Annotated in this window: 51 protein-coding genes, 1 tRNA gene and 1 pseudogene (2 of these 53 cut by a window edge); 22 read left to right on the plus strand and 31 right to left on the minus strand. The window is 61.9% G+C overall.

The annotated features are described in order from the left end of the window. From RP6297_RS07990 to RP6297_RS08010, 5 genes are all read left to right on the plus strand, one after another. Positions 1–2328 carry the 3' portion of a glycosyltransferase family 4 protein gene (locus RP6297_RS07990; protein ID WP_009240823.1) on the plus strand. Its footprint begins 705 nt before the window's first position, so only the last 2328 of its 3033 coding nucleotides appear in the window; the start codon falls outside the window, past its left edge; its stop codon occupies positions 2326–2328. Between the two features lie 76 nt (positions 2329–2404). Beyond that, on the plus strand, positions 2405–3439 hold the full coding sequence (gene gmd, locus RP6297_RS07995; protein ID WP_009240824.1) for a GDP-mannose 4,6-dehydratase: 1035 nt from the start codon (positions 2405–2407) through the stop codon (positions 3437–3439). A 3-nt stretch (positions 3440–3442) separates the two neighbouring features. After that, on the plus strand, positions 3443–4336 hold the full coding sequence (locus RP6297_RS08000) for an NAD-dependent epimerase/dehydratase family protein (protein WP_009240825.1): 894 nt from the start codon (positions 3443–3445) through the stop codon (positions 4334–4336). Continuing rightward, positions 4333–5448: a glycosyltransferase family 4 protein gene (locus RP6297_RS08005; protein ID WP_009240826.1), complete on the plus strand. Its 1116-nt coding sequence runs from the start codon at positions 4333–4335 to the stop codon at positions 5446–5448. The genes RP6297_RS08000 and RP6297_RS08005 overlap by 4 nt, the downstream gene beginning before the upstream one ends. Before the next feature lie 137 nt (positions 5449–5585). Then, positions 5586–6188, plus strand: a complete 603-nt coding sequence (locus RP6297_RS08010; protein WP_223293276.1) for a CatB-related O-acetyltransferase — start codon at positions 5586–5588, stop codon at positions 6186–6188. A 130-nt stretch (positions 6189–6318) separates the two neighbouring features. Here RP6297_RS08010 and RP6297_RS08015 read toward each other — a convergent pair whose 3' ends face one another. From RP6297_RS08015 to RP6297_RS08030, 4 genes are all read right to left on the minus strand, one after another. Next, on the minus strand, positions 6319–7614 hold the full coding sequence (locus RP6297_RS08015) for a glycosyltransferase family 4 protein (RefSeq protein ID WP_009240828.1): 1296 nt from the start codon (positions 7612–7614) through the stop codon (positions 6319–6321). An 82-nt stretch (positions 7615–7696) separates the two neighbouring features. Beyond that, positions 7697–8350 (minus strand): ABC transporter ATP-binding protein, encoded by a 654-nt coding sequence (locus RP6297_RS08020; RefSeq protein WP_009240829.1) that lies wholly within the window; start codon positions 8348–8350, stop codon positions 7697–7699. After that, positions 8347–9138, minus strand: coding sequence for an ABC transporter permease (locus RP6297_RS08025; RefSeq protein ID WP_009240830.1), 792 nt, complete (start codon positions 9136–9138; stop codon positions 8347–8349). Before RP6297_RS08025 ends, RP6297_RS08020 begins: the two co-directional genes overlap by 4 nt. Before the next feature lie 18 nt (positions 9139–9156). Beyond that, positions 9157–10311 (minus strand): hypothetical protein, encoded by a 1155-nt coding sequence (locus RP6297_RS08030; RefSeq protein WP_370452696.1) that lies wholly within the window; start codon positions 10309–10311, stop codon positions 9157–9159. Between the two features lie 385 nt (positions 10312–10696). Here RP6297_RS08030 and RP6297_RS08035 point away from each other — a divergent pair, with 385 nt between their 5' ends. The 7 genes from RP6297_RS08035 to RP6297_RS08065 all read left to right on the plus strand — a co-directional run bounded on the left by RP6297_RS08035 (position 10697) and on the right by RP6297_RS08065 (position 24525). Next, complete coding sequence (locus RP6297_RS08035; protein ID WP_009240832.1) at positions 10697–11905, plus strand: capsule biosynthesis protein; 1209 nt, start codon at positions 10697–10699, stop codon at positions 11903–11905. After that, positions 11898–12683 (plus strand): SDR family NAD(P)-dependent oxidoreductase, encoded by a 786-nt coding sequence (locus RP6297_RS08040; RefSeq protein ID WP_009240833.1) that lies wholly within the window; start codon positions 11898–11900, stop codon positions 12681–12683. Before RP6297_RS08035 ends, RP6297_RS08040 begins: the two co-directional genes overlap by 8 nt. Positions 12684–12689: 6 nt before the next feature. Then, positions 12690–14264 (plus strand): LTA synthase family protein, encoded by a 1575-nt coding sequence (locus RP6297_RS08045; protein WP_009240834.1) that lies wholly within the window; start codon positions 12690–12692, stop codon positions 14262–14264. A 75-nt stretch (positions 14265–14339) separates the two neighbouring features. Further along, the gene (locus RP6297_RS08050; RefSeq protein ID WP_009240835.1) at positions 14340–22010 is read left to right on the plus strand and encodes a type I polyketide synthase; all 7671 of its coding nucleotides are present in this window, start codon (positions 14340–14342) and stop codon (positions 22008–22010) included. Then, on the plus strand, positions 22010–22903 hold the full coding sequence (locus RP6297_RS08055; protein WP_009240836.1) for a UDP-3-O-acyl N-acetylglycosamine deacetylase: 894 nt from the start codon (positions 22010–22012) through the stop codon (positions 22901–22903). The genes RP6297_RS08050 and RP6297_RS08055 overlap by 1 nt, the downstream gene beginning before the upstream one ends. A 16-nt stretch (positions 22904–22919) precedes the next feature. Beyond that, on the plus strand, positions 22920–24281 hold the full coding sequence (locus RP6297_RS08060) for an aminotransferase class I/II-fold pyridoxal phosphate-dependent enzyme (protein ID WP_009240837.1): 1362 nt from the start codon (positions 22920–22922) through the stop codon (positions 24279–24281). Between the two features lie 4 nt (positions 24282–24285). Then, positions 24286–24525, plus strand: coding sequence for a hypothetical protein (locus RP6297_RS08065; protein WP_037028557.1), 240 nt, complete (start codon positions 24286–24288; stop codon positions 24523–24525). On the opposite strand, the gene tnpC is transcribed toward RP6297_RS08065, so the two are convergent. The 3 genes from tnpC to tnpA are packed head-to-tail and all read right to left on the minus strand — an operon-like array spanning position 24522 to position 26957. Further along, positions 24522–26111 (minus strand): IS66 family transposase, encoded by a 1590-nt coding sequence (gene tnpC, locus RP6297_RS08070; RefSeq protein WP_008652249.1) that lies wholly within the window; start codon positions 26109–26111, stop codon positions 24522–24524. The genes RP6297_RS08065 and tnpC overlap by 4 nt on opposite strands. A 31-nt stretch (positions 26112–26142) precedes the next feature. Continuing rightward, complete coding sequence (tnpB, locus tag RP6297_RS08075; RefSeq protein WP_008652247.1) at positions 26143–26493, minus strand: IS66 family insertion sequence element accessory protein TnpB; 351 nt, start codon at positions 26491–26493, stop codon at positions 26143–26145. Next, entirely contained in the window at positions 26493–26957 is a 465-nt protein-coding gene (tnpA, locus tag RP6297_RS08080; protein WP_008652244.1) for an IS66-like element accessory protein TnpA, read from the minus strand. The genes tnpB and tnpA overlap by 1 nt, the downstream gene beginning before the upstream one ends. A gap of 114 nt (positions 26958–27071) precedes the next feature. Here tnpA and RP6297_RS08085 point away from each other — a divergent pair, with 114 nt between their 5' ends. Continuing rightward, complete coding sequence (locus RP6297_RS08085; protein WP_223293221.1) at positions 27072–27518, plus strand: GNAT family N-acetyltransferase; 447 nt, start codon at positions 27072–27074, stop codon at positions 27516–27518. Positions 27519–27646: 128 nt separating this feature from the next. On the opposite strand, the gene RP6297_RS08090 is transcribed toward RP6297_RS08085, so the two are convergent. From RP6297_RS08090 to RP6297_RS08170, 17 genes and pseudogenes are all read right to left on the minus strand, one after another. Next, entirely contained in the window at positions 27647–27934 is a 288-nt protein-coding gene (locus tag RP6297_RS08090; RefSeq protein WP_009277588.1) for an H-NS family nucleoid-associated regulatory protein, read from the minus strand. A 73-nt stretch (positions 27935–28007) separates the two neighbouring features. After that, positions 28008–28351: pseudogene (locus RP6297_RS08095) on the minus strand (PHA-granule associated protein 4). Between the two features lie 52 nt (positions 28352–28403). Then, the gene (locus tag RP6297_RS08100; RefSeq protein ID WP_009240839.1) at positions 28404–28835 is read right to left on the minus strand and encodes a MerR family transcriptional regulator; all 432 of its coding nucleotides are present in this window, start codon (positions 28833–28835) and stop codon (positions 28404–28406) included. A gap of 71 nt (positions 28836–28906) precedes the next feature. After that, positions 28907–29323, minus strand: coding sequence for an integration host factor subunit alpha (locus tag RP6297_RS08105; protein ID WP_009277587.1), 417 nt, complete (start codon positions 29321–29323; stop codon positions 28907–28909). A gap of 78 nt (positions 29324–29401) precedes the next feature. Then, positions 29402–31831 carry a phenylalanine--tRNA ligase subunit beta gene (pheT, locus tag RP6297_RS08110; RefSeq protein ID WP_009240841.1) on the minus strand — a complete coding sequence of 810 codons (2430 nt, stop codon included), beginning with the start codon at positions 31829–31831 and terminating at the stop codon, positions 29402–29404. 63 nt (positions 31832–31894) lie between these two features. Continuing rightward, complete coding sequence (gene pheS, locus RP6297_RS08115; protein WP_024541701.1) at positions 31895–32923, minus strand: phenylalanine--tRNA ligase subunit alpha; 1029 nt, start codon at positions 32921–32923, stop codon at positions 31895–31897. A gap of 147 nt (positions 32924–33070) precedes the next feature. After that, positions 33071–33427 carry a 50S ribosomal protein L20 gene (gene rplT, locus RP6297_RS08120; protein WP_004636001.1) on the minus strand — a complete coding sequence of 119 codons (357 nt, stop codon included), beginning with the start codon at positions 33425–33427 and terminating at the stop codon, positions 33071–33073. A 28-nt stretch (positions 33428–33455) separates the two neighbouring features. Further along, positions 33456–33653, minus strand: a complete 198-nt coding sequence (gene rpmI / locus RP6297_RS08125) for a 50S ribosomal protein L35 (RefSeq protein WP_004636003.1) — start codon at positions 33651–33653, stop codon at positions 33456–33458. 167 nt (positions 33654–33820) lie between these two features. Next, positions 33821–34342, minus strand: coding sequence for a translation initiation factor IF-3 (gene infC, locus RP6297_RS08130; protein ID WP_012435921.1), 522 nt, complete (start codon positions 34340–34342; stop codon positions 33821–33823). A gap of 42 nt (positions 34343–34384) precedes the next feature. Further along, positions 34385–36292 (minus strand): threonine--tRNA ligase, encoded by a 1908-nt coding sequence (gene thrS / locus RP6297_RS08135; RefSeq protein ID WP_009240842.1) that lies wholly within the window; start codon positions 36290–36292, stop codon positions 34385–34387. A gap of 373 nt (positions 36293–36665) precedes the next feature. Beyond that, positions 36666–36742, minus strand: a tRNA-Val gene (locus RP6297_RS08140). 22 nt (positions 36743–36764) lie between these two features. Then, complete coding sequence (locus RP6297_RS08145) at positions 36765–38990, minus strand: RelA/SpoT family protein (RefSeq protein ID WP_009240843.1); 2226 nt, start codon at positions 38988–38990, stop codon at positions 36765–36767. A gap of 39 nt (positions 38991–39029) precedes the next feature. Further along, positions 39030–39398 (minus strand): RidA family protein, encoded by a 369-nt coding sequence (locus RP6297_RS08150; protein ID WP_009240844.1) that lies wholly within the window; start codon positions 39396–39398, stop codon positions 39030–39032. Positions 39399–39428: 30 nt separating this feature from the next. After that, positions 39429–40298 (minus strand): alpha/beta fold hydrolase, encoded by an 870-nt coding sequence (locus RP6297_RS08155; protein ID WP_009240845.1) that lies wholly within the window; start codon positions 40296–40298, stop codon positions 39429–39431. Between the two features lie 144 nt (positions 40299–40442). Next, the gene (locus RP6297_RS08160; protein WP_004636015.1) at positions 40443–41222 is read right to left on the minus strand and encodes a 3-hydroxybutyrate dehydrogenase; all 780 of its coding nucleotides are present in this window, start codon (positions 41220–41222) and stop codon (positions 40443–40445) included. A gap of 22 nt (positions 41223–41244) precedes the next feature. After that, a complete protein-coding gene (locus RP6297_RS08165; protein ID WP_009240846.1) occupies positions 41245–41880 on the minus strand; it encodes a CoA transferase subunit B in 636 nt (211 codons plus the stop codon). Between the two features lie 10 nt (positions 41881–41890). Beyond that, a complete protein-coding gene (locus RP6297_RS08170) occupies positions 41891–42592 on the minus strand; it encodes a CoA transferase subunit A (protein WP_009240847.1) in 702 nt (233 codons plus the stop codon). Positions 42593–42744: 152 nt separating this feature from the next. On the opposite strand from RP6297_RS08170, the gene RP6297_RS08175 reads away from it, so the two are divergent. After that, the gene (locus RP6297_RS08175; protein ID WP_009240848.1) at positions 42745–43290 is read left to right on the plus strand and encodes a LuxR C-terminal-related transcriptional regulator; all 546 of its coding nucleotides are present in this window, start codon (positions 42745–42747) and stop codon (positions 43288–43290) included. Positions 43291–43301: 11 nt separating this feature from the next. Here the strand turns inward: RP6297_RS08175 and RP6297_RS08180 are convergent, their stop codons facing one another. After that, a complete protein-coding gene (locus tag RP6297_RS08180; protein WP_004636023.1) occupies positions 43302–44087 on the minus strand; it encodes an SDR family oxidoreductase in 786 nt (261 codons plus the stop codon). 223 nt (positions 44088–44310) lie between these two features. Here RP6297_RS08180 and RP6297_RS08185 point away from each other — a divergent pair, with 223 nt between their 5' ends. Continuing rightward, on the plus strand, positions 44311–45996 hold the full coding sequence (locus RP6297_RS08185) for an electron transfer flavoprotein-ubiquinone oxidoreductase (protein ID WP_009240849.1): 1686 nt from the start codon (positions 44311–44313) through the stop codon (positions 45994–45996). A 68-nt stretch (positions 45997–46064) separates the two neighbouring features. Here RP6297_RS08185 and aroC read toward each other — a convergent pair whose 3' ends face one another. The 4 genes from aroC to RP6297_RS08205 form a co-directional block, all read right to left on the minus strand. After that, positions 46065–47165, minus strand: coding sequence for a chorismate synthase (gene aroC, locus RP6297_RS08190; protein ID WP_009240850.1), 1101 nt, complete (start codon positions 47163–47165; stop codon positions 46065–46067). 85 nt (positions 47166–47250) lie between these two features. Further along, a complete protein-coding gene (locus tag RP6297_RS08195; RefSeq protein WP_009240851.1) occupies positions 47251–47664 on the minus strand; it encodes an FKBP-type peptidyl-prolyl cis-trans isomerase in 414 nt (137 codons plus the stop codon). Between the two features lie 95 nt (positions 47665–47759). Continuing rightward, on the minus strand, positions 47760–49667 hold the full coding sequence (locus RP6297_RS08200) for an MFS transporter (RefSeq protein WP_009240852.1): 1908 nt from the start codon (positions 49665–49667) through the stop codon (positions 47760–47762). A gap of 82 nt (positions 49668–49749) precedes the next feature. Then, positions 49750–50205 carry a CBS domain-containing protein gene (locus RP6297_RS08205; RefSeq protein WP_009240853.1) on the minus strand — a complete coding sequence of 152 codons (456 nt, stop codon included), beginning with the start codon at positions 50203–50205 and terminating at the stop codon, positions 49750–49752. Between the two features lie 239 nt (positions 50206–50444). Here RP6297_RS08205 and RP6297_RS08210 point away from each other — a divergent pair, with 239 nt between their 5' ends. Genes RP6297_RS08210 through RP6297_RS08220 form a run of 3 tightly spaced genes read left to right on the plus strand, consistent with a single transcriptional unit; the run spans position 50445 to position 52942 of the window. Further along, positions 50445–51779, plus strand: a complete 1335-nt coding sequence (locus RP6297_RS08210; RefSeq protein WP_009277585.1) for an O-acetylhomoserine aminocarboxypropyltransferase — start codon at positions 50445–50447, stop codon at positions 51777–51779. Continuing rightward, complete coding sequence (locus RP6297_RS08215) at positions 51779–52603, plus strand: alpha/beta fold hydrolase (protein WP_009240855.1); 825 nt, start codon at positions 51779–51781, stop codon at positions 52601–52603. Before RP6297_RS08210 ends, RP6297_RS08215 begins: the two co-directional genes overlap by 1 nt. Before the next feature lie 21 nt (positions 52604–52624). Next, positions 52625–52942, plus strand: a complete 318-nt coding sequence (locus tag RP6297_RS08220) for an Mpo1-like protein (RefSeq protein ID WP_009240856.1) — start codon at positions 52625–52627, stop codon at positions 52940–52942. 4 nt (positions 52943–52946) lie between these two features. On the opposite strand, the gene RP6297_RS08225 is transcribed toward RP6297_RS08220, so the two are convergent. After that, positions 52947–54278 (minus strand): YihY family inner membrane protein, encoded by a 1332-nt coding sequence (locus RP6297_RS08225; RefSeq protein ID WP_009240857.1) that lies wholly within the window; start codon positions 54276–54278, stop codon positions 52947–52949. Positions 54279–54346: 68 nt separating this feature from the next. Between RP6297_RS08225 and wrbA the strand changes: the two genes are divergently transcribed. From wrbA to RP6297_RS08240, 3 genes are read left to right on the plus strand one after another with little or no spacing between them, the layout of a single operon-like run. Continuing rightward, positions 54347–54940 carry an NAD(P)H:quinone oxidoreductase gene (wrbA, locus tag RP6297_RS08230; protein ID WP_009240858.1) on the plus strand — a complete coding sequence of 198 codons (594 nt, stop codon included), beginning with the start codon at positions 54347–54349 and terminating at the stop codon, positions 54938–54940. Continuing rightward, on the plus strand, positions 54937–55329 hold the full coding sequence (locus tag RP6297_RS08235; RefSeq protein ID WP_009240859.1) for a DUF2069 domain-containing protein: 393 nt from the start codon (positions 54937–54939) through the stop codon (positions 55327–55329). Before wrbA ends, RP6297_RS08235 begins: the two co-directional genes overlap by 4 nt. 6 nt (positions 55330–55335) lie before the next feature. Continuing rightward, positions 55336–56748, plus strand: coding sequence for an FAD-binding oxidoreductase (locus RP6297_RS08240; RefSeq protein ID WP_009240860.1), 1413 nt, complete (start codon positions 55336–55338; stop codon positions 56746–56748). Positions 56749–56765: 17 nt separating this feature from the next. Here the strand turns inward: RP6297_RS08240 and RP6297_RS08245 are convergent, their stop codons facing one another. After that, positions 56766–56969: a hypothetical protein gene (locus tag RP6297_RS08245; protein WP_009240861.1), complete on the minus strand. Its 204-nt coding sequence runs from the start codon at positions 56967–56969 to the stop codon at positions 56766–56768. A gap of 369 nt (positions 56970–57338) precedes the next feature. Between RP6297_RS08245 and RP6297_RS08250 the strand changes: the two genes are divergently transcribed. Then, positions 57339–57417: the start of a hypothetical protein gene (locus tag RP6297_RS08250; protein WP_009240862.1), read on the plus strand. Its footprint extends 119 nt past the window's final position; 79 of the gene's 198 nt are visible here — the first part of the coding sequence; it begins with the start codon at positions 57339–57341; its stop codon lies beyond the right edge, outside the window.

Genomic DNA, 57417 nt, shown 5'->3' on the forward strand with positions numbered 1-57417 from the left:
CGCAAGAATCATTTGCGCCTCATCAAAGCATTTTCACTTCTGCCAAAGACGCTAAGGGAAAACTGCCAACTTGCCATAGTCGGCCGCCTCCCGAATGATCACCGAGAGAAATTTGAGAAGTATGCAGAGCTATGTGGCCTAGGATCGGATGATGTTGTGATTACAGGAAGCGTCAGTGATAAAGAACTTGTGCAACTCTACAACCTGTGTGATCTATTTGTTTTTCCTTCATTGCACGAGGGCTTTGGTCTGCCCGCACTAGAGGCAATGTCATGCGGCGCTCCCGTTATTGGCGCAAACACTTCTAGCTTACCGGAAGTCATCGGACGCCGGGATGCTTTATTTGATCCGTTCGATGAGAAAGCGATCAGCCGTAAAATGGCCGAGGTATTGACCAACACTCGCCTACGCGATGAGCTGGCAGAACACGGCTTGAAGCAGGCAAGAAATTTCTCTTGGGATGAGAGCGCAAAAAGGGCAATTTCAGCCTTTGAACGTTGGCACGCTAAACAAGGGAAAACGGCTAGCCGAAATAACGAAGCATTTGATAACGATTCCGCGATAGCCTCGCTCGTTGAAAAAATTGCGAGACTCAACAATCCGTCGACTAATGATGACGACTGGCTCAAGACGGCACAAGCCATCACGCTCAACCACTGTCGAACCGCCAAAAGGCAGTTGTTGATTGACATCTCTGAATTAGCCCATCGTGATTCTAAGACTGGCATTCAGCGGGTAGTTCGTAGCGTTCTGGCGGAGTTACTTATTAATCCGCCACCAGATTTCAGTGTCGAGCCGGTTTATGCCACTCAGCATGAACCCGGCTATCGCTACGCAAGGCAATTTTTGGCGCAGTTCCTGAGCAAACCAAGCCCAGAGCTGGCAGATGACCCTATAGAAGTGTCCAGCGGAGACATATTTCTTGGCCTCGATTTGCAACATCACGTCGTCTTACAACAGGCGCCGTTTTATGCCCATTTGAAGCGCGCTGGCGTACAGGTGCACTTTGTCATTTATGACCTGCTGCCCGTATTGATGCCTCATGTGTTCCCGGAAGGTACGTCTGATATTCACGACAGATGGCTACGTGTGCTCGCCCAAGGCGATGGCGTGCAGTGCATCTCGCGTGCAGTTGCAGACGAGATGGCCGAATGGCTCAGTGTAAACGGTCCAGAGCGCTTACGCCCCTTCAAGCTTGGCTGGTTCCATTTGGGAGCGGATGTAGCGCGGTCTGTTCCCACCAAAGGTCTACCGGCTACCGCTGACGATGTGTTAGACACCCTTGCACACCGCCCCGCTTTCTTGATGGTGGGAACTATCGAGCCGCGCAAGGGGCAATTGCAAACACTGGCTGCATTTGAGCGCCTTTGGAGCGAGGGCGTGGATGTCAACCTGGTGATGGTTGGAAAGCACGGCTGGAATGTCGACTTACTGGTTGAAATGCTCCATAACCATGCCGAGCGCAATCGACGCTTGTTCTGGTTGGACGGCGTCAGTGACGAATACCTCGAAAAAATCTACGCGGCTTCCGACTGCTTGATCGCCGCCTCGGAAGGCGAAGGTTTTGGCCTGCCACTTATCGAGGCTGCCCAACATAAATTGCCGATAATAGCTCGTGATATACCGGTCTTCCGAGAGGTGGCTGGGAATCATGCTTTGTACTTTTCGGGCGCAACGCCGGATACCCTAGCCAATGCCGTGAAAGAGTGGCTCACGCTGGACAAGGCCGGTGCAGCTCCCCAGTCGAATGCCATGCCTTGGCTGACCTGGAAACAAAGCACACAGAACCTGCTGGATATCATTCTTCGTGGGCACTGGTATCGACAGTGGCTGCCCGACGGTGTGCACCGCTTCGCAGGCAGCGACAGCCGACTGGGTACGCAGGTAGGTAAGCGTGCCGGGCGTGAAATGGTGAGCACGCGTAAAGCAGGGTACCTGATCTTTGGACCGTATCTTTCTCTAGCCAGCGGTCACTATCGGGTGGTGATTCGCGGGGAACTTGGAGGCACCGCCGAGGCCCGCATGGATGTCGCAGTTGATCAAGGCCAACGCATCCTTGCCGAGTCTGCACTGCGTGAGCCCGACGCAGGCGGCCATTTGCTTGTGCTACCGATAGAGCTAGATGCACCCTGCACAGATCTCGAGGTCCGGGTATGGGTCAACAGTCGCACTGACTTGAGTATTTCCGTGATTGAGGTTGCCCCTCGGTTGGATAATCAAGAAGAAGATGACGCACACTCGGCAAATGAAAGCGATTCATTAACGAGCGAGCCACTTGCAGCGACCACCGCGCAACAGTTGCGGCACTCCTCCGTGACGGCAGCTTGACAAGAAGGCGGACACAAAGGAAAGCGTTGATTTATCTCAATCTAATTGGTTGCACTTTAAAATCAGGAAAATAAGAATGACTACCGCTATCATCACCGGCATCACTGGCCAAGACGGCGCCTACCTAGCTCAACTGCTCTTGGAAAAAGGTTACACCGTCTACGGCACGTACCGCCGCACCAGTTCCGTCAATTTCTGGCGAGTCGAGGAACTGGGCGTAGATAAGCACCCGAACCTACATCTGGTCGAGTACGACCTGACCGATCTGAGCGCCAGCATCCGCCTGCTACAGACGACCAAGGCCACCGAAGTCTATAACCTCGCCGCGCAAAGTTTCGTCGGCGTATCGTTCGACCAGCCCGCCACCACGGCCGAGATCACCGGCATCGGCCCGCTCAACCTGCTCGAAGCAATCCGCATCGTCAACCCGGAGATCCGCTTCTACCAAGCCAGCACCTCCGAGATGTTCGGCAAGGTCCAAGCCATTCCCCAGATCGAGAGCACGCCGTTCTATCCGCGCAGCCCGTATGGCGTGGCCAAGCTGTACGCGCACTGGATTACCGTGAACTACCGCGAGAGCTACAACATCTTCGGCAGCAGCGGCATTCTGTTCAATCACGAGTCGCCGCTGCGTGGCCGTGAGTTCGTGACCCGCAAGATTACCGACAGCCTAGCCAAGATCCATCTGGGCAAGCTGGACGTGCTGGAACTGGGCAACCTCGACGCTAAGCGCGACTGGGGTTTTGCCAAGGAGTACGTTGAGGGTATGTGGCGCATGCTGCAGGCTGACAAGCCAGATACCTACGTGCTGGCCACCAACCGTACAGAAACGGTCCGGGACTTTGTCACGATGGCAGCCAAGGCGGTCGGTACCGAGATCATGTGGGAAGGCCATGCCGAGAACGAAGTCGGCTACGATCGCAAAACAAACAAAGCCATCGTCAAGATCAATCCCAAGTTCTACCGCCCGGCTGAAGTCGAGCTGCTGATCGGCAATCCCGCCAAGGCCCGCGAAGAACTGGGCTGGGAGCCCAAGACGACGCTTGAGCAACTGTGCCAGATGATGGTCGAGGCAGACGTCCGGCGCAATCAGGTAGGCTTCTCGTTCTAAGACATGGCAAAGGTCCTGATTACCGGCGTTCGCGGCTTCACCGGGCAGCACTTGCTCAAGGAGTTGCTGAATGCCGGTCACGAAGTCTGCGGCCTAGCACACACACCGGCGCCCGAGGCGTCGGTGCGTGTGCATGTGTGCGACCTGCTTGACCGCACGGCACTGACGGAGGTGCTCGCCCGAGAGCAGCCCGAGGCGGTGGTGCACCTCGCCGCCATTGCGTTTGTTGCCCATGGCGACGCCCGGGCAATCTACGAGACCAATGTGGTGGGCACCCGCAATCTGCTGGATGCCATCCATACGTCGGGCTGTCGGCCAAAATCCGTACTGCTGGCCAGCAGCGCCAACATCTACGGCAATGCAGACCGCGAGGTGATTGACGAGTCCACTCCCGCTGCGCCTGCCAATGACTACGCGGTCAGCAAGCTGGCCATGGAGTACATGGCCAGGCTGTGGGAAGACAAGCTGCCAATCACCATCGTGAGGCCGTTCAACTACACAGGTGTCGGACAGTCGCCCAACTTCCTGCTGCCGAAGATCGTCTCCCACTTCCGCGAGCGCAAGCCTGTCCTAGAACTGGGGAATCTGCACGTCGTCCGCGATTTCTCCGATGTGCGCAGCGTTGTGGCCGCCTATGGGCGCTTGCTCGACGAGCGATTCGCGGGCCAGACCTTCAATGTCTGTTCGGGTACTGGCTATGCGTTGAAGGATGTGCTGGCCATGATGAGCGATCTCGCCGGATACCAGCCGGAGATCAAGGTGAACATGGCCTTTGTACGCGCCAACGAAGTGCACACGCTGATCGGTAGCAACGCCAAGTTGCGTGAGGCCATTGGCGCGCAGCCCACCATTGCGTTGCGCGACACACTGCAGTGGATGCTGGAAGCCGAAGAATGAAGCTGATCCTTGCGGTGGATGCGATCGTGCCACCATTGACGGGCATCGGTCGCTACACGTGGGAACTGGCCAGGCACTACACCCTGCCGCAAATCGGACTGGACCAGGCGCGCTTCTTCTTTGCCGGCCGCTGGGTGAAGGATCCTGCCTCGCTGCTACAGCCTGCCACAGCGCAGCCGCGTCGGCGCAAAGGCTTGCTGCCCCGCATGCCTGCCAGTTGGCGCCGCTGGAACATGCGGCGCCAAATGCGAAGCCATGTATTTCATTCGCCAAACTATTTCCTTCCCGATGCGGTGGATGGCGGCATCGTCACGGTGCACGACCTGTCCGTATTCAAGTACCCCGAGACCCATCCGGCGGAGCGCTTGCGGCATTTCGAGCAAGGCTTTGCTTCCACACTGAAGCGGGCTGCACATCTGATCACCGATTCCGAGGCGGTTCGTGCAGAGGTGGTGGAATACTTTGGCTGGCCGCGTGACAAGGTCACCGCAATCAGGCTTGGGGTGCCGACCGAATTCGGGCCGCGTCCGCACGCAGAACTGCGTGCGGCGCTAGAGCAGTATGGCTTGGCGCCGGGAGCCTATGCGCTTTGCGTCTCAACACTTGAGCCGCGCAAGCGCGTCGACCGCCTGCTCACTGCCTACGGCACCCTGCCCTCGGCATTGCGCGAGAGCTGTCCGCTTGTGCTGGCAGGCAGCAAGGGCTGGCTGAGCGACGGTTTGCAGGAGCAGATTGTGCGCGGCCAGAGCGAGGGATGGCTGCACTACCTGGGCTTCGTGCCCGAGCCCGTCCTTCCCTTACTGTACGCTGGTGCGCGGGCCTTCCTGTACCCTTCGGTGTATGAAGGCTTCGGCCTTCCCGTATTGGAAGCCCTTGCCAGTGGCGTACCGACGCTGACGTCCGATTGCTCGTCGCTGCCGGAGGTCGCCGACGGCGCCGCTTGGTTGGTGCAGCCGGATGATCACGCCGCGCTGTATGAAGGGATCGCCAAGGTCTTGTCCGACGAAGCATGGCGCGCGCAGGCAGTGGAACGCGGACTGCAAGTGGCCCAGCAGCACAGTTGGGCCCGCTGTGCGGCGGGTACGCTGGAGGTGTGCCGGCAGTTCGCGTGATGGGTGGCGCGATGATGTACCGTGCGGGCGAGGTGTTATCGAACCGCCAGTGAAGTCCGTCTTATCTCATGCTCTTCGCCGAGCTCCTGCGTTTGCAGGGTCACACTGAGCCACTCAGCGAACGGAGCCGACTTTATATGATCAGTGATTTAGTTTCAGAAGATATCAGGGTTTCGATAGGTAAAGGCACCTATGCGTCCTCTCCGCCAATTATCCGCCCACATCATGCGAATAATCGAATAGTCATTGGCAACTATTGCTGCCTCGCGCACGACGTGACTATTTTTGCCGGCGGCAACCATCCCATGGGCTATCTGACAATGCATCCTCTGAAGCTCTATTTGGGTAAGGGATCATTTGAGGACTGGTCCGCCGATTGTGGCGATGACGCTGAAACAACGACAATTGGGAACGATGTATGGATCGGTCATGGTGCAACAATTTTGTCCGGAGTTAAGATCGGAGATGGCGCAGTCATTGGGGCCCATACTGTTGTCGCGAGTGATGTGCCGCCTTACGCCATTGTTGCAGGCAACCCGGCAAAATTAATCAGAAAGCGCTTTAGCGAGCCGCAGATTGAACAACTATTGAAACTCGGTTGGTGGAATTGGCCACGAGAACACATTGAAGAAGCTGCAGAATATCTGTGTTCTGGCGATCTTGATGCACTCTTGGCCTTTGCAGGGGAAAAGCGAGGAGTATCAAGTCCTTGTTCATCCATACACCAGTCTGCAACCTGACATTCATGTGCACGTTGGCGGCGCAAACCTGACCAACGACGGCGAGCTTGTGCAGTGATGCAATGCATGTCGCTGCAGCCGAGAGAGATACCGCTTTGGCCAAAACCAAGACCATGCGAGCTCAACTCGCTTAGCAGGGCAAGGTGGCCAGCAATTTTTTGAGCTGCATGGCACTTTCGGACCACGTGAGCCACGGCATGGACCGGCTATCGGGTGCACTACCCGCCTGTAGCTGATCGAGCCAGCGCGCGAGCACAGGAGCAAGTTCAGCACCTGTGCCGGCGGCAAAATAGCTGGCATGGGCGCCAGCTATTTCCCGAAATACTTCAATATCGCGCACAAGTAGCGGTATGCCATGTTGTGCAGCTTCCACCAGAGGCAGCCCAAAGCCCTCGGCCTCGGACGCCATCACCAGACCATTTGAACGGCAATAGAGGTGGCTCAACTCAGCATCGCCTGCCCGCTCTAGCCAAATCAGGCGTTTACCGGCCTCGGGGTGCTGCCGCAAGCGGGCAGCCATCGCCTCCATATGCCAGCCCGGCTTGCCAACAATGACCAGCTTCACATTCCCACCCTGCTCCCACAGGATGTCCAGCGCGTCCAGCACTTGCGCATGGCCTTTGCGCGGTTCGATCGTCCCCACCATCAAGATGACGGGGCCCGAGCCCTCTTCAAACTGGGCGTACCTGGGGCTTTCTCCCTGGTTGGACGGCAACTGGCTGGCGACCAAATCGGCCCCTAGGTGAAACCACCGCGTTGGCAAAGTGGCCGGCTGCATGCTGTATTGCCGGCGCAGCCAATCATCAGCCTGCTTTGCCACTGATGCCGAGATGCAAAACAATGCATCAGCATGCACAGCCAGCGTCGCCAGCCAGCGCGGGAAGGCCTTGCGTGCAATCGGCGTAAACCAGTCAGGATGCAGTACCGGCAACAGGTCATACACCACGACGGCCAGCTTGACGCCCTGCTGGCGCCAGCGCAGCAGTTCACTCTGCCGCCGGGGCAAAATGCGACTGGTCAGATCCAACCCAAGGAACACGTCGCCTGCAGCGACCTGAACCACCTCACTATCTGAAGAGTCGGAGCGTGGTTGTCCGCTCAGCTTGACAAGATAGTTGTCGGCATAACGATAGCCCTGCTTGCGGGTAGCCTGCACCGGGCGCACGACAAACCCATCGGGAGGCGATTGGAGTACGCACAGCAGCAGTGCCCGCACTACACGCTGTATGCCACTGCCTGCGTCATTGCGGGCGATAATGGATACATCCACCAGCAGTTGCCGTGGTCTACCGTCCGATCCTGGCGCTGCCTTGCTGGCGGTGCGAGACTGGACGGCAACCCGGGCGGCGTTCACCCACCGATGTGGCGACCATTGAGCCAATCGCAGCAACAGGTAGATTTCAAGAAGGCTGCGACGGCGAATCATGAAGTCCTGTCTTGCTGGGCAGGAAAAGAAAAAAACCAACTTAGCCGCAACGCCATCCCCTTAAGCGCAGGGCACGACCAAGTTAGCCAACGCTTTCCTGGTAGAAGGCATATGCGTCGTCGACTTGTTCGAAGGTATGCAGCTTGCCCTGCACCAGGACGGCCGCGCTGTCGCAGTGTTCGCGAATATAGCCGGCGTCATGGCTGACGATGATCAGCGAACGGTCGCGGCGCTTTTCGAATAGTTCGCGGTGGCATTTGCTATGGAACCGGCTATCGCCCACCGCGATGATTTCATCAATCAAAAAGCAGTCGAACTCAATGGCCATGGAAATGGCGAACGCCAGCCTGGCTCGCATGCCTGCCGAATAGGTTTTTACCGGCTCACGCAGGTAGTACCCCAATTCGGAGAACTCTTGCACGAACGGTTCTGCCGCTTTGGCATCGCTGCCGTACACCCGGCAGATGAAGCGCAGATTGTCCATGCCGGTCAGACTACCTTGGAATGCGCCACCAAATGCCAGGGGCCAGGACACACTCATGCCGCGGCGAATCTTACCTGCAGAGGGAAGTTCCGCACCGCTGATCATGCGAATCATCGTGGATTTCCCGGCGCCATTGCGGCCGAGAACACCAATCTTTTCTCCCTTGGCGACGCGCAGGTTGATCCCGTCCAGAACAGTGCGCCGACCCTGACGGGTATGGTAGATCTTGGAGAGATTCGCCAATTCGATCATTCCGGCTCCACTCGCTTGCTGGCGTCCATCACGAAAAACAGACCGACTAACAGCATCACCAGATCGGCAACGACCATGTAACCGATGTCGTAATGGGGCTTGACTAGCGCACCGAAATAGCCCCCGCGTACCATCTCGACGCCATGAACCATCGGAAGCAGCAAAATGTACTTTTGGACGGCCCTTGGCATCCAGTCGACCATGAACAGCGCCCCCGAAAGCGGAAATAGCAGATAGGCGACGGTATGCCAGATCCGTTCAGCAGCTTCACTCCGCTCGCTTAGCGCACCGACGATAAAACCCAGCCCAATGCCAAAGACGGACAGATAGATCCAGCCGCCAATGATCTGCGTGATATCAGCCGGCGGCTCCATCATGCCCAAGGTAACAAACAGCGTTGTCAAAAACAAAAAGGAAATGGTCGCCCCGGCAATCTCCAGAATGACGCGCGACAAAAACAGATCGATCACCCGGACATTACGGTGATACAGCAAGCTCTGATTGGGCTCAATCGCCAACGCGCAACGGCTTGCGCTGTTTCGCCAGACCAGTACCGAGGAATATCCAGTTACGGCAAACGCGGTGATAGGCAAGCTGGAACCATGGGTGGCTTTGCTCAACGTCCACAGCGCTGTCACCCCCAAGGTGAACATCATCGGCTCGAAAAACACCCACAGGAAGCCGATGTTGTGCCGCCCGTAGCGGGTAAGGATTTCGCGCATCAGCAAAGCCCCCACCACGCGCAACTGGATCTGGAATGATCTCAGCAATGGCGTGTCATGTCGCATGCAGGTCTCTTCTCTACCTTAATCGTGGTGCTCGCGAACGCCGGCAAGCACTAAGCTGAGAACCCCCCACACCAGCATGCCCAGGGCGAAAATTTCGAAAATCCGCTTCAACCGCTTCGGTTCGACCGCCACATCCGGCTGATTCGGCTGCACCAGACGTTCCAGGTACAGTTGCTTGCGCTGCGCTTCAGCGCGGGCATTCTCCAGCGCCGCCATCGCCGATGCCAACTGTTTGTCGGCAAACTGCGAGTCGAGTTGAAGGCGGGTGTAGTTGGCGGCCTTATCCGACAGCGAACCCTTGCCCCCCGTTACACCGCCCGTTGCTTCCTGGATTTGTTTTTCCACTGCGGCAATATTGGTTTTCAGCACCGGAATCTGCGGATTCTGTGGCGCAATGGCTTGTAGCTGGGACAGCTGCGTCTGCGTACTGAACAGTTGCGCCTGCAGCGTAGTTACCTGCTGCAATTGCAAGGCCGACTGCCTGTCGGGGTCGAACACGGTGTTCGATTTACGATAGGTCGCCAGCGCTGCCGCCGCATCCTTGGCTTTGGCCGCAGCCGCGTCGACCTCGCCGCGCGCGAACTGCACCATGTCTTTCGCCGCGCGCTCGTTCATGCGGTTGATCAAGTGCTCACTCAGTTCCAGCAGAGACTCATTGATCTTGATCGCATCCTGCGAGGTGAACGAGCGCACCTGCAGCGTGGTGATCGCGGAGGTGGAGTCGAACTCCACCGTGACCACGCGCTTGTTGTAGTACTTCCAGAGCGCTTCAAAACTATCGTCGAACTGCCGCAGGAACCGGCTCAGGATGTCGCCGTGGTTGCCGTAGGCGTCGAGGATATAGTTGTTTCGGTTCAGCTCGCCCAGGGCATCGCGCGATTCGATGTAATCGATCACCGGATAGGTGTCATCCTGCGCCCGCGAGAAGCCGGTGCCCTGCAAGAGCGCACTCAGGCTGCCGCTCTGGCTCTGCCGCTGCGGGCTGCGCACCACAAAGCGCGACTCAGAAACGTAGATATCGGACGCAACAACGCCAAAGTAGAGCGTCGCGAGCGCGGTTGGCACAACAACAGTGCCGAGAAAGAGCCGGTTAACGCGTTTCAAACGCTGCCAAAGCCCACTTCTGCTTCTGGTCGCCTCAGCGGCCGTGTCTTCTCTCAGTACCGTATCCAACGTATTTTCCAATGCAGTGCATCCCGACGCAGTGCGCCAGGCCGGTACCCTGAAGCTGAGCACGCGCTCAACGCCGGGCGATCCATCAATAAACGCAGACTTATCTGCGCGTTACCACCCCAATATGACGGCCGCATGACGCGTTCGCAATTCCTCAATTGAGGGGAGTTGATTATAGCCAGGGCCTCATGACGGCGCTATTGCGCGCCGCAGCCAAACGCATCAGATTAACAACGCCTCCAGGGCATCCCCTTACGAGACATTGCCGCCTAGGGTATCCTCGTGCCCTGCTCGGACTGTCACCGAAGCGAGCTTTGCCTCGCCCTGCAGATCTGACTGCCTCACCCCTCTTCCCTGATACTTAGGCTGCTGCACGCCCCAACAGATGCGCCGATCGTTTCTCGCCCTGCAAGGCACGGCATCGCCTTTCTTCCGCCAACTGCTGTCCGCTCTGAGCGCACGCGGACACCATGTGCAGCGGGTGAACTTCTGCGGGGGCGATCTCGCCTATACCGGCATCGAGAGAGGGTGCAATTACACGGGTGAACTAAATGCCCTTTCTGGCTGGTATTCCGACCTACTCAAATCAGGTAGCTTTACCGACCTCCTACTCTTTGGGGATTGCAGGAAAATCCACCAGCCTGTATATCCGAGTGCCGAGCGAAATAATATTCGCGTGAACGTATTCGAAGAAGGTTATGTCCGGCCTCATTGGCTTACCATGGAAGTGCACGGCGTGAATGGCCGCTCGCGGTTGCCGCGCGACCCGGCGTGGTATCGCGAGCACCGCGCAGTGACGCCGCCCCACGCTCCTGGCCAAAACACCGGCTACAACCTCTACGAACGCGCTTACCACGACATCCGCTACCGCATGGCAAATGCCTTGTACGCCAGCCGTTTTCCGCACTACCAAAGCCATCGCCCCCATAACGGCTACCGCGAATACGCGGGGCTGGCCAAGCGCCTGCTTCAGGAGCGCCAGTATCGGGTTGAAGCGGAACGGCTGACGGAGCGCCTGCTCGCAAAGAAGCTGCCCTACTACTTGTTTCCGCTGCAACTGAATTCGGACTCCCAGATCCAGACCCACTCGCCGTTCGATGGCATCCGGCAGGCGATTGACCATGTGCTTGCCTCGTTCGCCGCGCATGCGCCTGCTGATGCGCTTCTGGTCATTAAGAATCATCCGCTTGACACAGGGCTGATCGAGTATCGCCACTACGCCAATAAAGCCGCAAAGTCGCTCGGCATGGCAGACCGCCTTGAGTTCATCGATGCCGGCCACCTGCCGACCTTGCTCGATCACGCGCGTGGCGTGGTGGTGGTCAACAGCACGGTCGGGCTGTCTGCCCTGCACCACCGCCGGCCGCTGAAGGCATTGGGAACGGCCATCTACGACATGGAAGGCATGACCTGGCAGGGCACCCTGGATACGTTCTGGCGAGAAGCGGAAGAACCGGACATGGCCTTGTACCAGGTGTTCCTTGACTACCTAGTGCACCACACGCAAATCAACGGCGACTTTTACACACGCACCGGCATCGCCATGGCCACGGCCGGCGCGGTGAAGCGGTTGGAGGCTGTGGCCCATGACTGACCGCCGCCCCCATTGCATTGTCATCACCGGAGCCAGCGCAGGCATTGGCCAGGCGCTGGCTCGCGCATACGCGGCACCCGGCGTCACGCTCGGACTGGTTGCGCGCGATGCAGTGCGGTTGGAAGCCTGCGCCGAGCAGTGCCGGCAGGCCGGCGCCACCGTAATCACTGCGCAATTGGACGTCCGTGACGCTGGGGCAGTGGCCGCATGGCTGACGGCATTCGACGATGCGCACCCGCTCGACCTGCTGATCGCAAACGCTGGCGTAGCAAATACATTGTCTTCAGCTAGCGACTGGGAAGACCTTGCGCGCACACGCGAGGTCTTCGACACCAACTTCTATGGGGCGTTTCATACGCTGTTGCCTGTGCTGGCACGCCTGCGTGCACGCAAGCGTGGCCATGTGGCGGTGATCAGCTCGCTGGCGGCCATTCGCGGCATGGCCATCTCGCCGGCTTATTGCGCGAGCAAGTCGGCAATCAAGGCTTATGGAGAATCGGTGCGACCGTTGCTGGCGGCAGACGGGGTGCTCCTGTCATTGGTCTTTCCCGGCTTCGTCAAGACGGCGATGAGCGACGTCTTCCCCGGCGATAAGCCTTTCCTGTGGTCAGCTGACAAGGCGGCTCGCCACATCCGCGCCAAGCTGGATGCGGGGCGAGCGGAGATTGCATTTCCGGCGCTGCTGGCGCTGGGTATGCGCCTGCTGCCACTGCTGCCTCCACGGCTGGGGGACCGCATCCTGGACCGGCTGTCCTACCTGCCCCGGGCAGAGCGGTAACGCAGCATGCCAGGCGCAGCCATTTTCCTGCTTGCCCTGGCGATGTCGTTCCTGCCGGACGCCATCGCCTTGCCGCGTTCCGCGCCGCCGTGGCGGCGCAACGCTGCGGCGCTTGCCACGCATGGCTTTTCGGTGGCGACGGTGTTCCTGCTGACGCTGGCGGTATCGGTACGCCCGGTGTTCGCGGGGTTCGTGGCCGTGTCGTTGACGGGATTGCTGGCCGTGGTCAGCAATGCCAAGTATGCGTCGCTGCGCGAACCACTGGTGTTCTCGGACTTAAGCCTGTTCAGCCAGTTGTTCCGGCATCCGCGCATGTACCTGCCGTTCCTCAGCTTTGCCAACGTGCTGGCGCTTGGCTTTGGTGTGGCGGTCTTCGTAGGGATGATGGTGCTGAGCATGCCGCTGCAGGGCGCCTCGCGGGGGCTGCTGCTGGCCGGCGCGGCGGCTAGCTTCCTTTTGCACGCATGGGCTGTGCGAACGCTTCGGCTGACAATGCAGCCCGATGCCGACCAGCGCCAGCATGGCTTCTACGCGGTGTTCGTGGCCTACTTGCTGAACGGCCTGCGCCCCACCACTGCGGCAGCGCTGCGCACAGCGATGAGCCATGGGCCGTTCTCGCGCACGGCGGAACCAACGGTACGGCCGGACGTCATCGTCATCCAGAGCGAATCGTTTTTCGACGCGCGCCGGCTCGGTCTCGCCGTGCGCGCCGATCTGCTGCCGAACTTTGACGCAGCCTGCGCCGAAGCGGTGCAGTGCGGCCAACTGGAAGTACCGGCCTGGGGCGCCAACACGATGCGCACGGAATTTGCCGTGCTCTCGGGGTTGGATTCTGGCGCGCAAGGCTACGCCAGGTTCTACCCATATGCTTATATACGCCAGCCGTGTACTTCGTTGGCGGGGTGGTTCCGGCGCGCGGACTACCGTACGTTGGCTATGCATCCGTACCACGGAGACTTCTTCGGCCGGCACCGCGTTCTGCCGCTAATGCATTTCGATCGCTTTCTCGATATCCGCCATTTCAACAAGGCGCAGCGCGCGGGTCCCTACGTGGCCGACCTTGCGGTGGCCGATGCCATTCAGGTCGAACTTGAGGCCGCCGGCGATTCGCCGGCGTTCGTCTTCGCGATGACCATCGAGAACCATGGGCCGCTGCACCTGGAACACGTGGCGCCCGGGGAGGCCGCTTCCTATCATGCGTTTGGCGAAGGCAAGCCTTGGAACGACCTGACCGCCTACCTCCGCCACCTCGCAAATGCGGACGCCATGATCGGGCAGTTGACGCGCTATCTGGCTACCCGCAAGCGTCCCGCGATCCTCTGCTTCTATGGCGACCACGTGCCGGCACTCCCGGCGGTTTATCGGCAGACCGACCATCTACCCATCCATAGCGACTATCTGTTGTGGCGCAGTGATGCCGCCTCGGCGCCACCAAGCCAGCAGAAGCGCATGCGGGTACATGCCGAATCGTTGGGCAAACTGCTGATCGATTGCATCAGCGCCCCGCTACCGGCATCGCAGGATGCCGGGGCATCAAGAACAAACGCGGCGAGCACTGAAAGCCAACAGCAGCAACAGTAGTCTCTGCCACCTTGGTGTGCCCAGAGGTAGCAACGTGAAGCCGCAAGCAGCGCAGAAATCGAGCAGGTTAAGAAGATGAAAGATGCAATAGCTATTGTCGGAATGTCGTGTCGGTTTCCGGGCGGTGTTCACAGCCCGGAGGATTATTGGAAGCTCCTGGTTGCTGAAACCGACGCCGTGACCGAAGTGCCGGCGGACCGCTTCAGTACCGAGTTTTATCAACACCCCTCAAAGCGTGAGCCCGGCAAGAGCTATACTTTTGCGGCCGGCGTCATCGACAACGTCGCGGGCTTTGATGCCGATTTCTTTGGCATCTCGCCGCGCGAAGCGCAGCAGATGGATCCTCAGCAGCGCCTGCTCCTCGAACTGGCCTGGGAAGCCTTCGAACATGCAGGGCACCACCCCCAACAGATGGCCGGCCAGGACTGCGCAGTATTCGTCGGGGTGGCGGCGCAGGACTATGGCGACCGGGGCGTCGACGACCTCAGCGTGGTGGACGCCTACTCCGCCACCGGCAATACGCTGAGCATCGCCTCCAACCGCATCTCGTATCTGTTCGACCTGCGCGGGCCGAGCATGTCGATCGACACCGCATGCTCGTCGTCGCTGGTGGCACTGCACCAGGCATGCAACGCGATCCGAGCCGGAGAGGTGGAAACGGCGTTGGCAGGCGGCGTCAATCTTCTGCTGCACCCGTTCCCCTTTGTCAGCTTCGCCAAAGCCTCGATGCTGTCGCCCACCGGCCGCTGCCGCGCTTTCGATGCTTCTGGCGATGGTTATGTGCGTGCCGAAGGCGGCGCGCTGGTGCTGCTCAAGTCGCTGTCCAAGGCGCTGGCCGACGGTGACACCATCCATGCCGTGATCGCGTCGTCGGGGGTCAACTCCGATGGCCACTCGCAAGGCGGCATCAATGTGCCGGCGTCGGCCACGCAAGCGGCGCTGCTGGAAAACGTGTACGCCCGCGCCGGGGTCGATCCGCGCGAAGTGGACTATCTGGAGGCGCACGGCACCGGCACCGCAGTCGGAGACCCAATCGAGACGCGCGCGCTGATCGACGTGATTGGCAAGCTGCGCAGCCCCGATGCGCCGTTGCTGATCGGCTCGGCCAAGACCAATGTCGGGCATCTGGAAACGGCGTCCGGCATGGCTGGCCTCATCAAGGCAATTCTGTGCCTGAAACATCGCGCGGTGCCAGCGTCGATCCACTTCCGCACGCCGAACCCCAATATCGACTTCACGGGTGGCAACCTGCGTGTGGTCGATCGCTACACACCGTTGGCGGCCAAGGACAAGCGCCTGCTTGTCGGCGTAAATTCGTTTGGTTTTGGCGGCACCAATGCGCACGTTCTGCTGCGCGAAGCCGCGCCGCCTTCCAAAGCAGCAAAAGCCGGCAAGGCGACCAGCGTTGCGCAAAACCGCCCCGCTCCGTTGATGCTCAGCGCGCGTTCGCAAGAAGCGCTGCAGGCGCTGGCCGCCGCCTATCGGGACCAACTCGGCGCAGGCACGTCCTGGCAGGCGCTGGCAGGCGCGACGGCTCATCGCCGACAGCCCTTACGCTACCGCGCCGTCATCGACCCATCTAACGCTGCAGACGTTGCCGCAGATGGCATCGCGGCGCTGGCTGCGCTGGCGCAAGGCGACACCTGCCCCGCTGTGGTGACGGGCGAGGCCGTCGCCAACGACGGCAAGCTGGCGCTGGTGTTCTCCGGCAATGGCTCTCAGTGGGCCGGCATGGGGCAGCGCCTGCTGCAGGAGGACAGTGTCTTCTGCGCAACCGTAAAGCAGATCGATGCCTTCTGGTGCGCCGACGGCAGCGCATCGCTGCTCGATGTGATGCGTGCAGGCGCCACCGCGGAGTGGCTGCAGCGCACGGAAAACGCGCAGCCACTGCTGTTTGCCATACAGGCGGGCATCGTGCAATCGCTGCTGGAGCAGGGCCTGCGCTTTGACGCATGCTATGGCCATAGCGTGGGCGAAGTCGCGGCGGCGTATGCCGCGGGCGCCTTGTCGATGGAGCAGGCCGTGCGCGTCATCAAGGTTCGCAGCCGCGCCCAGGCGCTCACCGCTGGCAAAGGCAGGATGGCCGCTGCAGGCGTGGGTGAAGGGGCCGCGCGCGAACTGATCGCCGCGTTGGGCCTTGACGACGTGTTGGAAGTCGCCGGCATCAACAGCCCCGGCGCCGTCACGCTGGCCGGCCCCCTCACGGCACTGGAAGCCGTGCAGGCGCATTTGGCGCAGGCAAATCAGTTCTTCCAGATGCTCGATCTAGACTACGCCTTCCACAGTCGGCAAATGGATGCCATCCATGATGTTGTGCTGGAAGGTCTGCGAGGCCTGCAACCGCGGGCAACACACAGCACTTTTGTCTCAACGGTGACCGGCACGCCGCTGTCGGGCGCCGAACTGGACGCCAGCTATTGGTGGCGCAATATCCGCGAGCCTGTCCAGTTCGAGCCGGCCACGCGCCAGCTGATCGATGGCGGCATGCGGCTGTTCCTGGAAATCGGGCCGCACTCGATCCTGCGCGCCTACGTGTCGCAATCGTTGGAGGCGGCACGCGCGAACGGCAGCGCCCTGCCAACGCTCAAGCGCAACCACGACCAGAGCAGCCAGCTGCGCCACGCGTTCTGCACGGCGCTCGCACACGGCGCGCGGCTGGATCGCAATACCGTCTACCCCGACGCACACCGCGACGTCGTGCTGCCGACCTATCCGTGGCAGCGCACGCCCTACTGGGCCCCCATCACCGCAGAAGGCTACGACCTGGTCCACCGCCACCGCCAGCACCCGCTGCTTGGCTACCGGCTGAAGGACTGCGCGGCAGCCTGGGAAAACCAGATCGACCCAGTCAAGCTCCCCATGCTCGCCAGCCACGTGGTGGACGGGGCTGTCACCTTTCCTGGGGCGGGTTACGCGGAGATGGCGCTGGCTGCGGCGCGCAGCTACTTCGGTACCGTGACTTGCGCGGTGGAGAATCTGGAGATTCGCACCCCGGTGGTATTCCAACCGCAGCAGGGCCGACTGTTCCGCTTTACGCTCGATCCGCGCACTGCGGGTTTCGTGATCGAAACGCGCCCACGCGTGAGCGACGATCCCTGGACCATCAATGTGGCCGGTCGCTTGCTGATCGGCGGCCCGTCGCAGACCGCGCCGGCCATCGAGCCGCAAAGCATGGCTGCGCTCGAAGAGCAGGCCCCCATTGCCGGCAGCACGCTGTACCAGGCGGCACTCGCGATCGGCTTGGAGTTTGGCGAGGCCTTCCGCTGGGTGCAGACGGTCCGCATCGACGGTAACGTTGCACTCGCTGAGCTTGCAGCGCCCGCCTCGCAGCAGGCTCATCTGGATCGCTACACGATGCATCCGGGCGCGCTCGACAGCGGCCTGCATCCGCTGCTGGCCCTGATGGCCGCCGGCAAGCCCGGTGCTGAGCAGGCCGCCTACGTACCGGTGCAGTTTGGCCGCATGGATTACTTTGGCGGCGTGCCGGCCCGCGTGGTGGCGCGGATCGAACGCCGCAGTCCGCATTCGTTGGTCGCCAATTTCCAATACCTGGATGCCGGCGGCAATACAGTGCTGAAGCTCTCCGCATGCCGCTTCCGCCGCGTAGATCTGATCCGCCGTCGACACGGCAAACCTGGGCGCTATGTCTTTGCGCTGGAAGCCAAGCCGGCAACCGAAGCGATTGCTGCGGCTGCGACGCCTTCGCCGGCCAGCCTGTTGGCCACGGCAGCCACCATGGTCGCCGGCACCGAAGACGCCGCGCATCGCGACAGGCACCTCACCGAAGTCATGCCGCTGATCGACGTGCTGGCTGCGGCCTACGCGTTGCGTGCCGTCGAAGCGCTGCACGTCCGCGCCAAGGCCGAGCTGCCGGCCTGCGCGAATCCAGCACTGCTCGCACGGCTAGTCGACATGTTGCTGGAAGACGGCATCCTCGTGCGCCGCGACGGCGTGCTGGCACTGGGCGACGAAACGCTGCCGCCTATCGAAGAACTCTGGCGGAGCCTGCTATCCCTGTCGCCCAGCCATGTTGCCGAGCTGACGCTGCTGGCACATTGCGGCGCCTCGCTGCCGGCCATTCTGAACGGCGAACTGGAAGCGGGCGCCGTGCTGCCCCCGGCGCGCAACAGCCTGCTGGACCATCTGTTCGAGGCCTCCCCAACGTGGTCGCATGTCAACGCAATGGCCAGTGCTAGCCTGGATGCGTGCATCGAGAGATGGACCCTGCGCCGCCCGATGCGGGTTCTGGAAATCGTCCCGCCGGAAGCCAATCTATTCGAGCCGATCGGCGCGCACCTGCAGGGCCGCTGCGAGTACACCATCGCCGGCAGCCCCGAGCAGCTCGGCGCCTTTGATACCGGCCGTCATCCGCTAATCCGCACGGCGACGATACAACTGAGCGATCAGCCCGAGTTGACCGTCGAGCCGGGACGCAGCCACACGTTCGATGTGGTGGTGGTCAATAACCTGCTGCGCACATCTGGCAAGCCGAATCGATTGCTGGCGGCCGTGCGCACGTGGATGACGCCTGGGGCACTGCTGGTGCTTAGCGAGGCCCAGCCAAGCCGTTTCTCCGACATTGTGTTCGGTTTGTCGCCGGAATGGTGGTCCGCAGGTCGTGGGGATTTGCTCCCCGCCGAGTCCATCGAAGCCATGCTGCTTGCCGAGGGCTTCCAGTCACCAGCCCGCCACGTCGAGGCTGATCTCCAGATTGAAGGCGCACCGGCGCTGCTGCTGGCGCGCCGCCAGCTTGGACGTCAAGCCGATTCATGCGATATCGGCGAGATCGTCACAGAAGGAATTGACGGCAACGCCGAGCAATTGGGGGCGAACTGGCTGGTGGTCTGTCCTGGCACACCGGCCGAACTCGCCACCACGCTGGCTGCCGCGCTCGAAGAGGCCCTTGCTGGCGCAAGCCTGGCGAGCCGCAGCCCGCGCGTTGCGTTGGTGGAGTCCCCCGAAGCGGCGCTGGAGCATGCCGCACTGGACGAAGCGGGAGCACCGTGCCAGATCGTCTTCCTTGCTGCAGACGCGCCAAGGCTTGACGATAGCGCCGACGCGGGCACGCTGATGCAGGCGCAAGAGCCGACTTCAGTCGCGCTTGCACGTTTAGTGCGCGGCTTGAACGGCAAGCGCGCCAGCGCGCAACTGTCGATCGTCACCTGCGGCGGCGCGCCGCTGGCTGCGCCCGGCACGCCAGCAACGGCGCTGCAGCCGTCGCAGGCCACCCTGTGGGGTCTGGGCCGCGTGCTGATGAACGAGCACGCCGAACTGCATTGCAGGCTCATCGATATCGATCCACGCGAGACGCAGCCAGTACCGGCGCTCAGCCGTGAGCTGCTATGTGCCGATGCGGAAGATGAAGTCGTGCTCGGCCTCGAAGAACGCTACGTGCCGCGCATGCTGACCGCCGAAGTGAGCGAGCTGCGCGAACAGGCCACACGGGCCGCCGCAGGTGCATCGGCCATACCCGCTGTGCTCGGCTTTGAATCGCCGGGCTCACTGCGTCACCTGCAGTGGTTCCCGCTGCCCGAGTTCGAGCTGGAACCCGACGAAGTCGAAGTGGAGCCGATGGCCGCGGGCCTGAATTTCCGTGACGTGATGTACGCGATGGGCCTGTTGTCTGACGAAGCCGTCGAGAACGGTTTTGCCGGTCCAACCATCGGCATGGAGTTCTCCGGCCGCGTCACGCGTGTGGGCAGTGCGGTCGCGAATTTCGCCAGCGGCGATCTGGTGCTCGGTTTTGCCCCCGCGTGTTATGCGAGCCGGTTGCGTACCCGCGCGACGGCGCTGGCACACAAACCCGCGCGGCTGAGCTTTGAGGAAGCCGCCACGATCCCGACCACGTTCTTCACCGCCTATTACGGGCTCAACGAACTGGCGCGCATTCGCAAGGGCGAGCGCGTACTGGTGCATGGCGCGGCCGGCGGTGTCGGCATCGCTGCAATCCAGTTGGCACGCCACCTCGGTGCCGAAGTATTCGCCACCGCAAGTAGCAATGAAAAGCGCGAGTTTGTACGCCTGCTCGGCGCAAGCCGCGTGTTCGACTCACGCAGCCTGGCATTCGCCGACGAGATCCGGCGCGCGACCGGAGGCGAAGGTGTCGATGTCGTGCTGAACTCGCTCGCCGGCGAGGCGATGGTGCGCAGCATCGACGTGCTACGTCCGTTCGGTCGCTTCCTCGAGCTCGGCAAGCGCGATTTCTACGAGAACAGCCGTATCGGCCTGCGCCCCTTCCGCAACAACATCAGCTATTTCGGCATCGACGCCGACCAGTTGATGGATGCGTCGCCGCAGCTCACCGCATCCCTGTTCGCCCAGGTGATGGCGCTGCTCGATCAGGGCGTGCTCGATCCGCTGCCCTACCGCGCGTTCCCTGCCGCACGCATCGAGGAAGCCTTCCGCTACATGCAGCAGGCGCGCCAGATCGGCAAGATCGTAGTCACCTTCGCCGGCGGGGTGCCCGCACCGCAGGCCGCCAGCGCATCGCATCTCGCGCTGGATCCGTCGGCCGCCTATCTGGTTGCGGGCGGCACCGGCGGTCTGGGCTTCGCCACGGCACGCTGGCTGGTCGAGCGCGGCGCACGTCATCTGGTGCTGGCCAGCCGGCGCGGCACGCTCGCGCCCGAACTGGCCGAGGAAGCGGCGCACTGGCGCGACACGCTCCAGGTAGATACGGCGGTCGTGTCGTGCGACCTCAATAATGGCGCGGCGGTGCGGGCGCTGGTCGACGGACTGGGCCGCAGCGGCACGCCGCTGAAGGGGCTCGTGCATTCTGCAATGACCATTGCCGACGGCCTGATCGCCAACCTGGACGACGCCAAGATGCGCGACGTACTGGCGCCCAAGGTTGCCGGTGCCTGGAACCTGCATCAGGCCACGCGCGAACTCGCCCTGGACTTTTTCGTGGTGTATTCGTCGGCCACCACCTTCCTGGGCAACCCCGGGCAGTCCAACTACGTGGCCGCCAACGCCTTCCTTGAGGCGCTGATTCACCAGCGCCGCGCGCAAGGCCTGCCGGGCACCTACATGGCTTGGGGCCCACTCGAGGACGTGGGCTTCCTCGCCCGCAATGCCCAAACACTGGAGGCGTTGCAGGCCCGCATTGGCGGCCGCGCAATCACCTCGGCACAGGCGATGACCGCGCTCGAACAGGTGCTGCAGTGCGGCCATGCCGGCGAAGCGCTACTGTGGCTCGACTGGAAGTCCATCTCGCGCGTCATGCCAGCCGCACGCTCGCTGCGCTATCTCGACATGCGGGGCGGCATCGGACAGGAAACGCAGCGCGCCGATGGCGCTAGCATGAAAGCCGAGATCCGCGCGCTTGACTCCGCCGAAGCCGTGCAACTGGTGATCGAGACACTGCAGGCACAGATCGCTCGGATCCTCCACCTATCTGCCGCCAAGGTCGATCCTGATCGCTCAGTGACCGATCTGGGCATGGACTCGCTGATGGGCATGGAGCTCGGCATGGCAATTGAGGAGTGCTTCGAGGTCAAGCTGCCGGTGATGATGTTGGCCGAAGGTGCGACCGTGCGCTCGCTCGCGCAGAAGATAGCTGAATCGGTGCGCGCCGGCGCAACCGACGGCCAGGAAGCAGGCGCTGCAAGTGATGTCGAGCAGCAATTGGCCTCACTGTCGGCCATCCATGGCTCGGAAATCAGCAGCGACGAACTGCAACGCATGGCACGCGAAATGACCGCCAACCGAGCAGTCGCAGATGTCCTCACTGAGACGACCTCGTGATGACCGCGCCGGGCTGGGCAAGCAATCAGGGAACACTGGCGCGCGAGCTGCGGCTGTACGGCCGCGGGCTGCACACCGGCAAGCGCGTCAATGTCCGCGTGCATCCTGAGCGCGTCGGGCACGGCATCGTGTTCCGGCGCATGCGCGGCGGCCAGCAGCTTGCATTACTGCCCGCCTCTGCGGCGCTGCGCCTGGGGCAGCCGTTGTGCACGGCACTCCAGAATGCCGATGGCTGGCGCGTGCGCACCGTCGAACACCTGCTGGCAGCTTTGCTGGCATGCCAGATCGACCACGCCACCGTCGAGATCGATGCCGAAGAGGTGCCGATCCTGGATGGCAGCGCACAGCCCTGGCTGCAGGCGATCGAGGCCTGTGGACGCCTCCCGCTGGATGCACCCAAGCGCTTCCTGCGGATTCTCAAGACGGTTGCTGTGGAAGATGGCGGCATGCATCGCACGATCATCGAACCGGCCGACCACTATGCGATGTCCGTAACCAACGACCTCAAGGGGTTCGGCGAGATGAACTGGCAGGGCATCATCGACCCCGTTTCGTTCGCTTCCGACATCGCGCCATCGCGCTCATATGGCCGCCTGCGCTGGGCGGTGCCAGCCATCTTGTTTGGCTATCTGCGGGGCCAACCGATTCTGCGCGGCGCGAGGCCGTCATGCACCGCTACCATTGTCGGCTCCGGCGTGATCGGCGGCATGCGCCTGCCGATGGAGTTCGTGCGGCACCGCGTGCTTGATCTAATCGGCGACCTAGCTCTGCTGGGCGCGCCGCTGCTAGGCAAGGTCACAGCCTTGCGCCCCAGCCACGAAATGAATTACCGGCTTTGTGCCGCCCTGCTCGCCCGGCCCGATGCCTGGGAATGGGCATACCCCACACACTGACGAAGGAATCCGCGGTATGAGACTGGGCGACCAGTTGCGACAGCAGCTTGCTGCTAAGGCCCTGAAGCGGCAGCTTGATCGGGTCACGAAAGAAATGGAGACGGGAGCCGAACGGGCGGCAGTTGCGGCCCATACCGGTGAAGCGTCGGCAGCACAGCCGGTCAATCCGGCGGACTATGCGGCACTGTGCCGCTTCGACACGCTGCCTGCGTACCAGCAGGTCTCGATCATCCGCGAGGTAAGCGAGCGTTTGGGTATTGCGTCGCCGTTCTTCCGCGTCCACGAAGGCGTGGCCGGGGCCACCACGCAGATCAACGGCCAGTCCTATATCAACTTCGCCAACTACAATTATCTCGGCCTATCCGGGGATGCTGAGGTATCGGCCAGCGCCAAAGCCGCAGTCGACCAGTATGGCACCTCGGCGTCGGCAAGCCGCATGGTGGCCGGCGAGCGGCCGGTCCAGCGCGAGCTAGAGCGCGCACTGGCAAGCGTCTACGAGGTCGACGACTGCGTCGCCTTCGTCAGCGGGCATGCCACCAACGTCACCGTGATCGGATGCCTGTTTGGCCCCGGCGACCTGATCGTGCATGACGCGTTGGCGCACAACAGCATCGTGCAGGGGGCGCAGCTCAGCGGCGCCAAGCGGCTGAACTTCCCGCATAACGACTGGGCAGCGCTTGACGCCCTGCTCACGCGCGTGCGGCGCGACTACCGCCGTGTGCTGATCGCCGTGGAAGGCATCTACAGCATGGATGGAGACTTCCCCGAGCTGGAACGCTTCATCGACATCAAGCGCCGCCACGGTGCCTTCCTCATGGTCGACGAAGCGCACTCGTTCGGCGTGCTCGGTGCGACAGGCAAAGGCATCCGGGAGCATTTCGGGCTGGCCGGCCGCGACGTCGATATCTGGATGGGGACTTTCAGCAAGACGCTGGCGGGCTGCGGCGGGTACATCGCCGGCGAGCAGGCGCTGATCGACATCCTGCGCCACCTGGCACCCGGTTTCCTGTACAGCGTTGGATTGTCACCGGTGCTGGCCGCCACCTCGCTGACCGCTCTTCGGCGCATGCTGGATGAGCCGCAACGAGTCGCCAAGCTGCGCGAGCGCGGACGTCAGTTCCTGGACGCCGCACGTGAAGCGGGCCTCAACACGGGGCTGAGCGCCGGATACTCGGTCGTGCCAGTGATTATCGGCAGTTCGCTCAAGGCCGCGCAATGGGCCAATGCACTGTTCGAGAAAGGCATCAACACGCAGCCGATCTTTTATCCCGCGGTGGAGGAGAAAGCCGCGCGGCTGCGCTTCTTTATCTGCTCCACCCACACGCCGGAACAGATCGCTTATACGATAGCGTCCGTTGCGCAGCTGGCACGGCGTTAGCACTATGGACACGATGCTGCAGATGGATCAGTCATCGGGCTCGGCACTCACGTTCCGTCGCGCTGCGGCTAGCGATGCCGCTGCGCTGGCGCCATTGGTGCTCGCCTCCGGCCGCCAGGAATTTGACTGGCTGCTGGGCGTGCCACCGGCCGCATGCGAGGCTTTCCTGCGCCGTGCCATCGCCACCCCAAGCGTAAGCGGTCTTTTAAGGGCGCCCCTTGCGGCCGCCGGCGGTATCCGCTAGACGGTTGAGGGCTTGAGCCTCCAGGGCAGCAGAGCCTCGTAGTCGTCGGCGGTCTGTGCGTGTGGCAACGCCTTGAACAAGGCAACGAGATACTGATACGGATCGACGTCGTTGGCCTTGCAGGTTTCCACCAGCGAGTAAAGACTTGCGCTAGCGTTGGCACCGGCCACGGTGTCGCAGAAGAGGAAGTTTCTCCGTCCGATCACGAATGGCCTAATCGCGTTCTCGCAGGGATTGTTCGAGATCGGCCAGGTTCCGTTCTCGATGTAGCGCACGAGCTTTGGCCACTGCCCATGCAGGTAGTGCAGCGCCTTGCCGAACAGGCTTTGCGGCAGCACGGTATGCAGATGTTGCAGCAGCATCGTTTCGATCTCGGCCAGCAGCGGCTGGCTTTGTTCGGCGCGAACCTGCTGCCGTTGTTCCGGCTTCATCTTGAGCGTGTGGCTTTCGATGGCAAACAGCTTGCCGATGCGCTGCAGGAATCCGGTGACCGGGTGGTCGGGGCGCTTGTCCTTGGGCAAGGCTTGCTCCGCCTCGACCAGGTAGCGGCGCGCGTGTGCCCAGCATCCGAGATGCACCAACTGATAGGTGTTTGCGACGTCGTCGTATGGTGCATAGCCGTCGGTCATCAACACCGCCCCAGGCTTGATGCCGGCATAGAGAGCCGTAGCCTGCTTTGTCTCGCGTGTCGGGCTATAGGCAAACAACCGTACCGGCGGCCCTGTGCCATTCATCTGCGCCCATAGGAAGCTCTTTCTCTGGGCAGGCCTGCCGGGCTCCTTGAGCACCTGTACCGTTGTCTCGTCACCGTACACGACGTCTGCTTCCAGCAGATGGTCACGCAGCAGGTTGATGATTGGCTGCACCGCCTGGCCTACTCGCACTATGCTTGCGGCCAGGGTGCCGCGAGAGAGGTCCCCGCCGAAGCGATGCAGCAGCGCTGCCTGGCGGTACAGCGGCAGGCCATCCTGATACTTCGAGGTGATGCACCAGGCCAGCGCCGATTCGGTAAGGAGTCCCTTGGGAATAATGCGCGCCGGTGCCGGCGTCGTCTTGATGCCGCCGTCGCAGCATGGGCAGGCGTACTTGACCCGCTGGTGCTGGATCACGCGGACCTGCTGCGGCACGATGTCGAGCTGTTCGCTGACCTCGACGCCAATCTCGACCAGAGCCTGGCCATCGAGGGGGCAGACGCGTTCCGATTCGGGTAGTTCGTGACGAACCTCGACACGGGGCAGCGCCGGGTCGAGCGGCTTGCGGCCGCGCTTCTTGCGTTTGTGTCCGGCCACTTCGGTCTCGGGCGTACCTTCTTCTTCCTGCGCCGGCTGCGCGGCCGCCGTCGCCAAGGCCTCGGCCTCATTGAGGAACAAGTCCTTCTGCTCCGAGCCTCGCGCCTCGCTCTTTGCGGCGAACAGCTTACGCTGAAACGCCTTGAGCTGTTCCAAGAGCAGGTCTCGCTGGACCGTCATCACACGCAGTTCGCCCTTGATTGCCTCGCGTTCCGCGAGTATTGCCTTGAGCTCGCGCTCGGCGTCTCGCAACAGTTGCAGCTCGGCGGCGGTAACGGTGACGGGCGTGGATGGCATGGCGGGTTAGACCGCTGCCGCCAAACAGCGTTCACGCAGCGCGATGGTATTCTCGGTGCGGGTGCCGGCGCATCGCCTCGATGTCGATTCCCTCGAGCAGCCAGTGCAACTGTTCGACCGTCAGCGTAGCCACAGCCGCCTCGCGTGGCCAGGCAAACCGGTCCGCCTCCAATCGCTTCAACAATAGCCAGAAGCCGTTGCGATCCCACCCGAGAATCTTGATGCGATCGGCCCGCTGGTTACGGAACACAAATACAGCCGATGCAAACGGATCCAGCCCGAGCGTCTGCTCGACCAGCAGTGCCAGGCCGTTGATGTTCTTACGGAAGTCCACTGCGTCGCGATGCAGATACACCCGCAGCTCAGCGTCGAGCCGAAACATCAACGGTCTCCACTCAGTGCTTCGATCATTGCCTTTACGAGCCCAACGTCTCGCTCGCTGCATTCGAGCTCAAGTGATACACCGTTGGGCAGCTTTGCGCTCAAGAGCGCCAGCGGTTGCGCTTGCCGCGGTGGCGGATCGCCAGTCGCTGATGCCGCTTCGTGACGCGGCACCGCAACCTTTGCAAGTGTCTCGATTGGCCGCGAATCCTGAACCTCCTGGACAACCGGCACGAATGCCGGCAACGCACCTCGCGCCTGCACTGAATCTCGGTAGTCCCGAATCCATTTGCGCAACTGGTTAGCGTTGATACCGGCCTTGAGCGCCGTGCCCGAGACCGATGCTCCCGATTGAAGACAGAACTCAATCAGACGCCGCTTGGCCGCTGGCTCGTAGTCGCGCTTCCCATTGGAGCGGACTCGCACCGCCTGCAGCGGAAATAGGTCAATCTCGTCTTGGATCATGTTTGCGTCCGCAAAGTCTTTGCGGACGCTAGCCTGCCAACGTTCAGCCTTCAATACCAGACGTCGTCAATTGAGCGCTTACCCCCAAGCGGGCGTTTCTCGTGGAAGCGCCATTTGGTCGCCACGATCGGCGGTCAGCCAATCGCTGCCCTTGCGATCCAGGACGGTCGGCACAACTGGCTGGATGATCTCTACGCAGTCCGCGACTTCCTGCAGCATTTTGGCCTGCGCCGCACGCCCAGCATCATCCGCCGCGGGCTGATTCTCGAAAGCGAGATTCCCGCTCCCACGCGGCGACAAACGCTGGTGGCCCACTGCGCCACGCACCCCGATCTGCGCGGCCGGGGAATTTTCAGGGCCCTCTTCTCACACGCAATCAAGCAGCAACTGCTTCCTTCCACGGTCGGGCAGACGCTTGTGCTCGATGTGCTGGACACGAACCACCGTGCAGCGGCGCTTTACCGGGAACTCGGATTCGAACCAATGGAACGTGGCCGCCGCTCGGCTAGCTTGCCAGTGCACCTGGCGGCCACTCGGATGCGGTATTGCGCTTGCAGCTGACTGGGCGAGTGTCGGCCCAGTAGGTGCAGACCCACCACGCGCTATTAACAGCAGACGGCTAGCATGCGGGCCGGGACTGATTGGACATCACGACCAACACAGTCCGCGACGGCCTATGGACCTCTCTGTCAAGTTCCAACCCGGAAGTGCTCCGGGCTCTGGCCAGCATTGACCGCACGCTGCAGCCAATCCGGCATATCGCCCTCTCCATCCCACGTTTGACCCTCAGCACTACGACATCGTGCTTTCGATGAAGCGCGACGAAGCGGCGGAAAACACCCTGCGGCAGTGAGATCGGCATACGCCAGGCCATATCGTGCGATCTGCATGCGAACCCACGCGATAGCCTCAGCCCGTCGCCGCAACATCGCCGCAGGGCTGGACTCGATCATGGACAGATCAACACGATTCGGCATGTAGCGAGGTTTCTAGGAAAAGAAAGATGAGTATTCGGCTTTCGGCGTGGCAAGGTTTCCCGGTATCGCGTCATCAGCGATGAACGCGCTTTAACAGTCCTCCACCACTATCCCAATGGACATCCACATCGCGAAGCAGATGGCCGCTGAGAATGTAGTCATCGGATGCTGCGGCTATGGCTTCCAGCTTGACCAACTCACCAACCGGCAACGTATCTAGATTGAATGACAGAAAAGGTTCCGTTGGCGAAAGGTCAACTTGGCGCGATAGAGCCCAGCCACAAGCGGCTTCAATGATTGCACGGCAATGTTTTCCTGGCTACGAAACTCAACGCGAACCCTTGCTTTCTGGCCCATGTGGCGAAGCTCGACGGCATCCTGCCAATCCGTTTCGTAATCCAGCTCAACGACTGCGATTCCGCTTTTCGTTTCTTTTTTTGCTTCCTGTCTACGCGCTAGTTGCCTGCAATTACGGCTTGTCGGTACGCAGTACTTCCAACACAGCGGACAGCGCGCGCCGCAAGTTCTGCACATCGACCGAACCTGTCACAGCGGCTGACATCGGCGCCGCAACTTCCGTCTCCGGCTCATCAGCTTCGACTTGCGAGGCCGCACTTACGCCATGTCGCAACTCATCCAACCGATTCCGCGCGCCATTGATCGTGAAGCCTTGCTCATACAGCAGCTCGCGAATGCGCCGGATCAGCAGGACTTCATGATGCTGGTAGTAGCGTCGGTTGCCGCGTCGCTTGACTGGCTTGAGCTGCGTGAACTCCTGCTCCCAATAGCGCAGCACATGCGGCTTGACGGCGCACAGGTCGCTCACCTCACCAATGGTGAAGTAGCGTTTGGCAGGAATCGGCGGCAGGTTGACCCGCTCTGTGTGTTTGTCGGCGGCCATACAGGGCTGGACTACAGGGCTGGCGAAAGAAACGGATTGAAAAGACGGCTGAGCGAATTCACGCAGCAGAATTACGCGACGTCGACCGGCAGCGGCTCGACGCGCTCTTCAACGAGTGCCTTGAGCTTCTGGCTAGCGTGGAACGTCACGACGCGGCGCGCAGTGATGGGGATGATTTCCCCCGTCTTCGGATTTCGGCCCGGGCGCTGCGGCTTGTCGCGCAGCTGGAAATTACCGAAGCCAGACAGCTTGACACTGTCACCCTGCTCGAGCGCCTCACGAATCACGTCAAAAAACGCTTCAACCATGTCCTTCGACTCACGCTTGTTCAAGCCGACCTGCTCGAACAGCATCTCGGCAAGCTCGGCCTTGGTAAGCGTCGGCACGTCCTGAGCGCGCACATCACGTGCGTCGGCCAATGCCGCCGAAGAAGAACCGAGCGAGTCGCCCAAGGATGCCGCCAACGCAGGCGCGTGTTGATCGTTCATAGGATTCGCTTAGCGTATTCGATCCGAATGCGGAGGTTCGTTCGAGCTGTCTCTAGCGCAGTGCGGACGTCTGAAACGTCAGGCACGCAGGCGCGCGCCGAATGCATCGCCGGCCGCTCGAATCAGTTGCTGTGTGGCGGCCTCCACAATGTCGTCCTGAAGGGTGCTGTCAGTATCTTGCAACGTAATTCTGAAGGCAAGGCTTTTCTCCTGCGCCCCAATGGCAGCCGTGGCGGCCTTCGGACGGAATTCATCGAACAGCACAACGCCTTGCAGATAGCGTTCCCAAGGCGTGCCAACGGCCGTCTTTTCGAAGATATCGACAAGGTCTTGCACCGCCACATCCTGACGTACGACGAGCGCAATGTCGCGCGTCACTGCTGGCACACGGGGCACTTCGCGATACTTCGGCAGACCGACAGCGGTGATGGCATCAAGCTCCAGCTCCCACACCACCGGCGCAGTCGGCACGTCGTATTTCTGCAGCCAACGCGGATGCAGTTCGCCGATCCAGCCGATGGCACGGCCATTCAGCACCACACGTGCGGAACGGCCCGGGTGGAGCGCGGGGTGCTCCGCGCGCTCGAAACGCGCCTGCAGCGGCCACAGCAGCGATTCGACGTCGCCCTTTACATCGAAGAAATCAACAGGGCGTGTCTGCACGCCCCACTGCTCTTCCTTGGCTGGACCATATGAAATGCCACCGGCCATCATCGGCTGTGCGTACCCGGCGATCGACAGACCACCATCGGCGACAGTCGCATCGCGGTGGAACACACGTCCCACCTCGAACATGCGTACCCGCGAAGCCTTGCGGTTCAGGTTGTAGCGCACCTTGTCCAGCAAGCCGCCGATGAGCGTGCTGCGCATCACCGAGTACTGGCTGGCAATCGGATTCAGCAGCGGAATCGGGTTGGTGTTGCCGGCAAAGTCGGCTTCCCATTCGGCCTCGACAAAGGCGAAGTTGACGACCTCGTGGTAATCACGCGCAGCAACGGCATGACGCACGTCGTGCATCGTGCGGTGCGCCTCGTCAGTCGGGCGCATCGCATTCTCGGCCACGGGGGGCTTGGCGGGAATCCGCTCGAAACCGTAGATGCGGGCGACTTCTTCAATCAGGTCTTCTTCGATTTCAAGATCGAAGCGATACGACGGCGGCTCGACTATGAACACATCGCCGTCCACGCTGAACGTGAGGCCGAGGCGCTTGAACACGTCCGCCACAACGTCGTGCGACAGCGGAATACCCAGCACGCGCGCGGCACGTGCGACACGCATGCGCACAGGCTCGCGCTTGGGCAGATTGACGATCTGGTCATCGATCGGTCCAGCCTGGCCGCCACAGATTTCGAGGATCAGCGCGCTGATGCGTTCGATGTGTTCAACGGTGGTCGCGTAATCAACGCCGCGCTCGAAGCGGTGGCCCGCATCGGTCGAGAAGTTGTAGCGGCGTGCACGGCCCTGGATGGCTTCCGGCCACCAGAATGCGGCTTCAACATAGATATTCTGTGTATCGAGCGTGACGGCCGTCTTGTCGCCGCCCATGATGCCGGCGAGGCTTTCGATGGCCTGCTCGTCCGAGATTACGCCGACCTTTTCGTCGACCGTGATGGTGTCGCCGTTGAGCAGCTTCAGCTGTTCGCCAGCCTTGCCCCAGCGCACCGTCAGGCCGCCGTGGATCTTGTCCAGGTCGAACACGTGCGACGGACGGCCCAGCTCCAGCATCACGTAGTTCGAGATATCCACCAGCGCCGACACGCTGCGCATGCCCGCGCGCTCGATGCGCGACACCATCCAGGCCGGCGTCTTCGCGTGCGCGTTCACACCGCGGATGATGCGGCCCGAGAAGCGACCACACAGGTCCGGTGCTTCCACCTTGACCGGCAACTTGTCGGCCAGCGTTACCGCCACGGGTGCCATCGACGGCACGGTAATGGGGGCGCCCGTCAGCGCGGACACTTCACGCGCCACGCCATGGATCGACAGGCAGTCGGCCTTGTTGGGTGTGAGCTTGATGACGAAGATCTGGTCGTCCAGATCGAGCACCTTGCGGATGTCTTCGCCCACCGGCGTGTCTTCCGGCAGGATCAGCAGCCCGCCGTGGTCTTCCGACAGCTTCAGCTCGCGCGCCGAACACAGCATGCCGTAGCTCTCCACGCCACGCAGCTTGCCGATCTTGATCTTGAACGGCTTGCCGTCTTCGCCCGGCGGCAGGTCCGCGCCGACCAGCGCGCACGGCACCTTGATGCCTACCGACACGTTCGGCGCACCGCAGACGATCTGCAGCAATTCGCCCGTGCCCGCATCGACCTTGCACACGTTGAGGCGATCGGCGTCCGGGTGCTTGTTCACCTCGACCACATGGCCGACGACGATCTGCGAGAACGGCGGCGCGACGGGGTCGACCTCTTCCACCTCGAGGCCAGCCATCGTCAGGCGATGGGAAAGCTCATCCGTGGTGATCGACGGATTGACGAAACTGCGAAGCCAGGATTCCGGAAATTGCATGGCGCGACAGGAAAGAGAATTCGATTAACGGGGCGATGAAGTACCAGTGCGAGCGCTTGGCGCTTACGCGAACTGACGCAGGAAACGCACATCGCCCTCGAAGAACAGGCGCAGATCGTTGATGCCATAGCGCAGCATCGTCAGACGCTCCAGGCCGGAGCCGAATGCAAAGCCGATGTAGCGCTCAGGGTCCAGGCCCATGTTGCGCACCACGGTCGGATGCACCTGGCCGGAACCGGAAATCTCCAGCCATTTGCCGTTGCCGAACGCCATGTCGATCTCGGCCGACGGCTCGGTGAACGGGAAATACGATGGGCGGAAACGCACCTGGATGTCGTCGCGCTCGAAGAAGTTCCGCAGGAAATCGGTGTACACGCCCTTCAGATCGGCAAAGCTGATGTTGTCGGCAATCCAGAGGCCTTCGACCTGATGGAACATCGGCGAGTGCGTAGCATCGCTGTCGACACGGTATGTGCGGCCCGGCGCGATGACCTTGATGGGGGGGATACGGTCGAGATGCTTGTACTTCTCGACGTGCATGCGGGCATAGCGCACCTGCATCGGGCTGGTGTGCGTGCGCAGCAGCAGGAGCTTGTCTTCGCTGTCGCGACCGTCGATGTAGAACGTGTCCTGCATCGAGCGCGCCGGATGGTTGTCCGGGTTGTTCAGCGCCGTGAAGTTCATCCAGTCGGATTCGATTTCGGGGCCGTCAGCCACATCGAAACCGATCGAGCCGAAGATCTTGGCGACGCGCTCCCAGGTGTTCATCACCGGGTGCAAGCTGCCCTCGGCCACGTCGCGGCCGGGCAGCGTTACGTCGATCGCCTCGGCTGCGAGGCGTGCGTTCATCAGCGCGTCGGCCAACGCCTGGCGGCGGGCCGTCAATGCCTCTTCAACGCGGCTCTTGGCCTGGTTGATACGCGCGCCTTCGGTCTTGCGTGTCTCCGGATCGAGCTTGCCCAAGCCTTTGAGCAAGTCGGTCAGCACGCCGGACTTACCGAGAAAGCGTGCCTTCTCATTTTCCAGCGAGGCGTTGTCCTCCACCGAGGCAAACGCGTTTTGGGCATCGACGACGACTTGATCCAGATCCAGTGACATGGGAAGGCGAGCGAAAAAATTCGGGTGATTCGGGTCCGCGAAATGCGCGGAATAAAAAACGGGGCTCGGTGAGAGCCCCGTCAGGGTGATCAGCCGGCAAAGTTACTGGGCAACTCCAGCAGCCCGCCCGGCCAATCCAATTCAGGCGACGTTGGCTTTCACCTGGTTCACGATGGCAGCAAAAGCCACCTTGTCGTGAATGGCCATGTCCGACAGCACCTTGCGGTCCAGTTCGATGGACGCCTTCTTCAGGCCGTTCATGAACTTGCTGTAGGTCAGACCATGCTCGCGTGCGCCAGCGTTGATACGTGCAATCCAGAGCGCACGGAACACGCGCTTCTTGTTGCGACGATCGCGGTAGGCGTACTGGCCAGCACGCATGACCGCCTGCTTGGCGATGCGATAAACGTTATTGCGGCGGCCGCGGAAACCCTTGGCTGCGCTGATAACCTTCTTATGACGGGCCCGCGCTGTGACCCCACGTTTTACTCGAGGCATGAAATGCTCCTTTCGTAGTTAGTTAGGGTTAGGCGTACGGCATCATTGCGCGAACGGACTTCAGGTTCGTCTCATGGACGCCCTCGGTACCGCGCAGGTGACGCTTGTTCTTAGTGGTCTTCTTGGTCAGGATGTGACGCTTGAAGGCTTGGCCACGTTTGATCGTGCCACCAGGACGGGCAGTAAAGCGCTTGGACGCGCTTTTCTTCGTCTTCATCTTCGGCATGGAACAACTCCGTTTTTGACATGAAGCCAGGTGGACGGCTGGCGCCGACACTTGCAAGACCCGGGCTCACTTGTTGTATCGCGGCAAGCTTTGACACCTGCCGCGTTTTCCGACGTTTCCGTCTGGAACCTGCTCAGCGCGGCCGGAATCGCCCGGCCGCCACTGCATTACTTTTTCTTCTTGGGCGCCAACATCATCACTGCCTGGCGACCTTCCATCTTCGGCATCTGCTCAACCTGACCGAATTCCTCCAGGTCAGACTTGATACGCTCCAGCACGCGCATGCCGAGTTCCTGGTGAGCCATTTCGCGGCCGCGGAAACGCAAGGTCACCTTTACCCTGTCGCCATCCTCCAGGAAGCGCGTCGCGTTGCGCAGCTTGACGCCGTAGTCGTTGTCGTCGGTGCCAGGGCGGAACTTGACTTCCTTCACCTGGATCACCTTCTGCTTCAGCTTGGCGTCATGTGCCTTTTTCTGCTCCTGATACTTGAACTTGCCATAGTCCATCAGGCGGCAGACGGGCGGCTGCGCGGTCGGCGCGATCTCGACCAGGTCGACGTCTTTCTCTTCTGCCAGACGCAGGGCGTCGAACAGCTTGACGATGCCGAGCGCTTCTCCCTCAACCCCGGTCAGCCGGACTTCCGGTGCGCTGATCTCGCGGTTGATGCGGTGAGATTTCTCAGTAGCGATGTTGATGTCCTCAAAGAATCAAAAAAACAGGCCGTGCCCAGCTCATGACTTGTTGGCGAGATCGTTCTTCAGTCGCTCAACGAACGCCGACAACGGCATGGAGCCTAGATCGACGTTGCCACGGGCACGCACGGCCACCTGATTTTCATCCCGTTCTTTATCGCCAACCACAACCTGGTATGGGACCTTCTGCACGGAATGCTCGCGGATTTTATACCCAATCTTCTCATTCCGCAAATCGACGACCGCCCTAAATCCTTGTTTTTGCAGGGATTGCGCAACGGATTGTGCGTATTCGGCGTGCGAATCGGTGATGCTGAGCACCGCAACCTGCACGGGCGAAAGCCACGTGGGCAGCGCTCCGGCATATTGCTCAATCAAGATACCGATAAAGCGCTCAAGGCTGCCAACGATGGCCCGGTGCAGCATGATCGGTCGATGGCGCGCGCCATCTTCGCCGACAAATTCAGCATCCAGGCGCTCCGGCAGGTTCGGGTCGACTTGGATCGTGCCGCACTGCCACTGGCGACCAAGTGCATCTTTAAGCACATACTCGATCTTGGGACCGTAGAACGCCCCCTCACCCGGCAGATACTCAAATTCGCAACCCGACGCACGCAAGCCCTCGGCCAATGCCGCTTCGGCGCGATCCCAGCTTTCTTCCGTGCCGATGCGCTTGTCCGGACGCGTCGACAGCTTGTAAAGAATCTCGGTAAAGCCGAAATCCTTGTAGACCTTCTGCAGCAACGTCGTAAACGCCGTCACCTCGGCCTGGATCATGTCTTCCGTACAGAAGATGTGGCCGTCGTCCTGCGTGAAGCCGCGCACGCGCATGATGCCGTGCAAGCCACCCGAAGGCTCGTTGCGGTGGCACGCGCCGAATTCGCCGAAGCGAAGCGGCAGGTCGCGGTAACTCTTGATGCCTTGCTTGTAGATGAGGATGTGGCCGGGGCAGTTCATCGGCTTCAGCGCGTATTCGCGCTTTTCCGATTCCGTGATGAACATGTTCTCGCGGTACTTGTCCCAGTGGCCGGTCTTCTCCCACAGGGTCTTGTCGAGAATCTGCGGCCCCTTCACTTCCTGGTAGCCGTTCTCGCGATAGACGCGGCGCATGTACTGCTCGATCTCCTGCCACAGCGTCCAGCCCTTGGGGTGCCAGAACACAGTGCCGGGCGAGTACTCGTCGATGTGGAACAGGTCGAGCTCACGGCCGAGCTTGCGGTGGTCACGCTTCTCGGCCTCTTCCAGCATGTGCAGGTAGGCGTCCTGGTCTTCCCTCTTGGCCCAGGCCGTGCCGTAGATGCGCTGGAGCATCTCGTTGTTGTGGTCGCCACGCCAATAGGCGCCCGCCACCTTCATCAGCTTGAAGACTTTCAGTTTGCCCGTGGACGGCACGTGCGGGCCGCGGCAGAGGTCGACGAAATTGCCCTCGCGGTACAGGCCAATCTCCTGGTCTTCCGGAATGGAGGCGATGATCTCGGCCTTGTACTTCTCGCCCATGCCCTGGAACAGCTTGACGGCGTCGTCGCGGCTCAGCACTTCACGCGTGACCTTCTCGTCTTTCTTGGCGAGTTCGCCCATCTTCTTTTCAATGGCAACAAGGTCATCGGGCGTGAAGGGCCGCTTGTAGGCGAAGTCGTAGTAAAAGCCGTTCTCGATGACCGGACCGATGGTGACCTGCGCGTCCGGATACAGCTCCTTGACGGCGTAGGCCAGCAAGTGCGCCGTGGAGTGGCGGATCACGTCGACGCCGTCGGCATCCTTGTCGGTGATGATGGCGAGCTTGGCATCGCGGTCGATCGTGTAGCTCGTATCAACCATCTGACCGTCCACGCGGCCCGCCAGGGCTGCCTTGGCCAGGCCTGCACCGATGCTCTGCGCCACTTCAGCCACCGTGACCGGGCCGGGAAACTCGCGCCGGGAACCGTCCGGCAGGGTGATTGCGATCATGCTTGCTCCTGTGGAGTCACCGTCGCGCTTGTCGTCCGCGCGAAGGCTGTCATTCTGTCGTGCGCCACGCCGGATCGACGAGGCAGTTTGTCGAATTGGATGCTTCGCAGCGTTTTCAGCTTGATCGCCACGCGTGACACGAAATCGCGGACGAAAAAAAACGCGGCCAAGGCCGCGTTTTCATTTGCGCTATCTCCCGCTTGGGCAGACCGCAAAGGGCGAAAACCGCACCTTGACTACTGTCGCTCCGAAGCGGTTGTAGTTCGCAGTGCCTGAATCATATTTCGCCTTGTGTTCAGTGGTACAGGACAAACCCGGGAATTACGAGGATGACGGCTTGGACACCCTACCCGACGCGTCCTGCTAAATGCGTTGGTAGGCTCGATTGGACTCGAACCAACGACCCCCACCATGTCAAGGTGGTGCTCTAACCAGCTGAGCTACGAGCCTGCCGAAGAACAAGACTATACCGTCACTTCCTTCGGGCTGTCAATACCCCTTGCACTTCTTCGATCAAAGTCAGCGCGCGTTGCAGTTGCGTCGCTTCTGACACCTCCGCAGTGAACTGCATTTTTGCGACGCCCTTGCTCGACAGCGTGCGCACGCCGGTCACATTGATCTTTTCGCGCGAGAGGATTTCCGAGATGTCACGCAACAAGCCCTGCCGGTCCAGCGCCTCGACCTGGATATCGATTGGATAGACCGAATCGCTGCGTTGGCCCCATTCCGTCTGGATCACGCGCCCCGGCGCGCGGGCCGCCAGTTGCTGGAACGTCGCGCAACTCTGACGGTGGATCGAGACGCCGCGGCCACGCGTGACAAAGCCGACGATGGCGTCCGGTGGCGCCGGTTTGCAGCAGCGCGACATCTGTGTGAGGAGCGAATCGACGCCCACCACCAATACGCCGCTCTTCGCGCCACGGGCCACGCTGGTGGCGCGGCTCTTCTTGGTGATGGCGGCCTCATCGTCGATGGGCACAGGCGGCGACGCCCCATCCGAGCGCAGAACAGCCTCGATGCGACGCAGGCTCAGCTCGTCCTTGGCGACCACCGCGTAAAGATCTTCCGATGTCTTGTAGCCGAGCTTCGCGGCCAGCTCTTCCAGGTTGACGGCGGTCTTTCCTTCGCGCTGCAATGTCTTGTCGATGAGCGCACGGCCTTGCGCGAGCGTCTCTTCCAGCTCCATCGCGTTAAACCACGCGCGCACCTTCGTACGGGCACGCGGGCTGACCAGATAGTGCAGCTCGGTGTTCAGCCAATCGCGCGACGGGCCACCCTGCTTGACGGTGACGATCTCGACAGTCTGGCCGTTCCTGAGCGGTGTGTTCAGAGGCACCATCGTGCCGTCTACACGCGCGCCGCGGCAACGGTGGCCGAGATCGCTGTGCAGGTAGTAAGCGAAGTCGACCGGCGTCGCGCCTTGCGGCAAGGCGATCACGCGCGCCTGCGGCGTCAGCACGTAAATGTGGTCATCCAGCTCGGTGTGCTTGAGTTGCTCCCATGGGGAATCCTCGTGCGCGACGGTGTGCTCGGCATCGTCCTTCCAGGCGAGCAGTTGGCGCAGCCAGGCGATCTTCTCGTCGTAGCGCTCGCTGGCGGAGAACTGGCCGGCGTAGCCCTTGTTGCCCGCCTCCTTGTAGCGCCAGTGCGCCGCCACGCCGTACTCGGCAAAGTGGTGCATCTCGCGCGTGCGGATCTGCACCTCGAGCGCGCGGCCGTCGTCGCCGATCACCACCGTGTGCAGCGACATGTAGCCATTGGCCTTCGGACGCGAGATGTAGTCGTCGAATTCCTTCGGGATCGGTTGCCACATGTGGTGCACGAAACCGAGCACCGTGTAGCAATCCTTGATGTCGTCGACGATGACGCGAAAGGCGCGCACGTCGTACAGATCGGCAAAGTCGAGCTCCTTGCCGCGCATCTTTTTCCAGATGCTGTAGATGTGCTTAGGCCGGCCGCTCACCTCCGCCTGGATGCCGGCGTCGTGCAAGGTCTTTTGGAGTTGCTCGATGGCCTGGCCGATGAACTTCTCGCGCTCGATGCGCTTTTCATCCAGCAGGCGCGCGATGCGCTTGTAGGTATCGGGATCCTCGAAGCGGAAACCGAGGTCTTCAAGCTCCCACTTCAGTTGCCAGATGCCCAACCGGTTAGCGAGCGGCGCATAGATATCCAGCGTCTCGCGCGCCATGCCTTCCGGCGCCGAGCGCTTCGTCTGCGCCAGCCAGCGCAGCGACTGCAACCGCGACGCCAGCCGGATCAGCACCACGCGAATGTCCTGCGCAAATGCGAGCAACATCTTGCGCAACGCTTCGACTTGCGCGCGGCGCGCCTCGGCTTCGTTCTTGCGCGTGATGCTGGCATCGGTCGGACTGACGAGGCCGGCAATGGCGCCAATGCGCAGCAGTTGCCGCACATCGTGCACGAGCTTGACGACCTCAGCCCCGAACGCGGGCTCAAGCGCCTTTTCGTTGTCCATTGCCAGCGTGGGCAGCAGAAACAGCGCGGCCGCCTGCAATGACGGCGTATCGACGCGCAGCCCTTCAAGAATGGCGATCGTGCCGCGCGCGTGCGACTCCAGCGGCTCGCCGGTCAGCGTGACGCTGTCTGCGGCATTGGCCGCGAGGTATTCGATCGCCCGAGCGACCTGCTCTGCCGTCGATCCGGACCCCTCGGCCGGCCGTTCGGTCTTGTTCTCCATGATGCGTCCTGCTGGCGTCTCGCCTGTTGTGTGACGGACTCAGCTTTTCTGCGCGGCCGTCACGACGATTTCGATGCGGTACTTCGGATTGGCCAGCGCGGCTTCAACGGTGGCGCGCGGCGGCGAGTTCTTGGAATCGGCGGCAACCCACTGGTCCCACACCTTGTTCATCTCGCCAATCTCGCTGATATCTTTCAGGAAGATCTGGCACATCAGGATGCGCGTCTTGTCGCTGCCATTGGCGGCCAGCACGCGATCTATGATGGCGAGCACTTCCGCCGTCTGCTCGGCAATGCCGGCGTCGAGCGTGGTCTCCGGCACCTGGCCGGCCACGTACACGACACCGTTGTAGACGGCTGCGTCGGAATAGCGATGTTCGACGTTGTAACGCTTCAGTTCAGTGCTCATCTTGCGAATCGAATGGGGTCGGACAAACGGTCATTGACCGAGGAAGAACTTGCGGGCGATCGCCACCTGATCCGACTGGATGAAGGTCGGCGCATGGCCTACGTCGGGAATTTCCACCGTGTTCACGTGTTGGCCGCGTTGCATCATGGCCTCGACGGTCTCGCGCGTCAGCAAATCGGAATGCGCGCCGCGTACCACCAGCACCTCGCCGGGAATCGCCTCGAACAGTTTCCACAGCGTGGCCTCGCCGGCCGCGACCATTTTGGGCGTGGTGTTCTTGAAGGGCTCCGCCAGCCGCGGATCGTAATGCAGGATCCACTCGCCGCCCTGGGGCTTCAGGATCGCGGTATTCAGCTCCCGCCATTGCTCCGGCGTGTGCGGGCCGAATGAAGCGCTGATCGTCTTGAGGTATGCCAGCCCTTCATCAAACGTCTTGAAGCGAACGTTCAACCCGAGGTAAGCGCCGATGCGCGTCAACGACGATTCCGTCACGCGCGGGCCCACATCGTTGAGCAACAGCTTGCGGATCGGCGATTTCGGCAAGCCCGCTAAGCCAATGCCGATCAGGCCGCCCATCGAGGTTCCAAACCAGTCGACGGACTCGGCATTCAGCCGCGCGAGCAGTGTGACCATGTCGGACGCGTACTGAGACAGCACATAGCCCTTCGGGTCGGCCAGCCAATCAGAGCGCCCCCGGCCCACCACATCGGGGCAGATGACGCGATAGTCGTTGCACAGCGCCTGTGCCAGCACGTCGAAATCACGCCCCGTGCGCGAGAGGCCATGCACGCAAACCAGCACGCGCGGATTCTGCGCGTCGCCCCACTCGTGATACGCCATCCGGTGCAAGCCGGACGGGCTCAGACACTGCACGAAGGCAAGACGCGGCGAGACTGGCATGTACAACTCCTACACGTGAATGACGGAGACAGCGAAGCTTGATTGTACGCGGGCCTGCAGGCATGCGGCGGCGCAGCAGACATTCACGCCGGCCAAAAACAAAAAAGCCTCGCCGCAGCGAGGCTTCTTCAGAAGCAGATCGGCTTACTGCGCGACCCAGCCGCCATCCATGTTCCACGCCACGCCGCGCACCTGCTCCGCCGCGTCGCTGCACAGGAAGACTGCCAGCGCGCCGAGTTGATCGGGCGTCACGAACTCACGCGAAGGCTGCTTTTCCATCAGCAGATCTGTCTTGGCTTCGAGCGCGGACAGGCCGTCCTTCTCGGCGCGCGCATCGATCTGCTTCTGCACGAGCGGCGTCAGCACCCAGCCCGGGCAGATCGCGTTGGACGTGATGCCCGTCTGTGCGGTCTCCAGCGCCACCGATTTGGTGAAGCCGACGATACCGTGTTTGGCCGCCACGTACGCCGATTTCTGCGCCGATGCCACCAACCCATGCACCGATGCGACGTTGATGATGCGGCCCCAGTTCTTGCGCTTCATGCCCGGCACAGCAAGCCGCGTCGTGTGGAAAGCCGAGGTGAGGTTGATGGCGATGATGGCGTCCCAGCGTTCGGTCGGGAAATCCTCGACATTGGCCACATACTGGATGCCGGCGTTGTTGACGAGGATGTCCACGCCGCCAAACTCTGCGTCGGCATAGGCGAACATCGCTTCGATCTCGGCTGGCTTGCTCATGTCGGCGCCGTGATATCCGATGCGGATGGCATTTTTGCCCGCGGCCGCGATCTGCGCCTTGGGTGCTTCCACATCGCCAAAACCGTTCATGATGATATTGGCGCCCTGCGCGGCCAGCGAGCAGGCGATACCCAGACCGATCCCGCTGGTCGAGCCCGTGACGAGAGCGGTTTTTCCTTGCAGCATATGTGTCTCCGGAGGTCAGCGATTACAGCAGGTTGACGCCAGTCTTAGCCTGGATCTCTTCGCGCGACACACCTGGCGCGGTTTCGATCAGCTTCAGGCCCTGCTCGGTCACGTCAATCACGCCGAGGTCCGTAATGATGCGATCCACCACGCCCACGCCCGTCAGCGGCAGCGTGCACTTGGGCAGGATCTTCAGGTCTTCAGTGCCGTCCTTCTTCTTGGCGGTGTGCTCCATCAGCACGATCACGCGCTTGACGCCGGCCACGAGGTCCATTGCGCCGCCCATGCCCTTGACCATCTTGCCGGGGATCATCCAGTTGGCCAGGTCGCCCGTCTCGCTCACCTGCATCGCGCCGAGAATCGACAGGTTGATCTTGCCGCCGCGAATCATCGCAAAGCTCTGGTCGCTACCGAAGATGGCACTGCCGGGCAGCGTGGTCACCGTCTGCTTGCCTGCGTTGATCAGGTCGGCATCCACTTCCTCTTCCGTGGGGAACGGGCCGATGCCCAGCATGCCGTTTTCGCTTTGCAGCCAGACTTCCTTGTCGCCGGTGTGGTTCGCAACCAGCGTCGGGATGCCGATGCCGAGGTTGACGTAGAAACCGTCTTGCAACTCCTGGGCAGCGCGCGCCGCCATTTGGTCTTGTGTCCAGGCCATGTCGGTCTCCTTAGTTGGCTGCTCGGATGGTGCGCTTTTCGATGCGCTTTTCGGGCGTGGCATTGAGCACGATGCGGTGCACGTAGATGCCGGGCAGATGGATGTCGTCCGGCGCAAGCTCGCCCACCTCGACGATCTCTTCCACCTCGACGATGCAGATCTTGCCGGCAGTTGCCGCAGCCGGGTTGAAGTTGCGCGCCGTCAGGTTGAAACGCAGGTTGCCGGACTTGTCGGCCACCTGCGCTTTCACCAGCGCCACATCGGGGACCAGCGAGCGCTCCATGACGTACGTCTCGCCGTCAAACTCGCGCAGCTCCTTGCCTTCGGCGACGAGCGTGCCGACGCCCGTCTTGGTAAAGAACGCCGGAATGCCGGCGCCGCCGGCACGCAGCTTTTCAGCCAGCGTGCCTTGCGGGGTGAATTCCAACTCCAGTTCACCAGCCAAATACTGGCGCTCGAACTCCTTGTTCTCGCCCACGTAGGACGAAATCATTTTCTTGATCTGGCGGGTTTCCAGCAGCAGGCCCAGGCCAAAGCCGTCAACGCCAGCATTGTTGGAAATGCAAGTGAGATTCTTGACGCCCGAATCGCGCAGCGCGGCAATCAGCGCTTCCGGAATACCGCACAGGCCGAAGCCGCCCACGGCGATGGTCTGGCCGTCTTTGACGACGCCCGCGAGCGCCTCGCTGGCGCTGGCGAAGATTTTGTTCATGCGTGCTCCTTCCTTGGTGGTCCAACGAATCCAGCTGGTTTTGACCGCACGCACACTTGGGGTTTGTGCGGTGCAGCGCCGGAAAATTGTAACGGTACAATCTGGCGAGAATACGCAAGCGTCGCGCGACGCAGCAATACGTACGAATACATATGCCCGCCCTCGACTACCAGACTGCGTTCCAGCTTGCCCCTGTGGGCATGGTGATGTCCCGCGAGCGGGTGATGCTCGACGTCAACGACGAAGCCGCTCGCATCTTCGGTCACCCGCGTACGACCATGATGGGGCAATCGTTCGAACTGCTCTATCCGACGCATGACGAATACGAACGGACCGGCGCACGCATCATCCCCGTCATGAATGCGCGCGGCAGCTATTCCGACGAGCGCATCATGAAGCGCGCCAACGGCGAATTGTTCTGGTGCCACGTCACAGGCCGCGCGCTGGACCGTGCCAAACCGCTGGGCGAAGGCATCTGGACGTTCGAGGATCTGTCAGCGCATCGCCCCGTTACAGCAGCGCTCACGCCGCGCGAACGCGACATCGCCGCGCAGCTTGTTGAAGGCAAGACCAGCAAGCAGATCGGCAAGCAGTTGGAGATCAGCCCGCGCACGGTAGAAATCTACCGCGCGCGGCTAATGAAGAAGTACGCTGCCAACACCTCGCTCGAACTTGTGCAGCGGCTGATGGGGCACTGAGCCCCGGGGCGTTACACCATGCCGTCGTCGGCGTTGATGACGGCGCCGTTGATAAAGTCCGACTGATCCGACGCCAGCAGCAGAATCAGCCCATCGAGGTCTTCCGGCTTGCCAACGCGCTTGCGCGGCAACATCTGCACAAGCTTTTGACCCGGCTCGGTTTCCCAGTGGTGATGATTGATTTCGGTGTCGATGTAGCCCGGGCAGATCGCGTTCGTATTGATGCCGTAACGGCCCCACTCCAGCGCCATGGCTTTCGTCATGTGCACCACGGCGGCTTTGCTCATGCAATACACGCCAATCTGCGACAGCACCTTCAGCCCCGCCACAGATGCAATGTTGACGATGCGCGATTGCGGCAGCGGTGAACCGTTTTTCTCCGCACCCTTTGCGCGCGCAATCATGCGCTTGGCCGTTTCCTGCGCTACGAAGAACGCGCCACGCGTGTTGGTATCGAACACGAAATCGAAGTCGTCCGGGGTGACGTCCACCATGCGCTGCGTGGTCGAGACTCCCGAATTGTTGACCAGGATGTCGATCGTGCCGGCTTCGGTTTCAGCGTGGGCGATGGCCGATCGGATGCTATCCGGATCCGTCACGTCCAGGCGTACGACATGGGCGCTGCCGCCCTTCGATTCGATGTCGGCGCGCAGCTCTTTCAGCCGTTCGACACGGCGCGAGGCCAGCACGACTTTCGCGCCGGCGGCCGCCAGCGTGTGCGCGAAACGTGCGCCCAGGCCGCTCGATGCGCCGGTGATCAGCGCGACTTTGCCTTCCAGATTGATCGACAGACCCATGATGCGTGTTCCCCGTGTGTTGGTTTGGCAGGCGCCCGGCTGCTCGGAAGCAATATCGGCATGTGACTTGAGCGCAGCTTAGCAAAAAATCGAACGATCGTTCAGAAATTTCCCTTGCCGCATCCGGGCGTGTCCCGGACAATGCGGAAAATTCTAATGCAGCAATCCGTCATACCAATAAGCAAACGCCCCTAACTGTCCCCAAAGCAGCGAAGAGACACTTATGAACCAGCAGCAGCTCCTCGAACAATACGGCCCGCGAGAGTCCATGGAGTATGACGTCGTGATCGTCGGCGGTGGCCCCGCCGGCCTGGCGACAGCGATTCGCATCAAGCAACTGGCCGCCGAGACAGGCAAGGACGTGTCCGTCGTCGTGCTGGAAAAGGGTTCCGAGCCCGGTGCCCACATTCTGTCGGGCGCGGTGATGGACCCGCGCGCGATCACCGAACTGCTTCCCAACTGGAAGGCCGACGGCGCCCCGCTCAATCAGCCGGTCACTGGCGACGACGTGCTCTTCCTGAGCGAAACCGATGCGAAGCGCACGCCAGACTGGCTCGTGCCGCGCAATTTCCACAACGACGGCTGCTACGTCATCTCGCTGTCGAACGTGGTGAAGTGGATGGCCACGCAGGCCGAAGCGCTGGGCGTGGAAATTTTCCCGGGCTTTGCTGCAGCCGAAGTACTGTATGACGACAAGGGGGCCGTGCGCGGCGTGGCCACCGGCAACATGGGCATCGGCAAGGACGGCGAGCCTACCGAGAATTTCCAGCTCGGCATGGAATTGCTCGGCAAGTACACCATCTTCGCGGAAGGCGCGCGCGGCCATCTGGGCCGCCAGTTGCTGGAGAAATTCAAGCTCAACGCCGGGAAGGATCCGCAGACCTTCGCCATCGGCATCAAGGAACTCTGGGAAATCGATCCGGCCAAGGCCAAGCCCGGCCTCGTGGTCCACACCGCCGGTTGGCCGATGGAAGACGACACCTTCGGCGGCGGCTTCCTGTATCACCTGGAAGACAACAAGGTCACGCTTGGCTTCGTGATCGGGCTGGACTACAAGAACCCTTGGATGAGCCCGTTCGAAGAGATGCAGCGCTGGAAGGCCCACCCCGCCATCCGCACGCACATCGAAGGCGGGAAGCGCATCGGCTACGGTGCACGCGCCATCAACAACGGCACGCCGCAGGCGCTGCCGAAAACGGTGTTCCCAGGCGGTGCGCTGGTCGGTTGCGATGCTGGCTACCTGAACGCCGCGCGCATCAAGGGCAGCCACGCGGCCATCAAGAGCGGCATGCTTTGCGGCGACGCGGTGTTCGAAGCTGTGACGGCCGGCCGTTCCGCTGACGAGCTGACCGCCTACCCCGCCGCCTTCGAACAGAGCTGGCTGAAGGAAGAGCTGGACCAGTCGCGCAACTTCAAGCTGTGGTTCAAGAAGAGCCCGACCCTGGGCAAGATCATGACCGGCATCGAACAGTGGCTGCTGCCCAAGATTGGCGTCAGCAACCCGCCCTGGACGCTGCACGGCACGAAGTCGGATAACCAGTCGCTCAAGCCGGCATCGGAATGCCCGAAGATCGAGTATCCGAAGCCGGACGGCAAGATCACGTTCGATCGCCTGTCGTCGGTGTTCATCTCGAACACGAACCACGAAGAGAACCAGCCGGCCCACCTAACGCTGAAAGATCCGACCGTTCCGACACGCATCAACCTGACGCAGTTTGCCGGCCCCGAGCAGCGCTACTGCCCGGCCGGCGTGTACGAATTCGTCAAGAACGACGAAGGCACCGAACGCCTGCAGATCAACGCGCAGAACTGCGTGCACTGCAAGACCTGCGACATCAAGGACCCGACGCAGAACATCGTGTGGGTCACGCCGGAAGGCGGTGGCGGGCCAAACTACGTCGGCATGTAAGTGCCGGGCAGTCGCCCAACAAAAAAGACGGCTTGAAGCCGTCTTTTTTGTTGCCTGCGCGAATCAATTCAGGACGCTTTTGCCGCGATGGCCGGCGTCTCGACCGACACGTCGCCGCATTGCGCACGATGGCGCAGCGCGTGGTCAATCAGCACGATTGCCAGCAGCGCCTCGGCGATCGGCGTGGCACGGATGCCAACGCACGGGTCATGACGGCCGAACGTCTCGACCACAGCCGGATCACCCGCCTTGTCGATCGAACGGCGCGGCGTGCGAATGCTCGACGTCGGCTTGATTGCCAGCGACACGGAAATATCCTGCCCCGTCGATATCCCACCCAGGATGCCACCGGCGTTGTTGCCGACGAAGCCTTCCGGCGTCAACTCATCGCCATGCTCGGAACCGCGCTGGCTGACCGCGTGGAAGCCCGCGCCGATTTCAACGCCCTTCACCGCGTTCAGCCCCATCATCGCGTGTGCGATATCGGCATCCAGGCGATCGAACAGCGGCTCGCCCCAGCCGACGGGCACGCCCGTGGCAACCACCTCAATGCGCGCGCCGACGGAATCGCCGTCTTTGCGCAGTGCATCCATGTAGGTTTCCAGTTCGGGAACGACCTCAGCGTTTGGCGCGAAGAACGGGTTGTTCGGCACCTCATTCCAGTCCATGAACGGGATCTGGATATCGCCCAGTTGCGACATGAAGCCGTGGATTTCGATGCCGAACTTCTCGCGCAGCCATTTCTTGGCGACTGCACCTGCGGCCACCGTCGGCGCAGTCAGGCGTGCGGAAGAACGGCCGCCGCCACGCGGGTCGCGGATGCCATATTTGTGCCAGTACGTGTAATCGGCATGACCGGGACGGAATGTCTCGGCGATGTTGCTGTAATCCTTGCTGCGCTGGTCGGTATTGCGGATCAGCAGGCAGATCGGGGTGCCAGTGGTCTTGCCTTCGTACACGCCTGAGAGGATCTCGACGAGGTCCTCCTCCTTGCGCTGCGTCACGTGGCGCGAGGTGCCGGGCTTGCGCCGATCCAGATCGGGCTGGATGTCTTCTGCAGACAGCGTCATGCCGGGCGGGCAGCCGTCGATGACAGCGCCGATGGCCGGGCCATGCGACTCGCCGAAGGTGGTGACGGAAAACAGCAGGCCCAGGGTATTGCCAGACATGATCGTGCTCAGGAAAGCGCCGCGACTGCCGCGGCGCGAAACATCAGGAAAACGCTATTGTAAGGCCGATCTATCGGCCCTTTGGTCAGCCGCCGATACCGAGCAGTTCGACCTCGAAGTTCAGCGTCGAATTGGGCGGAATGGTGCCGGGAACGCCGCGCTCGCCGTAAGCGCTGGCCGCCGGGCACGTCAGCTTCGCCTTACCGCCCACCTGCATTTTCTGCACGCCTTCGGTCCAGCAGGGAATCACGCGATTCAGCGGGAACGAGATCGGCTGGCCGCGCTTGTAGGAGCTGTCGAATTTGGTACCGTTGGTGAGTGTGCCGCGGTAGTGCACCTTGACCGTGTCGCTGGCCTTGGGCGACGGGCCGGTGCCTTTGGTCAGCGTCTGGACGATCACACCGGAAGGCAGCGTCTCGGATGCGGGCGATGCGGCTTGCGTGCTAACGGCAGCCAGGGCAAGCAATGAAGCAAACAGCAGCGGGGAAACGTGGTTCATGGCTGGTAACGGGAGAGTTGGAGGTCAGAAAAAATACATGAAGGCCGATTGCAGGCCGCCCGGCAGTGTATCGAAGTCCGTAGGCCCGCCACGCGCTAGAGCCGCTCGCCGCGCAACGCCAGCACGGCGGCCTGCATCGCTTCCGGCGACACGGCATGTGCCGGCACAGGCGTGCCGATGCACAACTCAAGCTTGTTGAGAAAACCGCGACGGAACGGGCGCGACATCGCCGCCCCGCCCTTGCGCGAGAAAAAGCTGCCCCAAAGGCCGCGCAGCGCCATCGGCACCACCGGTACGGGCGTGCGTTCGATGATGCGCCGCATGCCGTCTTTGAACGGGTTCATCTCGCCCGTGGCGGTGATCTTGCCTTCGGGGAAGATGCAAACCACCTCGCCTTCCGCCAGCGCGGCGGCAATGGTGTCGTAGGCGCGGCTGAGCATCTCCGGGTCTTCGTGCATCGGCGCAATCGGAATCGCCTTGACCGTGCGGAAGAACCACGACAGCACCGGCACCTTGAAGATGCGGTGATCCATCACAAAACGCACGTGGCGGCGCACGAACGCGCCCACCACCACGGCATCGACGAAGCTTACGTGGTTGCAGACCAGCAGGCATGGACCTTCATCGGGAATCTGCTCCGAGCCCTCCACCTTCACGCGGTAAACGGTATGGATCAGCAGCCACATCACGAACCGGATCAGGAATTCCGGCACCAGCGTGTAGATGTAGATCGCCACCACGGCGTTGAGGATGCCGGTAACCAGAAATAACTGCGGGATCGTGAACCCGGCACGCATGAGCACCATCGCCAGCACGGCAGAAGCGATCATGAACAGCGCGTTGAGGATGTTGTTGGCGGCAATGATGCGCGCACGATGCGTCGGTTCGCAGCGGCTCTGGATCAGCGCGTACAAGGGCACGCTGTAGAAGCCGCCGAACATCGCCAGCAGGAACAGATCGGCCAGCACGCGCCAATGGCGATGGTTCTGCAGGAACCCGGAAATGCCCGTCAGCACGTCGTGCGCGACCAATGCCTCGGCATGCGAAGCAAAGTACAGGTCCACCGCGAAGACCGTCATGCCGATCGAGCCAAACGGCACCAGGCCGATCTCCACCGTGCGGCCCGAGAGCTTTTCGCACAGCACCGAGCCCAAGCCGATGCCGACCGAAAACACGGCCAGCAGCAGCGTCACGACATTCTGGTCGCCGCCGAGCACGTTGCGCGCGAAGGCAAAAAACGACGTCAGGAACGTCGCGCCCACGAACCAGAGCCACGAGATACCCAGCAGGCTGAGAAACACCGCGCGCTGGTTGCTCGCCAGCTTCAGGTTGCGCCAGGTCTCGGAGATCGGGTTCCAATTGATGCGCAGGTCCGGCTGCGACGCCGGCGAGACGGGCACACCGCGCGCGGTCAGCCACCCGGCCACGGCAATGACAATGCACGCAATACCAGTAAAAAGCGGGCCGATCAGCTCGCCGTTGCGGGTGTAATTGGCCAGTTCGCCGCCGCCAATGGTGCCGATCAGGATGGCGACAAAGGTGCCCATTTCCACCAGCCCGTTGCCGCCCACCAATTCAGCTGATTGCAGATGCTGGGGCAGATATGCGTACTTCACGGGCCCAAACAGCGTCGAGTGCACGCCCATCAAGAACGTGCAGAGGTACAGCAGTTCAACGTGGCGCAGCGCGAAACCTGCACAGCCGATCACCATGATGGCGATTTCCAATGTCTTCACCAGACGGATCAGGCGCGCCTTGTCCATGCGGTCGGCAATCTGCCCGCTGGTGGCAGACAGCAGCACAAACGGCGCGATGAAGATCGCTGAAATCAGGAACGCTGCGGACGCCGGGTCCGCATTGCCGAACAGCGCAGCGTGGTACGTGACCAACGAGGAAAACGCCACCTTGAAAACGTTGTCGTTCATTGCGCCCAGGAACTGGGTCCAGAAGAACGGTGCAAAACGACGCTGCTTCAGCAGGGAAAACTGGCTCGATTGGCTCATCGGCAGGAGGCTATTGGTTCAACAAAAAACCCGCTCGCAACGGCGGGCGGGTTTCAGGAATGCGGTGAAGAGATCGCGTAGATCAGTCTTCGTTGGCCTTTTCTTCCGGCCAGTCACGAATGTACGCCTTGAGCATCTTGTTTTCGAAACTTTGGTCTTCGAGCACCGCTTTGGCGACGTCGTAGAACGAGATCACGCCCATCAACGTGCGGCTGTCGAGCACCGGCAGGTAGCGCACATGGTGCTCCAGCATGATACGGCGTACTTCGTTGACTTCGGTTTCAGGCGTGCACGTGACAGGATGATCGTCCATCACCTTACGGATGGTGGTGCCGTCGCCCACGGAACCGTGGTTTTTGGCGACCACCTTGATGATTTCCCGGAAGGTCAGCATGCCGACCAGTTCGCCGTACTCCATGACCACGAGCGAGCCGATGTCTTTTTCCGCCATCGTCTGCACGGCCACCTGGAGCTTGGTTTCAGGTGCCACGGTGTAGAGCGTGTTGCCCTTCACGTGGAGGATATCGCTGACTTTCATATTGCGTCTCCCAGAGTTCGGGGTGCCGGTCTGCCGGGGAGCGACCGCGCGCGGGTTGTGGTTATGTTTATGTTTCGATCCTAGCCCAAACCCGATCGCTTCGACAAGCATGCAGCGCAGAAAAAACCTGTCAAAAACGACGCCCGCTCGGCGTTTGCCCGGAATGCGCTGCAACAGGGAGCAGTGCTAGCATGCCCCGTCCAAACCTGTTCCCGCGCCCTCTCCGGGTGCTTGAATCCATGTCCAAAGCCCGCTTCGACACGCTGGCCCTGCATGCCGGCGCCGCGCCCGACCCGGCTACCGGCGCGCGCGCCACGCCGATTCACCTGAGCACGTCCTTTGTGTTCCGCGACAGCGAACATGCGGCGTCATTGTTCAATATGGAACGCGCGGGCCACGTGTATTCGCGCATCTCCAACCCTACCGTCGCCGTATTCGAGGAGCGCATGGCCGCGCTGGAAAACGGCGTAGGCGCCATCGCCACGGCTTCGGGCCAGGCGGCGCTGCATCTGGCCATCGTCACGCTGATGGGCGCCGGCTCGCATATCGTCGCGTCTTCGGCGCTGTATGGCGGCTCGCACAACTTGCTGCACTACACGCTGCGCCGCTTCGGTATCGAGACAACCTTCGTCAAGCCCGGCGACATCGACGGCTGGTGCTCTGCCATCCGCCCGAACACCCGGCTGCTGTTTGGCGAGACGCTCGGTAACCCCGGGCTGGATGTGCTCGACATCCCGACCATTGCATCGATTGCGCATGATGCGGGCGTGCCCCTGCTGGTCGACTCGACCTTCACCACGCCTTGGCTGCTGCAGCCGTTCGCGCATGGCGCAGATCTCGTCTATCACTCGGCCACCAAGTTCCTGGGCGGGCATGGCACGACCATCGGCGGCGTGCTTGTCGACGGGGGCACATTCGACTACGTCGCCGCCGGTAAGCACCCCGAACTGACCGAGCCGTACGCTGGCTTCCACGACATGGTGTTTGCAGAGGAAAGCACCGTCGCACCGTTCCTGCTGCGCGCGCGCCGCGAAGGCCTGCGCGACTTCGGTGCGTGCATGAACCCGATGGCCGCGTGGCAACTGCTGCAAGGCATCGAGACCCTGCCGCTACGCATGGCCCGACATGTGGACAACGCCCGCCGCATCGTCGCCTTCCTGGCAAGTCATCCGATGGTGGCATCGGTCGCCTACCCGGAGCTTGAATCGCACCCCGATCACGCGCTAGCCAAGCGCCTGCTGCCGCGGGGCTGCGGTGCAGTGTTCAGTTTTGATCTGCGCGGCGACCGGCGTGCCGGCCAGCAGTTCATCGAATCGCTCGGCCTGTTCTCGCACCTTGCCAACGTGGGCGATGCGCGCTCGCTGGTCATCCACCCCGCATCGACGACGCACTTCCGTATGGACGCCGACGCGCTGGCCGCGGCCGGCATCAGCGAAGGCACGATCCGCCTGTCCATCGGGCTGGAAGACGCAGACGACCTGATCGACGATCTCAAGCGCGGCCTGAAAGCCGCAGAGCGCGCGATGTCCGCCGCGCCCGGCAAAGCGGACGCCAACGCAACGGGAGCCCGCTGATGGAATGGACCGTACAGGGCGAGCGCGCCTACGCCTACACCGGCGGCAAGCCGTTCAACGCAGAACTGCCGTGCGTCGTATTTATGCATGGCGCGCAGAACGATCATTCCGTCTGGGGCCTGCAGACGCGCTGGTTTGCGCACCACGGTTTCAGTGTTCTGGCGGTGGACCTGCCGGGGCACGGCCGCAGCGGCGGCGCACCGCTTGAGACCGTGGAAGCCATGGCTGACTGGGTGATGGCGCTGGTGCACGCGGCCGGCGTCACGCAGCCGGTGATCGTGGTCGGCCACAGCATGGGTTCGCTGATCGCGCTCGAGTGTGCGTCACGGTACGCAGATCGTGTACGCCGCATCGCACTGGTGGCAACGGCTTGGCCGATGAAGGTGTCGGATGCGTTGCTGGATGCCGCGCTCAACAACACGGCGAGTGCCATTGAAATGGTGAATACGTGGTCGCATTCGAGCCTCGCCAACAAGCCCTCGTCGCCCGGGCCGGGCTTCTGGATGCATGGCGGCAGTCAGCGGCTGATGGAACGGGTGGCGCGCGGTACCGAGGCGCCCGTGTTTCACACAGATTTCGCGGCCTGCAACGCCTATGCGCGCGGCGCCGAAGCGATGGCGTCCGTGAAGTGCCCATCACTCGTGATCGTGGGCGAAAAAGACCAGATGACGCCAGCGAAAGCTGGACGTCACGTGGCAGCCGGATTGGCCGGCAGCCGTGTCGTGGGGCTGCCGGGCGGGCACGCGATCATGGGAGAATGCCCCGACGGCACACTCGACGCGCTGATCGCCTTTGCGCGTGAACGAGACGCAGTCGCCGCATAGGACGCCTCCTGGAGACGCATCATGGCCACCACCGACAGCCATAGCTTCGGCAGCTTCGCCGAGTTCTATCCGTACTACCTGAGCGAGCACCAGGACCGCACCTGCCGGCGCCTTCACTTTGCCGGCTCGACGGTGGCGCTGGTATGCCTGATCCTGCTGGTTTTGACTGGCAACCTGTGGTGGCTGCTGGGGGCGGCCGTGAGCGGTTACGCGTTCGCGTGGGTCGGACACTTCGGGTTCGAGAAGAACCGGCCCGCTACGTTTCGGCATCCGTTCTATAGCCTGATGGGTGACTGGGTGATGTACCGCGACATCTGGACGGGCAAGATCCCGTTCTGAGACGTCAGACGCTGGCGTTGGCAGCTGCGGGCATCGCAGAAGCCGGTGCCGGTGCCGCAGCGGCCTGCGTGGCCGCCACCACGCCGCGTTCACCCGTCGCGAAAATGCTCTCCAACGTGGCGTCGAGCGCCGGATTCTGCAATTGGCTGACCAGCGCGTGCGTGTCTCCCAAATGGCGAGCCAGCGCGGTGCGCGGCAAACGTGGCAGATTCAGCACGAGCTTTTCATAGAGCGGACGCAAGGTGGTCGTGTGCGCATCGCATAGCAGCGCCCAGTGGGCCTCCCCGCGATCCTGCTGCAGTTTGCCGATGAGGTGCAGCGCTTTAAGCTTCGTCAGCAGGTCGACCAGGTAATCGGCTTCCAACTGCAGACGCCGGCCAATATCGCGCTCGGCAACCGTACGCGGCGCCTGTTCTCGCGCGCGATACAGCAGCAACAGAACACCCAGCGCATCAAAGAACTCGCTGCCCGGAAATGTGCGCCGCTGCCAGTAGCCCTGCCGGATGATCGGCAGCGTCGAGGCGATGGTCGCACCGAGCAGCGTCACCAGCCAGCTCACATAGATCCACGTCAGGAAGATCGGCAGCGTGGCAAACGCGCCGTAGACGGCCGTGTAGGTGGGGATATGCGCGACGTAAGCGCCAAAGACGCGTTTGGCGATTTCAAATGCCCCGGCGGCAATCAGGCCGGCAATGAACGCATCGCGCCGTTGCACGTTGGTATTCGGCACGAATACGTAGAGCATCGCAAATGCAATCGCCGACAGCAGGATCGGGACTAGGCTGACGATCACGCCCAGACCAAACGGCAGCTTGTGCACATAGCCCGCCGAAATCGACACGAGATACGAACTGACCGACAGGCTTGCGCCAATCAGCACGGGCGCGAATGTCATCAGTGCCCAGAACACCAGAACGCGCTGCGCCAGCGGCCGACGATGACGCACGCGCCAGATGGCGTTCAATGCGTTCTCGACGGTGAGCAATGTCATTACCGACGTCACGACCAGGCCGATCAGGCCCGCTGCCGTAAGCCCCTTGGCGTTGCTGGAAAACTGGTTGAGATACGTCAGGATCGGCCGACTGATGCTGCCGGGCACGAGGTTGCTGAACATGTAGCCTTCGATGTCCGCCCGGAAGCTCTTGAACATCGGGAAGGCCGTGAACAGCGCAAACGCCACCGTCAGAATCGGAACCAGCGACAGCACCGTCGTGAAGGTCAGACTACCAGCCACTTGCGGCAGGTGGTCTTCACCAGCGCGGCGCAAGGCATAACGCGCCAGCGCACGCAGCTTGGCGGCATTCCATTTGCGAAGCGCACGGGTGTGAAAAAGCATGAAAAATGAGGCGGGAGGCGGGGTTGGGGGGCGCAACTATAATACCGCGACGCTCTCAACGCTTTGTTATGAAAGATATCCTGGTCCTGTACTACAGCCGTCACGGCAGCACGCGCGCATTGGCCGAAGCCATCGCGCAAGGCATTGAAAGCATCGACGGCGCTCAGGCGCGTGTGCGCACGGTGCCTGCCGTCTCCACCGTGTGCGAAGCTACGCAGCCCGACGTGCCCGACAGCGGCCCACCGTATGTGGAAATCAGCGACCTGGAGGAATGCGTGGGCCTGGCTTTGGGCTCCCCCACGCGCTTTGGCAACATGGCTGCGCCACTCAAGTACTTCCTGGATGGCACCACGCCGCAATGGCTGGCGGGCGCCCTTGCCGGCAAGCCGGCCTGCGTGTTCACCTCCACGGGCAGCATGCATGGCGGGCAGGAAACGACCCTGCTTTCGATGATGCTGCCGCTGCTGCACCACGGCATGGTCGTCCTGGGCCTGCCGTATCAGCACAGCGAACTGCTCTCCACCGAGGCGGGTGGCACGCCATACGGGCCGTCGCACGTGGCGCACCGCGGCGATACCGCACCGCTGACCGCCCACGAACGCACGCTCGCCACCGCCATGGGCCGGCGGCTGGCACAGACTGCGCTGAAGCTCGCCGCATGAACCCCACCGACAACGCCGTCACCGAATCCCGAACACTGGCTCTGCTGAGTGCAGGCAGCCTCATCGCATTGATCGTCCTGTGTGCCGCGTGGGAGCTGTGGCTCGCGCCCGTGCGCCCGGGCGGCTCGTGGCTGGCGCTCAAGGCGCTGCTGCTGGCATGGCCGCTACCTGGCGTGCTGCGCAAGAACCGCTACACGATGCAATGGGCGTCGATGTTCATCCTGCTGTTCTTTACCGAAGGCATCGTGCGGGCAACATCGGACGTTGGGCTTTCGCGCTCGCTGGCCTGGGGCGAGGTAGCCCTCAGCGTGGTGTTCTTCACGGCAACCATCTTCTATCTGCGCCCGTTCAAGCGTGCAGCCAAAGCCCGCCCCAGCCAAAGCACCTGACCCGCCATGACTCACGATGCCTTCCTGCAAGCCTGCGTTGATGCGATCGGTGCCAGGCATGTCCTCACTGCACCTGAAGACCAGACGCCTTATCTTACGGACTGGCGCAAGCGCTTTTCGGGCCGCGCACGCGCAGTGTTGCGCCCGGGGAGCGCAGACGAGGTGGCGGCGCTCGTGCGCCTATGCGGCGAACACGGCGTGCCCATCGTCCCGCAAGGCGGCAACACCGGCCTGTGCGGCGGCGCCACGCCCGACATGAAAGGCGACGCGGTGGTGATCTCGTTGCAGCGCATGCAGCGCGTGCGCGCCGTCGACCCGATCAACAACACCATCACCGTGGATGCCGGCTGCATCCTGGCCAACGTGCAGCAGGCCGCCGCGGATGCCGACCGCCTCTTCCCGCTGAGTCTGGCTGCAGAAGGCAGTTGCACAATCGGCGGCAATCTTGCGACCAATGCTGGCGGCACCGCGGTCCTTCGCTACGGCAACGCACGCGAATTGTGCCTCGGCATCGAAGCGGTGCTGCCCAACGGCGAACTGTGGAACGGCCTGCGCGGCCTTCGCAAGGACAACACCGGCTACGACCTGCGTGACCTGCTGATCGGCGCGGAAGGCACGCTCGGCATCATCACCGGGGCGATGCTGAAACTGTTTCCGCCGCCTCGCGCCAAGGTGACGGCACTGGCGGCGCTGCAATCGCCGCGGCAGGCGTTGGTATTTCTATCGCTGGCGCAGGGCCACGCAGGCACGTTGCTGACGGGCTTCGAGCTGATGTCGGCGTTTTGCCTGGAACTGGTGCGCAAGCATTACCCGCAGTTGCGCGTGCCGTTCACGCAGGCGTATCCGCAATTCGTGCTGTTGGAATTGTCCGACCTGGAGAGCGAAGAGCACGCGCGCACGCTGTTCGAATCGCTGATGGAAGACGCGCTCGCTCGCGGCGTGATCGACAATGCGGCGGTGGCGGAATCAGTGGCCCAGTCGCGCGACTTCTGGAACCTGCGCGAGCACATTCCGCTGGCGCAGGCCGATGAAGGCAAGAACATCAAGCACGATATTGGCGTGCCCATTTCGCGCATTGCCGACTTCATTGACGTGACCGACCGCGCCCTGGCCGCGGCCTACCCCGACATCCGCATGGTGACGTTCGGCCATCTTGGCGATGGCAACCTGCACTACAACGTGTCGCCGCCGGAAGGCCATGCGCACGATGCTTTCCTGGCCAACCAGGACGGCATCAACCGCATCGTGCACGACAGCGTGCATGCGCACGGCGGCTCCATCTCAGCCGAACACGGCATCGGCCAGCTCAAGCGCGACGACAACGCGCGCTACAAGAGCCCCGTTGAAATGGCGGCCATGCGCGCGATCAAGCAGGCGCTGGACCCGCGCGGCCTGATGAATCCGGGGAAGGTGTTGTAGGGCGATCCGGCCTTGCTTCAGCCGAATAGCTTGAACGTGTAGTTCGCCACCGCGAAGAGGACCGTGGCGGCCAGCAGCCACAGCAGCATGCGCGGTACGCCGCTGGGCGGCAGACGATGCTCGTTGGCGTTGGAACGATCGCCGATACGCCCGCTCTGGGCGCTACGGATGTAAGTGGTGCGTGACGACCCTGCCGGGCGTCGTGCATGACGCGTGCTCATTGTTTCCTCCCTGCCCCATGGCTAGCGCCTCGCCCGGCCCCCTGCAGCCATGGCGAAACACAGCAGCCTCATGGATCGCTCCATGGCTGCCCAAACAAGACTCCCTGATTTCCCGTCTGGTCGGAACCGAAAAGGCTTCGTCACGCCCGTTTGGCGTGCGTAGGCACGATGTTCCGCGTCATTGCGCAGAATTTCGAATGGAACGCTATTGTTGTGTGGCACTACCCGACGCCACGAAATGTATCAAAAATCCCCCCAATTGGGGGGTACGCATTTTGGGTATGTGTCCTTTCGGATGATGCGCAGGAACGACGCTTGCGGAACAGGTCAGGGCAAACCCGGAATTCGACTCACATACGGAGGCAGCCCATGCCAGCTTCGCCTGATCTGACCAAGCGCGCCCACATCACGCCGCCGCAACCGGCCGAACAGCCACCGCACCCGCCGC

It is taken from the genome of Ralstonia pickettii (genome assembly GCF_016466415.2).
GTDB lineage: Bacteria > Pseudomonadota > Gammaproteobacteria > Burkholderiales > Burkholderiaceae > Ralstonia > Ralstonia pickettii.

Excerpts from the sequence above, each read along its gene's own strand:
- tnpB (WP_008652247.1), bottom strand. The coding sequence starts at position 26,493 with ATGTTTCGGCTCGACGCTGAGCTGCGGGTGTATCTGCATCGCGACGCA.
- RP6297_RS08060 (WP_009240837.1), top strand. The coding sequence starts at position 22,920 with ATGAGACTGGGCGACCAGTTGCGACAGCAGCTTGCTGCTAAGGCCCTG.
- RP6297_RS08065 (WP_037028557.1), top strand. The coding sequence starts at position 24,286 with ATGGACACGATGCTGCAGATGGATCAGTCATCGGGCTCGGCACTCACG.
- gmd (WP_009240824.1), top strand. The coding sequence starts at position 2,405 with ATGACTACCGCTATCATCACCGGCATCACTGGCCAAGACGGCGCCTAC.
- RP6297_RS08155 (WP_009240845.1), bottom strand. The coding sequence starts at position 40,298 with ATGCCAGTCTCGCCGCGTCTTGCCTTCGTGCAGTGTCTGAGCCCGTCC.
- RP6297_RS08235 (WP_009240859.1), top strand. The coding sequence starts at position 54,937 with ATGAACCCCACCGACAACGCCGTCACCGAATCCCGAACACTGGCTCTG.
- RP6297_RS08180 (WP_004636023.1), bottom strand. The coding sequence starts at position 44,087 with ATGGGTCTGTCGATCAATCTGGAAGGCAAAGTCGCGCTGATCACCGGC.
- rplT (WP_004636001.1), bottom strand. The coding sequence starts at position 33,427 with ATGCCTCGAGTAAAACGTGGGGTCACAGCGCGGGCCCGTCATAAGAAG.
- RP6297_RS08090 (WP_009277588.1), bottom strand. The coding sequence starts at position 27,934 with ATGCCGAATCGTGTTGATCTGTCCATGATCGAGTCCAGCCCTGCGGCG.
- RP6297_RS08225 (WP_009240857.1), bottom strand. The coding sequence starts at position 54,278 with ATGCTTTTTCACACCCGTGCGCTTCGCAAATGGAATGCCGCCAAGCTG.
- RP6297_RS08205 (WP_009240853.1), bottom strand. The coding sequence starts at position 50,205 with ATGAAAGTCAGCGATATCCTCCACGTGAAGGGCAACACGCTCTACACC.
- RP6297_RS08010 (WP_223293276.1), top strand. The coding sequence starts at position 5,586 with ATGATCAGTGATTTAGTTTCAGAAGATATCAGGGTTTCGATAGGTAAA.
- aroC (WP_009240850.1), bottom strand. The coding sequence starts at position 47,165 with ATGTCTGGCAATACCCTGGGCCTGCTGTTTTCCGTCACCACCTTCGGC.
- RP6297_RS08105 (WP_009277587.1), bottom strand. The coding sequence starts at position 29,323 with ATGAACGATCAACACGCGCCTGCGTTGGCGGCATCCTTGGGCGACTCG.
- RP6297_RS08210 (WP_009277585.1), top strand. The coding sequence starts at position 50,445 with ATGTCCAAAGCCCGCTTCGACACGCTGGCCCTGCATGCCGGCGCCGCG.
- pheT (WP_009240841.1), bottom strand. The coding sequence starts at position 31,831 with ATGCAATTTCCGGAATCCTGGCTTCGCAGTTTCGTCAATCCGTCGATC.
- RP6297_RS08145 (WP_009240843.1), bottom strand. The coding sequence starts at position 38,990 with ATGGAGAACAAGACCGAACGGCCGGCCGAGGGGTCCGGATCGACGGCA.
- RP6297_RS08025 (WP_009240830.1), bottom strand. The coding sequence starts at position 9,138 with ATGCGACATGACACGCCATTGCTGAGATCATTCCAGATCCAGTTGCGC.
- RP6297_RS08020 (WP_009240829.1), bottom strand. The coding sequence starts at position 8,350 with ATGATCGAATTGGCGAATCTCTCCAAGATCTACCATACCCGTCAGGGT.
- RP6297_RS08100 (WP_009240839.1), bottom strand. The coding sequence starts at position 28,835 with ATGGCCGCCGACAAACACACAGAGCGGGTCAACCTGCCGCCGATTCCT.
- RP6297_RS08175 (WP_009240848.1), top strand. The coding sequence starts at position 42,745 with ATGCCCGCCCTCGACTACCAGACTGCGTTCCAGCTTGCCCCTGTGGGC.
- RP6297_RS08200 (WP_009240852.1), bottom strand. The coding sequence starts at position 49,667 with ATGAGCCAATCGAGCCAGTTTTCCCTGCTGAAGCAGCGTCGTTTTGCA.
- RP6297_RS08165 (WP_009240846.1), bottom strand. The coding sequence starts at position 41,880 with ATGGCCTGGACACAAGACCAAATGGCGGCGCGCGCTGCCCAGGAGTTG.
- RP6297_RS08245 (WP_009240861.1), bottom strand. The coding sequence starts at position 56,969 with ATGAGCACGCGTCATGCACGACGCCCGGCAGGGTCGTCACGCACCACT.
- wrbA (WP_009240858.1), top strand. The coding sequence starts at position 54,347 with ATGAAAGATATCCTGGTCCTGTACTACAGCCGTCACGGCAGCACGCGC.
- RP6297_RS08055 (WP_009240836.1), top strand. The coding sequence starts at position 22,010 with ATGACCGCGCCGGGCTGGGCAAGCAATCAGGGAACACTGGCGCGCGAG.
- RP6297_RS08035 (WP_009240832.1), top strand. The coding sequence starts at position 10,697 with ATGCGCCGATCGTTTCTCGCCCTGCAAGGCACGGCATCGCCTTTCTTC.
- RP6297_RS08045 (WP_009240834.1), top strand. The coding sequence starts at position 12,690 with ATGCCAGGCGCAGCCATTTTCCTGCTTGCCCTGGCGATGTCGTTCCTG.
- RP6297_RS08050 (WP_009240835.1), top strand. The coding sequence starts at position 14,340 with ATGAAAGATGCAATAGCTATTGTCGGAATGTCGTGTCGGTTTCCGGGC.
- thrS (WP_009240842.1), bottom strand. The coding sequence starts at position 36,292 with ATGATCGCAATCACCCTGCCGGACGGTTCCCGGCGCGAGTTTCCCGGC.
- RP6297_RS08240 (WP_009240860.1), top strand. The coding sequence starts at position 55,336 with ATGACTCACGATGCCTTCCTGCAAGCCTGCGTTGATGCGATCGGTGCC.
- RP6297_RS08040 (WP_009240833.1), top strand. The coding sequence starts at position 11,898 with ATGACTGACCGCCGCCCCCATTGCATTGTCATCACCGGAGCCAGCGCA.
- RP6297_RS08170 (WP_009240847.1), bottom strand. The coding sequence starts at position 42,592 with ATGAACAAAATCTTCGCCAGCGCCAGCGAGGCGCTCGCGGGCGTCGTC.
- RP6297_RS08005 (WP_009240826.1), top strand. The coding sequence starts at position 4,333 with ATGAAGCTGATCCTTGCGGTGGATGCGATCGTGCCACCATTGACGGGC.
- RP6297_RS08015 (WP_009240828.1), bottom strand. The coding sequence starts at position 7,614 with ATGATTCGCCGTCGCAGCCTTCTTGAAATCTACCTGTTGCTGCGATTG.
- RP6297_RS08150 (WP_009240844.1), bottom strand. The coding sequence starts at position 39,398 with ATGAGCACTGAACTGAAGCGTTACAACGTCGAACATCGCTATTCCGAC.
- RP6297_RS08195 (WP_009240851.1), bottom strand. The coding sequence starts at position 47,664 with ATGAACCACGTTTCCCCGCTGCTGTTTGCTTCATTGCTTGCCCTGGCT.
- tnpA (WP_008652244.1), bottom strand. The coding sequence starts at position 26,957 with ATGATCCAAGACGAGATTGACCTATTTCCGCTGCAGGCGGTGCGAGTC.
- RP6297_RS08000 (WP_009240825.1), top strand. The coding sequence starts at position 3,443 with ATGGCAAAGGTCCTGATTACCGGCGTTCGCGGCTTCACCGGGCAGCAC.
- rpmI (WP_004636003.1), bottom strand. The coding sequence starts at position 33,653 with ATGCCGAAGATGAAGACGAAGAAAAGCGCGTCCAAGCGCTTTACTGCC.
- RP6297_RS08185 (WP_009240849.1), top strand. The coding sequence starts at position 44,311 with ATGAACCAGCAGCAGCTCCTCGAACAATACGGCCCGCGAGAGTCCATG.
- RP6297_RS08220 (WP_009240856.1), top strand. The coding sequence starts at position 52,625 with ATGGCCACCACCGACAGCCATAGCTTCGGCAGCTTCGCCGAGTTCTAT.
- RP6297_RS08215 (WP_009240855.1), top strand. The coding sequence starts at position 51,779 with ATGGAATGGACCGTACAGGGCGAGCGCGCCTACGCCTACACCGGCGGC.
- tnpC (WP_008652249.1), bottom strand. The coding sequence starts at position 26,111 with ATGCCATCCACGCCCGTCACCGTTACCGCCGCCGAGCTGCAACTGTTG.
- RP6297_RS08160 (WP_004636015.1), bottom strand. The coding sequence starts at position 41,222 with ATGCTGCAAGGAAAAACCGCTCTCGTCACGGGCTCGACCAGCGGGATC.